We start from the raw sequence: 56130 nt of genomic DNA, 5'->3' as shown, positions 1-56130 counted from the left end.
GCTCTTCCAGTGAGGAGAAGCCTTCTTCAACCAGCACTGTCGCGAAATCTTCATCAATATCGAGATATTTGGTGAAGGTATCGATAGCGGCATGCGCTTCCGCCTGGTGCTTAGCCTGCAGATCGTCAACGGTCATCACGTTGAGTTCCCAGCCGCTAAGCTGCGAGGCCAGGCGGACGTTCTGACCGTTACGGCCAATCGCCTGCGCCAGGTTGCCCGCTTCTACCGCGATATCCATGGTGTGTTTATCTTCATCCACCACGATGGACGCGACGTCTGCCGGCGCCATAGCGTTAATCACGAACTGCGCCGGGTTATCATCCCAGAGGACGATATCGATACGCTCGCCGCCCAGCTCGGTGGATACCGCCTGCACGCGCGCGCCGCGCATACCGACGCAAGCGCCAACCGGGTCGATACGCTTGTCGTTGGTTTTCACCGCGATTTTGGCACGAGAGCCCGGATCGCGAGCTGCCGCTTTGATCTCCAGCACTTCTTCACCGATTTCCGGCACTTCGATGCGAAACAGTTCGATCAGCATCTCAGGTTTGGAACGGGTCACGAACAGCTGGGCGCCACGCGCTTCCGGACGGACGGCGTACAGTACGCCGCGAATGCGGTCGCCCGGACGGAAGTTTTCACGCGGCAGCATATCTTCACGCAGGATCACGGCTTCAGCGTTGTTGCCCAGATCCAGAGTGATGTTGTCGCGGTTCACTTTTTTCACCACGCCGGTGATGATCTCACCTTCGTGCTCGCGGAACTGATCGACCACCATCGCGCGCTCGGCTTCGCGAACTTTCTGCACGATAACCTGTTTAGCGGTCTGGGTGGTGATGCGGTCGAAGGTGACAGATTCAATCTGATCTTCGACGTAGTCGCCGACGTTCATGCTTTCATCTTCGAAACGCGCGGCTTCCAGCGTGATCTCGCGCGTCGGCTGGGTGACTTCTTCTACAACCAGCCAGCGACGGAAAGTGTCGAAATCGCCGCTCTTGCGGTCGATTTCAACGCGAACGTCGATCTCTTGTTCGTATTTTTTCTTGGTGGCCGTTGCCAGCGCGCTTTCCAGCGCTTCGAAAATTTTCTCACGCGGCAGCGCTTTTTCGTTGGAAACGGCTTCAACAACAGCCAAAATTTCTTTGTTCATCGGGGCCTTTCACCTCAATCCAGACTGTTAAAAGTGGGGAACCAGGTTCGCCTTCTGGATGTTACTCAGCGCGAACACTTCATCTTTGCCTTCGACGGTTACCGTGATCATTTCACCGTCTACCGCTTTGATAATGCCCTGCCATTTGCGACGGTTCTGAACCGCCATGCGCAGCACCAGCGCAACTTCTTCGCCAGTGAAACGTTGATAGTGTTCGGCGGTGAACATCGGACGGTCGAGACCAGGCGAAGAGACTTCCAGGTTGTAAGCGACAGTGATCGGGTCTTCGACATCCATGACGGCGCTTACCTGGTGGCTCACATCAGCACAATCATCAACGTTGATGCCATCTTCACTATCAATATAGATGCGCAGTGTGGATGTGCGACCGCGAATAAATTCGATGCCGACCAGCTCAAAGCCAAGCGCTTCAACCGGCGCAGTGAGCATCTCTGTCAATTTTTGCTCTAATGTGGACAAACCCACCCCCAAGACATAAAAAAAGGGCGTATAGCCCAGTTATTCTGAAGTCAGATAACAAAAAACCCCGATAAATCGGGGCTTTAGATAACTGAACCCTGAGATCGCCATGGCGATCTGGAACACCTTCCGCAAGAATTCTTTCAAATTCGGCTACGAAGGACACCTAGTCCTCACAGTATATTTGAAAAAGTACTTAATGGGAAAGTGGTTGCGGGGGCCGGATTTGAACCGACGACCTTCGGGTTATGAGCCCGACGAGCTACCAGGCTGCTCCACCCCGCGCCTGAAACGTGGCATATTTTACTCTTTTTGAGCAAAAGACGCAAATACTGCTGGGATTTGGTACCGAAGACGGGACATAAAATCGGGATGAATTGTAACGACAATTAGTATATTTTGTCAACATGCATTTTATCGCCCCCGATTGCCGTTTGTGCTGGTATTTCAGGCTTTTTTAGCAAAAAGATGATGAAGCCCTTCCTGTCACCAGTAAAAGATGGTTAAATGAATACTCACAATTAATGCATAAAAATGCAGTTAAGGTTGTTGAGTCGAACTCACCACAGTCTATCGAGCAGGGTTTTATTTTATGACGACGATTCTCAAGCATCTCCCGGTTGGTCAACGTATTGGTATCGCTTTCTCTGGTGGACTGGATACCAGCGCCGCGCTGTTATGGATGCGCAAAAAAGGCGCCGTGCCTTATGCATATACCGCTAACCTGGGTCAACCGGACGAAGACGACTACGATGCTATTCCGCGCCGCGCGAAAGAGTACGGCGCCGAAGGCGCCCGTCTGATCGACTGCCGCAAACAGCTGGTCGCAGAAGGGATCGCCGCGATTCAGTGTGGCGCTTTCCATAACACCACCGGCGGGTTGACCTACTTCAACACCACGCCGCTGGGCCGCGCGGTCACCGGCACCATGCTGGTAGCGGCAATGAAAGAAGACGGCGTCAACATCTGGGGCGATGGCAGCACCTATAAAGGCAACGATATCGAACGTTTCTATCGCTACGGCCTGCTGACCAACGCTGAACTGCAGATCTACAAACCGTGGCTGGACAGCGATTTCATCAATGAACTCGGCGGCCGTCACGAAATGTCCGAATTTATGATCGCCTGCGGCTTTGACTACAAGATGTCGGTCGAGAAAGCCTATTCCACCGACTCCAACATGCTCGGCGCTACCCACGAAGCGAAAGATCTGGAGTTTCTGAATTCCAGCGTCAAGATCGTCAACCCGATTATGGGCGTGAAGTTCTGGGACGAAAACGTAAAGATCCCTGCGGAAGAGGTCACCGTACGTTTTGAGCAGGGTCACCCGGTAGCGCTTAATGGCAAAACCTTCGCCGATGACGTCGAGATGATGCTGGAAGCCAACCGCATCGGCGGTCGTCACGGCCTGGGCATGAGCGACCAGATCGAAAACCGGATTATCGAAGCGAAAAGCCGCGGCATTTATGAAGCCCCGGGGATGGCGCTGCTGCATATCGCTTATGAGCGTCTGCTGACCGGTATTCATAACGAAGATACTATTGAGCAATATCACGCTCACGGTCGCCAGCTGGGCCGTCTGCTGTATCAGGGCCGCTGGTTCGATTCCCAGGCGCTGATGCTGCGTGATTCGCTGCAGCGCTGGGTCGCCAGCCAGATCACCGGCGAAGTCACCCTTGAGCTGCGTCGCGGCAACGACTACTCGATCCTCAATACGGTATCAGACAACCTGACCTATAAAGCAGAGCGTCTGACCATGGAAAAAGGCGATTCCATGTTTACCGCTGAAGACCGTATCGGCCAGCTGACCATGCGTAATCTGGATATCACCGATACCCGAGAGAAGCTGTTCGGCTACGCGCAGTCTGGCCTGCTGAGCGCCTCCTCAGCGACGGGTTTACCGCAGGTTGAAAATCTGGAAAACAAAGGCAAATAATCGCCTGACGATGTTTGCTCTCTGCCGGCGGCTCTCCGCCGGCTTTTTTATTTTTTGTTACCAGTCTGCACCAGAAAATTCGAAAAGAGGCATTATTTCCTTATCGCCTGGTCAGCAAAATTGTTGACTATAATATCCTCAATTGATTAATTCGTATCTGGTGATAAACATCATGAATATTAAACCGCCTATCAGGCCGCAGAAGGCCATTGACCGATTGATCGATGTGCTTGAGCCACACGCGACGCCCGTTAACGCGATCGCCAGAAAAAGACTCACGTGGGAATATAAAGGCAAAACCCAGCTCTTTATTTTTAAAAAAGGCGAGTTGTCGATTATTCGTAATTCCGACAGGCTCTTGATGGTGACCGTCTATGAACCCCACCTTTTCGGCGTGGCGGAAATGCTGCAGCCCAGCCGCAGTCATAGCCTGCGTGCAGAGGTCTCATCCGAGCTGCTGCGTATCGACTACGATCTGGCGTCGGCGCTATTTCGTCAGCATAATCTGTGGGAAGAAGTGACAATCCTGCTGGCCTATCATACCTCGTATATGGTGTATCGTGACGATTTGGTATTGCAACAGCGAACCTATTCGGTGATCCGTAACCATCTGCTGGAAATGATGCTCTTAACTGAAGAGACACGACAACGCGTATCTATTCTTGAATATATTCAGGACCGGACTCATCTCTCACGCAGCAGTATTCTTAATGTCTTGTCAGCCTTAAAGAAAGGCGGTTATATTGCCTTTGCCCGGGGGGGTTATTTACAAAGCATTGCCTCACTTCCTGAAAAATTCTGACTCGCGCCAACCTCTGTCATTTGTGGCTATTCATCTTACAGCTGAAGTTGTTTAAATTTAAACCAATAAACGCTAACGGTAACAAAAAAATAATTTTAATCTAACTACCTGAGTTACCGGAGGACATCCTGTGCCGGGCACGACCAGCAGACAGCCATACAAGGCGTGCATCGCCGGGCCTGCGCAAGCGCAGGATATGCCGCCGGCAATCGGCCAGGCGTGAGCAGCGGTAGCGGGAGTTGATCCCCTCTCCTACCGCCTGCTCGACCATAACGATGAGATCCAAAAACCCGTTAATTTTGCCCGAACACCCGTATCGGGCTTTTTTTTATCTGAAGGAATTCAACAATGAAGTCTATTGCTCCAAAAATGGTAGCCCTGATGATCGCCGTGGGGGCCAGCGGCGCCGCCTGCGCATCCGTTAATCTGCATGGTGAAGCCGGTAGCGAGTTTACCAATCTGTCTGCCAGCTTTGGCGCCGGGGAACCTGGAATGACGTTCAATACCCAGTGGGCGCATAGTGACAATGACGGCGACACCATTGGACTGGGTATGGGTTATAACTTCAACCTCGGGCCTTTCCTGATGACGCTGGGCGGTAAAGGCATCTATCTGAACCCTAAAGATGGGGATGAAGGTTACGCCATCGCCGCGGGTGGCGGAGCAGAGCTTCCTCTCGGCCAGTACTTCACGCTCTTCGGTGAGGGCTATTACTCGCCGGACTCGATGTCCAGCGGCGTCGATGATTATGTGGAGGCCAATGCCGGGGTACGCCTTAACGTGCTGCCGTCGCTGAATATCGAAGCAGGCTATCGATATATCGATATGGCGGGGAAAGACGGCCATCGCGACAACACCCTCGCCGACGGGGCCTACGCCGGGGTTAACTTCCGCTTTTAATCCATGCACAGGGATTGCCCTCCGGCAGTCCCTGCTTCATTCTTAACTGGCCTGCGGCACGCTTTTCAGTACGCGGTTAATCTCCTGCAGGCCAGCAACATTATTCTCTTTGCGGTAAACCTCATTCATGGACGCCATCTGCTCCAGGCGGGTCAGAGCGCCATACATCTGATACGCCTCGCTGTGTCTGTCGAACACATCGCGGCGCTCAACATCCTGCAGATAATTGCTTTTCAATGAATGGTTAAGGCGGCCAATCAGTGCCGTATTGTCCTGGAAATAGCGCGTCACCGCCTGGGCATTATTCGCTACAACGCCAGGCTCACTGTATGATACCGGTACGGTTAGCGCATTAATCGTCTCCACCGTTTTGGATGGCGATGTTGAACTGCATCCCGCTAAACCGAGCGCGCCGGCGACGATAAGCAACCCGATCTTGTTCATTGTGTCACTTCACCTCTGTTGATTAGACGTGGCGACTTTAACGACAGTAAAAGGCGGGAGCCAGTGAAGAGATGTTTATTAATAAATGACCAGTGGGGATAAAAACAAAAAAAGACGCTTTTCAGCGTCTTTTTTCTGGAATATTGGTACCGAGGATGGGACTCGAACCCACAAGCCCGTTAGGGCACTACCACCTCAAGGTAGCGTGTCTACCAATTCCACCACCTCGGTACAGAATACTTAGTGCGGGATATCGCTGGTCGGCTGAGCCGGCGCAGTTGGCTGAGTTTGCTCTGTTTTCGGCGCGCTCAGGTTATCCCACTCACTTCCTTTACTGGTCTTGTTGCTGTTGATGTTACCCAGCGCCAGACTGATGATGAAGAACAGCGCAGCCAGGATGCCGGTCATACGGGTCATGAAGTTACCAGAACCGCTGGACCCAAACAATGTGCCGGAAGCGCCTGCACCGAAGGAGGCTCCCATATCAGCGCCTTTACCTTGCTGCAGCATAACCAGACCTACGAGGCCAATCGCTACAATAAGGAAAACAACCAAAAGAGCTTCGTACATAATCAACCTGTTCCTTGCGGATTCGCCGCATACCAAGTGCTTCGACCAATAAAGCGGGACGTTTTAACGTTTCCCACTGAAGCGGGTGTGAATACTAACCAAAGCGAATGACCTTCGCAAGGGCAATTTCGACACATTGTATCAACTGCAGAAAAAAACAGCAAAAAGCCGGTGTTCGATCATAAAAAAGGCGGCAAGCGCCGCCTTTTTAACCACTTAGCCGACAAGCTTAGACGCTTTTTACCGCTTCGGCGATGCGATGCGCAAACTCGTGCACCTGATCTTCATGCTCGCCTTCCACCATAACGCGGATCAGCGGTTCCGTACCCGATTTACGCAGCAGGACGCGGCCACGCTTACCTAACGCCGCTTCCACTTCTGCGGTCACTGCTTTGACATGCTCATTCTCCAGAGGGTTACCGCTGCCCTCGGTAAAGCGCACATTCACCAGCAGCTGAGGGAACATCTTCATGCCGCTGCACAGGTCATGCAGGCTCATGTGGTTGCGTACCATCGCCGCGACCACCTGCAAACTGGCGACGATGCCATCGCCGGTGGTGGTTTTATCCAGCAGAATCACATGGCCGGAGTTTTCCGCACCGATGCGCCAGCCTTTTTCCTGGAGCATCTCCAGCACATAGCGGTCACCCACCTTAGCGCGGGCAAACGGGATGCCCAGCTGCTTGAGCGCCAGCTCCAGGCCCATATTGCTCATCAGCGTACCGACGGCGCCGCCGCGCAGCTGTCCCTGACGCAGCCCTTCCCGGGCGATGATGTAGAGGATCTGGTCACCATCGACTTTATTGCCTTCGTGGTCAACCATGATCACCCGATCGCCATCGCCATCGTAGGCAATGCCCAGATCGGCTTTTTCCGCCAGCACGCGCGCCTGCAGCGCCCGCACGTCGGTGGCCCCGACCTCTTCGTTGATGTTGAGGCCGTCAGGCTCGCAGCCCATCGCGATAACCTGGGCGCCCAGTTCGCGGAAAACATTGGGCGCGATGTGGTAGGTTGCGCCGTGCGCACAGTCCACCACCACTTTCAGCGTGGAGAGGCTCAGCTCGTTAGGAAAGGTGCCTTTACAAAACTCAATGTAGCGGCCCGCGGCATCGACGATGCGGCTGGCTTTACCCAGCTCAGCCGAGTCCACACAGGTGAGTTCTTTCTCCATTTCGGCTTCAATCGCCTCTTCCACATCATCCGGCAGCTTGGTGCCCTCAATGGAGAAGAACTTGATGCCGTTGTCGTAGAAAGGGTTATGTGAAGCGGAAATGACGATCCCCGCCTCGGCGCGAAAGGCGCGCGTCAGGTAGGCGATCGCCGGCGTTGGCATTGGCCCGGTGAACGACGCAGAGAGCCCCGCTGCCGCCAGCCCGGCTTCCAGCGCCGATTCCAGCATATAGCCCGAAATACGGGTATCCTTGCCGATGATAATTTTACGCGAGCCGTGACGCGCTAACACTTTGCCCGCCGCCCAGCCGAGCTTAAGCACAAATTCCGGAGTGATCGGCGCATCGCCGACGCGGCCACGAATACCATCGGTGCCAAAATACTTGCGGTTACTCATAACGTTTTTTTCCCTTAGCGGCGAGAGTGGCTTCCACCACGCGCAGCGCTTCTACCGTTTCTTTGACATCATGGACGCGGATAATCTGCGCGCCCTGCATTGCTGCAATGACGGCACACGCCAGGCTGCCGTTCAGCCGTTCCGACGGCCCGACGTTCAGCAACTGACCTACCATCGACTTACGCGACATACCGACCAGCAGCGGCAGACCAAAGTGATGAAACTCTCCCAGCCTGGCCAGCAGTTGATAATTGTGGGTGAGATTTTTACCGAAACCGAATCCCGGGTCGAGCAGCAATTTTTCTTTTGCGATCCCTGCCTGTTCGCAGCGCACGATGTGTTCATTAAAAAAGCACTCCACATCGGCGAAGACATCCTCATACTTCGGCGCCTCCTGCATGGTTTTCGGCTGTCCCTGCATATGCATCAGACACACCGGCAGCCCGGTTTCCGCCGCAGCCTGCAACGCGCCGGGTTCGGTCAGCGAACGAATATCGTTAATGATATGCGCCCCTGCCCGGGCGGATTCGCGGATAACCTCCGCTTTGGAGGTATCCACGGAGATCCACACCTCAAAGCGCTGGGCGATAGCCTCCACCACCGGGATCACCCGCGCAAGCTCCTCTTCCACGCTAACCTCAGCCGCCCCTGGCCGCGTCGATTCACCGCCGATATCAATGATGGTCGCCCCGGCGTTGATCATCAGATTGGCATGCTTCACCGCCTCAATCAGCGAATTATGGGCGCCGCCATCGGAGAAGGAGTCAGGCGTCACATTAAGAATACCCATCACGTGGGGGTGAGAGAGATCGAGGGTTGAGCCCTGGGCTACAAGTTTCATCACAAAATCCCTGAGACTGAAGAGGTTAAAAAAGAAAAACCCCGGAGCGGGCGCCCCGGGGTTTTAAGGTTAAAACAAGACATCAACAGCGGCAGCTTATTTGTCGCCCAGCTGCTCTGACATGGTGTTGCCCGGGTTCGGCGTACGCGGTTCATCGACCGGACGCGGCGCACGAGGCGTGCCATTGTTGTCAGAGTTGTTAGAAGAACCGGGTTCTTCCCAACCCGCTGGCGGACGAACATCGCGACGAGCCATCAGGTCGTCAATCTGCGGCGCATCGATGGTCTCATACTTCATGAGCGCATCTTTCATCGCGTGCAGAATGTCCATATTGTCGTTCAGCAGCTGGCGAGCACGACCGTAGTTACGCTCAATCAGCGATTTCACTTCCTGGTCGATGATACGCGCGGTTTCATCGGACATATGCTTCGCTTTCGCGACGCTGCGGCCGAGGAACACTTCACCCTCTTCTTCCGCGTACAGCAGCGGACCAAGTTTGTCGGAGAAGCCCCACTGGGTCACCATGTTACGCGCCAGGTTCGTCGCCACTTTAATGTCGTTAGACGCGCCGGTAGAAACATGTTCCGGACCGTAGATAATCTCTTCCGCCAGACGACCGCCGTACAGGGTGGAGATCTGACTTTCCAGTTTCTGACGGCTGGCGCTGATCGCATCGCCTTCCGGCAGGAAGAAGGTCACACCCAGCGCACGACCGCGCGGGATAATCGTCACTTTGTGCACCGGATCGTGCTCCGGCACCAGACGACCGATAATCGCGTGGCCCGCTTCGTGGTAAGCGGTGGACTCTTTCTGCGCTTCCGTCATCACCATGGAGCGGCGTTCCGCACCCATCATGATTTTGTCTTTCGCTTTTTCGAACTCAACCATCGATACGACGCGTTTGTTGCCGCGGGCAGCAAACAGGGCCGCTTCGTTGACCAGGTTGGCCAGGTCCGCACCGGAGAAGCCAGGGGTACCGCGAGCAATGATTGCCGCATCGATATCCGGCGCCAGCGGAACGCGACGCATATGCACTTTCAGGATCTGCTCACGACCGCGAACATCCGGCAGGCCAACCACCACCTGGCGGTCAAAACGGCCCGGACGCAGCAGCGCGGGGTCAAGAACGTCCGGACGGTTAGTCGCCGCGATAACGATAATACCTTCGTTACCTTCGAAGCCGTCCATCTCAACCAGCATCTGGTTCAGGGTCTGCTCACGTTCATCGTGACCACCGCCAAGACCGGCGCCACGCTGGCGGCCGACGGCGTCGATTTCATCGATGAAGATGATGCAAGGCGCTGCTTTCTTAGCCTGTTCGAACATGTCACGCACACGGGATGCACCAACACCGACGAACATTTCTACGAAGTCAGAACCGGAAATAGTAAAGAACGGCACTTTTGCTTCGCCAGCGATCGCTTTCGCCAGCAGCGTTTTACCGGTACCCGGAGGACCGACCATCAGGACGCCTTTCGGGATCTTACCGCCCAGTTTCTGGAAGCGGCTCGGCTCACGCAGGTATTCCACCAGTTCGCCGACTTCCTCTTTCGCTTCGTCACACCCGGCAACGTCAGCAAAAGTGGTTTTGATCTGATCTTCCGTCAGCATACGGGCTTTGCTTTTGCCGAAGGACATCGCGCCCTTTCCGCCGCCGCCCTGCATTTGCCGCATAAAAAAGATCCAGACGCCGATCAACAGCAGCATTGGGAACCAGGAGATGAAGATGGAAGCCAGCAGGCTTGGCTCTTCTGGTGGTTCACCAACAACTTTGACGTTTTTAGTCAACAGGTTATCGAGCAGCTTCGGATCGTTAACCGGAATGTAAGTCGTGTAACGGTTACTATCTTTCTTGGTAACGTTGATCTCACGTCCGTTGATACGCGCTTCGCGAACCTGGTCCTGATTGACCTCTTGCAGGAAGGTAGAATAATCCACCTTGCGGCCATTCGACTCGCTGGGCCCAAAGCTCTGGAATACTGACATCAGCACAACGGCAATGACCAGCCAGAGTATTAGGTTTTTCGCCATGTCACTCAAGGGATTAACCTCTTATTACAACTGTGTTAAAAACAGCGTCAGGATACGCTATATCCAGTTTCTTTCAAACTTTCATTTGAAATCTGCCGGTTATGGTTTACGCCCGGTCGCTACAATATACACTTCACGCGAACGAGCGCGGGAAGAGTCCGGCTTACGAACTTTGACCTTCGTAAACAGGGAGCGAATTTCTCGAAGATACTCATCGAAGCCTTCGCCCTGGAACACCTTCACTACAAAACTACCACCTGGCGCTAATACATCACGAGACATTTCAAGCGCCAGTTCTACCAGATACATCGCCCGGGGAATATCCACCGCCGGTGTTCCGCACATATTCGGCGCCATATCGGACATGACCACTTGTACTTTACTGTCGCCTACTCGCTCAAGTAACGCTTTCAGGACTAATTCATCACGAAAGTCGCCCTGAAGGAAGTCCACACCAACGATTGGATCCATTGGTAAAAGATCGCAAGCGATGATGCGGCCGCTGTTGCCGATCTGCGTGACCGCATACTGCGACCAGCCTCCGGGAGCAGCGCCGAGGTCAACTATCGTCATCCCCGGCTTAAAAATTTTGTCACTTTGCTGTATTTCATCAAGTTTAAACCAGGCACGGGAACGTAACCCCTTTTTCTGTGCCTGTTGAACATATTTATCGCTAAAGTGTTCCTGAAGCCAGCGGCTTGAGCTGGCAGAACGCTTTTTACCTGTCATTTAACATTCCCGTTCGGGTTCATCGTACTTTACTGCGTAAAAATCGACGCGGTAGTTTGGCGATATATGGGAGATGGCGGTAGAATGACCCGTTTTCAATCCCAACGTAAGCAAAAAAATACGATGAATCTGAGTACTAAACAAAAACAGCACCTGAAAGGTCTGGCACATCCGCTCAAGCCGGTAGTTATGCTTGGCAACAATGGTTTGACCGAAGGGGTACTGGCCGAGATCGAACAAGCGTTAGGGCACCATGAACTCATCAAGGTGAAGATCGCCTCAGAAGATCGCGAAACTAAAGCCTTGATCGTGGAAGCCATCGTGCGCGAAACCGGCGCCTGTAACGTACAGGTCATCGGTAAAACGCTGGTTCTGTACCGCCCAACGCCAGAGCGTAAAATCTCGCTGCCACGCTAAGAATATCCTCAATCCCGACACAACTTTGTGTAAAACGAGGGATTTCTGTGGCCAGGCGAGCAAAATGCCATGCTCGTGACGTTGATAAAAGGCCGCTATGCGGCCTTTTTCCTTTCTTTACAATCTATAAACATCGTAGCGGGAAATACGCCTTACAGGTATTCAACCTTGGTAATTTCGTATTCCACTTCCCCACCCGGTGTACGGATAGTCACGACGTCATCCTGCTCTTTACCGATCAGACCACGGGCAATCGGCGAGTTCACGGAGATCAGATTCTGCTTAAAATCAGCTTCGTCATCGCCCACGATACGGTAGGTCTGTTCCTCGTCAGTATCGAGGTTCAGCACGCTGACAGTAGAGCCAAAAATCACCCGGCCATTGTTCGGCATTTTGGTGATATCGATAACCTGCGCATTGGACAGCTTCGCTTCGATATCCTTGATACGCCCTTCGCAGAAGCCCTGCTGTTCACGCGCGGCGTGATACTCGGCATTCTCTTTCAGATCGCCGTGTTCACGGGCCTCAGCAATAGCGGCAATGATTTCAGGACGACGCACAGACTTCAGATAATCCAGTTCTTCGCGCAGTTTTTCAGCGCCACGTAAGGTCATCGGAATCGCTTGCATTAGTTATACCTCTTTATCATTCCTTCAGGAAACGGATAGCTCCGCTCCGCCACCTGTCCTGTCCACGGGCAGGACACGAGCAAAAAGAAACCGACCCGGGAAACACTCCCCAGGTCAGCAGCAATTTTTCATTTGATAGGTATTTTACCCCGAAGTTCATTATGGGTCATCGTTTACTTTACTGGGCGTTGCACCGTAGTATGACGGCCTGGCTTCAGGTTGTTAGCGCGAGATTATGCGATTTCCCAGATTTATCATCGGATTGACTGCCGGTATAGCGCTTAGCGCTCAGGCGGCGAATATTGACGAGTACATCACCCAGCTTCCCGCCGGTGCGAACCTTGCCTTTATGGCGCAAAAGGTCGGCGCATCGACGCCGGAAATCGACTATCACAGCCAGCAAATGGCGCTTCCGGCCAGTACGCAAAAGGTCATCACCGCGCTGGCGGCCCTGCTGCAGCTGGGTCCCGATTTTCGCTTCACCACCACGCTGGAAACCAAAGGCTCACTGGACGGCGGCGTGCTGAAAGGCGATCTGATCGCCCGCTTCGGCGGCGACCCGACGCTGAAGCGGCAGGATATTCGCAATATGGTGGCGACGCTGAAAAAAGCTGGCGTGCAGCGTATCGACGGCAATGTGCTTATCGATACCTCGGTCTTCGCCAGCCATGATAAAGCGCCGGGGTGGCCGTGGAACGACCTGACGCAATGCTTCAGCGCTCCGCCTGCGGCGGCGATTGTCGACCGCAACTGCTTCTCGGTCTCGCTGTATAGCGCGCAGAAGCCGGGCGATCTCGCCTTCATTCGCGTCGCCTCCTATTATCCGGTCACCATGTTCAGTCAGGTTCGCACCCTGGCGCGTGGCTCATCGGAAGCCCAGTATTGCGAACTGGACGTGGTGCCGGGCGACCTCAATCGCTATACCCTCACCGGCTGCCTGCCGCAGCGTAGCGAACCGCTGCCGCTGGCCTTCGCGATACAGGATGGCGCCAGCTACGCCGGGGCGATCCTTAAAGCGGAGCTGAAGCAGGCGGGGATCGCCTATAGCGGCACGCTGCTGCGTCAGACGTTGGCCAATGAGTCCGGCACGGTATTAGCCACCACCCAGTCGGCGCCGCTGCACGATCTGCTGCGGATCATGCTGAAGAAATCCGACAACATGATTGCGGATACCGTTTTTCGTACCATCGGTCATGCCCGGTTCGGCGTACCAGGGACCTGGCGGGCAGGATCCGATGCCGTACGTCAGATCCTGCGTCAACAGGCTGGGGTTGATCTCGGCAACACCATCATCGCCGACGGCTCTGGCCTGTCGCGCCACAACCTGATCGCCCCGGCGACCATGATGCAGGTGTTGCAGTATATCGCCCAACACGACACCGAGCTCAACTTCATCTCTATGCTGCCGCTGGCGGGCCATGACGGCTCGCTGCAGTATCGCGCCGGCCTCCATCAGGCGGGCGTCGATGGCAAAGTCTCGGCGAAAACCGGGTCGCTGCAGGGGGTTTATAACCTTGCGGGCTTCATCACTACCGCCAGCGGGCAAAAGGTGGCCTTCGTGCAATACCTCTCCGGCTACGCCGTGGAGCCAGCCGATCAGCGTAACCGCCGCATACCGTTGGTGCGCTTTGAAAGCCGGCTTTATAAAGATTTGTACCAGAACAACTAAAAACAAAAGGGCCGCATCAGATGCGGCCCTTTTTGATCCAGAGAAGTCAGGATTAACGTTTGTAGATGAATTCAACGCCTTCTTCGTCGTCTTCGTCCCAGTCGTCATCCCAGTCTTCGTCATCTTCCACTTCGGCTTCGGCCTCTTCAAGCTGCTGACGGTGATAGTCGTCCCACATAAACTCGACTTTCTCCGGCTTCTGCTCTTCTTCCGCCTGCACGATGGGGTTTTCGATGATGAAGGTCATCACGTCCCAGCACAGATCTTTTACGCCCTGCTGGCTGGCGGCGGAGATCAGGTAGAATTTCTCTTCCCAACCCAGCGCTTCAGCAATCGCCTTCGCTTTAGCTTCGGCTTCCGCTTTGCCCATCAGGTCAATCTTGTTAAAGACTAACCAGCGCGGTTTGGAGGCCAGCTTCTCGCTGTATTTCTCCAGCTCGCCGATGATGATGCGCGCGTTCTCAACCGGATCGGAACCGTCGATAGGCTCGATGTCGATCAGGTGCAGCAATACGCGGCAGCGCTCAAGGTGCTTGAGGAAGCGGATGCCGAGGCCTGCGCCTTCCGCTGCGCCTTCAATCAGCCCCGGGATATCGGCGACCACGAAGCTCTTCTCATTGTCCATACGCACCACGCCCAGGCTTGGCACCAGGGTGGTAAACGGATAGTCAGCCACTTTCGGCTTGGCGGCGGAGACCGCACGGATAAAGGTGGATTTACCGGCGTTCGGCATCCCCAGCATTCCGACGTCCGCCAGCAGCATCAGCTCCAGCTGCAGGTCGCGCTTATCACCCGGCGTACCCATGGTCTTCTGACGCGGCGTACGGTTAACGGATGATTTAAAACGGGTGTTGCCCAGACCGTGCCAGCCGCCCTTCGCCACCATCAGACGCTGACCGTGTTTGGTCATATCGCCCATGGTCTCGCCGGTGCCCTGGTCGATAACCCGGGTCCCGACCGGCACTTTTACCGTCACGTCTTTACCACGCTTACCGGTACAGTCGCGGCTCTGGCCATTCTGCCCGCGTTCGGCGCGGAAAGATTTTTCAAAACGGTAGTCGATCAGGGTATTCAGGTTCTCGTCCGCTTCCAGCCAGACATCGCCGCCGTCACCGCCATCGCCGCCGTCCGGGCCGCCTTTCGGAATATATTTTTCGCGGCGGAAGCTTACGCAACCATTGCCGCCGTCACCTGCTACGACCAGGATCGTTGCTTCATCTACAAACTTCATTTTACTCTCCGTAAATCATTCGCCTGAGCGGGGCAGCGGTACTACCGCCTCTCGCTTACGCCAACGTCCCCAAAGACGATGACCGATGGCGGAATACATCGCGCCCGCAACCACGACAAACGCACCGAGATAACCAATCAGGTTTAACATCGGTCTGGCGAAAACATCGGGCCAGGCCATTGATAATAAATCAGAAAACAGTAGCGTAAACAGTGGCGTCAAGGTGATTAACGCGCTGACCTGCGCCGCCTGCCAGCGCGCCATGGCTTCCGCCAGCGCCCCGTAGCCGACCAGGGTATTCAGCCCGCAAAAAATCAGGCATGCCAGTTGCCAGCTGCTTAACCGGGATATCACCCCAGGCTCAGCGAGCGGCAGTAATGCAATCGTACATAAAGTGTACAGCAAAAATAGTATCTGCTGCGATGCCAGACGGCGCAATAACACCTTTTGCGCGACGCCGTAGCTTACCCACACCGTTGCGGCAGCAACGCCGAAAATTACCCCCCACGTGTAGTCCGTCAGGCGGGTAAAGATTTCAATCAGGCTGGTGTTGAAGAACATCACCAACCCGCTGAGCAGCATTAACGCGCCCACCACCTGGGTGCCGCGCATGCGCTCTTTCAGAATCACGACGCTAGCCACCATCATGCCTACCGGCGATAGCTGGCCGATGACCTGAGAAGCCGTGGGGCTGAGATACTGCAGGGAAGAACTGAACAGGATGAAGTTACCGAACAGGCCGCCGGTGGCAATCGCTAATAAGACCAGCCAGCGCGGCTTGCGAAAAATTCGCAGCGGCGGCAGTTTGCCTTTGATCGCGAGGATCGCGCCAAGACCAATACTGGCCATCAGGAAGCGATAAAACACCACCGTTGGCGGCGCCATCACCTCAAGAACCTGCTTCATTGCAATCGGCAACGCTCCCCAACACATCGCGGTGGTAAGCGCCAGAATAATGCCAATCCCAGCCTGCTGCTTCATGCCTGTTTCCCTGCAAAAATTTTCCGGTAGACGAATGTAAAAAGCCCCGCAACGTGTTGCGGGGCTTTCATCCGTTACCGGGACGCGAAAAACTTATTCAGCAACGATGCTGATGAATTTACGGTTTTTCGGGCCTTTAACTTCGAACTTGACTTTACCGTCAGTCAAAGCGAACAGAGTGTGGTCACGGCCGCAACCAACGTTGGTGCCAGCGTGGAATTTGGTACCACGTTGACGAACGATGATGCTACCTGCCAGAACTGCTTCACCGCCGAAACGTTTTACGCCCAGACGTTTAGCTTCTGAATCGCGACCGTTACGAGTCGAGCCGCCAGCCTTTTTATGTGCCATTTAAATCTACTCCTCAGGTCTTAGGCGCTGATGCCAGTGATTTTCACATCAGTGAACCACTGACGATGGCCCTGCTGCTTACGATAGTGTTTACGACGACGAAACTTAACGATTTTAACTTTCTCGCCACGACCGTGAGCAACAATTTCAGCTTTGATTACGCCGCCCTCAACGAAAGGAACGCCGATCTTGATTTCTTCACCGTTTGCGATCATCAGCACTTCAGCGAACTCAACAGCTTCGCCAGTTGCGATGTCCAGCTTTTCCAGGCGAACGGTCTGACCTTCGCTTACTCGGTGTTGTTTACCACCACTTTGGAAAACCGCGTACATATAAAACTCCGCTTCCGCGCACCTCTTCGTGTGATTCAGAGTGCGCTATAAATATTCACAATAGGGCGCGAATATTACGCAAAACGCGAGCCTTTGACAAGAGCGATTAGCGATCAATGCAGAAAAAAAACACAACTTTCACGACAACGTTTATCTACGGCAATTTTTCAGTACAATCATAACTTCTTTTAATTCTGTCTTAATCCTTCTGTGATCCCACCTGGATTCATGGTAACAGGACATTTGGCCCGGCTTTTGCGATGAATTTAGAAAAAATCAATGAGTTAACCGCGCAAGATATGGCGGGTGTCAATGCGACGATTCTTGAGCAACTCAACTCCGATGTTCAGCTTATCAATCAGTTAGGCTATTACATCGTCAGCGGCGGCGGCAAACGCATTCGCCCGATGATTGCTGTGCTCGCCGCCCGCGCGGTGGGCTATCAGGGGAGCGCGCATGTCACCATTGCTGCGCTGATTGAATTTATTCATACCGCCACCCTGCTGCATGACGACGTCGTCGATGAGTCTGATATGCGTCGCGGCAAAGCCACGGCAAATGCGGCGTTTGGCAATGCCGCCAGCGTGCTGGTCGGCGATTTTATCTATACCCGCGCCTTTCAGATGATGACCCAGTTGGGCTCGCTGAAGATCCTCGAGGTCATGTCGGAAGCGGTGAACGTCATTGCCGAAGGCGAAGTGCTGCAGCTGATGAACGTCAATGACCCGGATATCACGGAAGAGAACTACATGCGCGTCATCTACAGCAAGACGGCGCGTCTGTTTGAGGCTGCCTCGCAGTGTGCGGGATTACTGGCCGACTGCACTGCGGAAGAAGAGCGCGCGTTGCAGGATTATGGCCGCTATCTCGGCACCGCTTTCCAGCTGATCGACGATTTACTCGATTACAGCTCCGACGGAGAGCGGCTTGGTAAAAACGTCGGTGACGACCTCAACGAAGGCAAACCGACGCTACCGCTGCTGCACGCCATGCACCATGGTACCGCCGATCAATCGGCGATGATTCGCGGGGCAATCGAGCAGGGCAACGGCCGCCATCTGCTGGATGCCGTCCTGGAAACGATGGCTGCCTGCGGTTCGCTGGAGTGGACGCAGAAACGTGCCGAAGAAGAAGCTGACAAAGCGATTGCCGCGCTGCAGGTTCTCCCTGACACCCCCTGGCGTGAAGCCTTGATCGGGCTGGCGCATATCGCGGTTCAGCGCGATCATTAATCTCCTCCCCCTTCCCGCGCAATGCGCGGGAAAGTTCCAGTAAAAACCCATTCCCTACCGTAAATTTCCGGATACCTTGATACATTCTGAATATTCCGGCGCTTTAACAGAACTTGTTAGAACCTTACCTGGTGCGCGGGTATAGTGTCCCCGTCGCCCATATGGGCCGATCAGGATCTTTATCACCAGGAGAATTTATGGATAAGTTCATCGACTGGCATCCCGCAGATATTGTTGCGGGATTACGTAAACGGGGAACATCGCTGGCGGCAGAGTCGCGACGGCACGGTCTGAGTTCTTCAACGCTGGCGAACGCCCTGACCCGCCCCTGGCCGAAAGGCGAATTAATCATCGCCACGGCGCTGGATACACAGCCGTGGGTCATCTGGCCGTCACGCTACCATGATCCGGTAACGCATGAGTTTATCGACAGAACGCAGATGATGCGTCAAAAGAAGATGGACAAGTGATGTGATTGTTCGACAAGGACCCGGGATAGACGCCCGGGCCCTGACAGGATGCGGTTACTCGCCTTTCACGCGCTGAATATTGGCACCCAGCGCCTGCAGTTTGTCTTCGATACGCTCATAGCCACGATCGATATGATAGATGCGATCGACGATGGTGGTTCCCTCAGCGATACAACCTGCCAGCACGAGGCTCGCCGAGGCACGCAAATCGGTCGCCATCACCTGCGCGCCCGAAAGCTGCTCCACGCCGTGACAGATCGCGGTATTGCTCTCGATCTCCGCGTGGGCGCCCATACGGATCAGTTCCGGAATGTGCATAAAGCGGTTTTCAAAGATCGTTTCGGTGATCACGCCGGTCCCTTCCGCGACCAGGTTGAGCAGCGTGAACTGGGCCTGCATATCGGTCGGGAAGCCCGGATGCGGCGCGGTACGCACGTTAACCGCTTTCGGACGGTTGCCGTGCATATCAAGGCTGATCCAGTCTTCGCCCGTTTCGATGTCCGCTCCGGCGTCGCGCAGCTTCGCCAGTACGGCGTCCAGGGTATCTGGTTGCGCGTGACGGCAGAGGATCTTGCCGCCGGAAATGGCTGCGGCAACCAGGAAGGTCCCGGTTTCAATACGGTCCGGCAGCACGCGGTAAACGCCGCCGCCCAGACGCTGCACACCTTCGATGGTGATGCGATCGGTGCCCTGGCCGCTGATTTTTGCGCCCAGCGCGTTAAGGAAGTTCGCGGTATCGACGATCTCCGGCTCGCGAGCGGCGTTTTCGATAATCGTCGTCCCCTCGGCGAGGGTCGCTGCGCTCATGATAGTGACGGTGGCGCCGACGCTCACTTTATCCATCACGATATGCGCGCCTTTCAGACGACCATTGACCGAGGCTTTAACATAACCTTCTTCCAGTTTGATCTCGGCGCCCAGCTGTTCCAGCCCGCTAATATGCAGATCGACCGGACGCGCGCCGATGGCGCAGCCGCCAGGCAGAGAGACTTGTCCCTGACCGAAACGCGCCACCAGCGGGCCCAGCGCCCAGATGGAGGCGCGCATGGTTTTCACCAGATCGTACGGAGCACAGAATACATCGACCGGGCCGGCGTCAATCCACACCGAACCATTGCGCTCTACCTTCGCGCCCAGCTGACTCAGCAGCTTCATGGTGGTATCGATGTCTTTCAGCTTAGGTACGTTCTGGATCTCTACCGGCTCTTCGGCAAGCAGCGCGGAAAAGAGGATTGGCAGGGCGGCGTTTTTTGCACCGGAGATGGTGACTTCGCCCTGAAGGCGAGTCGGCCCCTGAACACGGAATTTATCCATTGATTCTGTTCTCTATTAAAAATTCACATACGCTGCAGGGGATCCCCCACAGCTTAGAAGCCATTTAGTTTGCGGTCTCGCGCCCACTCCTGCGGAGTAAAGGCCTTGATCGACAGCGCATGGATGCGGTTGTCAGCAATATATTCCATCAGCGGCGCGTAGACGCTCTGCTGCTTTTTAACCCGACTCATGCCATCGAACATCTCACCCACAGCAATAACCTGAAAGTGGCTGCCATCGCCAGAGACGTGGACTTCCTGGAGGGGGAGTGCGTTCATCAGCACGGTCTGAATTTCATGATTTTCCATGGGCTCAAATTTATCTGATAGTGAAAACAGCCCAACATCTTAGAGGAAAGTGGCGCGGTCTTAAACAAGCAAAAAGCCCCGGCGAAAAGATTGCCGGGGCTTTCGGAATAGCTTCAGCGCTAAGGCACTGAAAAGATTATGGGATCATATCAGCAGGCAGGTTGTAAAGACCGACCAGCGTTTGCAGATTTTCGCTCTTGCCGATCAGCTGCGCTTCCCGGCCCTGGCGGCGAATCAGCGCGACAAAATGCACTAACAGCGCCAGGCCCGCCGTGTCCACGCGCGTGGTCTGGCTGAGATCGATGATCGCTGTCCCCGCCGTCGCCTGGGCGCGTGCCTCCCAGAGCGGGACCAGCAGATCCTGATCCAGCTCTCCGTGCAGCGCCAGCGTCTCGCCATCACGAGTCCAGCTCAGCTGCCCGCTCATTATTTTTTCTGTTCCAGGGTGATCGGCTGAGCGGAGATCGCTTTCAGCTGCGCGGTCAGGCCATCAACGCCCTTGGTACGCAGCAGATCGCTCCACTCGTTTTGTTTGGTGGTGATCATGCTGACCCCTTCCGCGATCATATCGTAGGCCTGCCAGTTGCCGGTCTGGGTGTTTTTACGCCACTGGAAGTCGAGACGTACCGGCGGACGGCCATTCGGGTCGAGGATGGTGACGCGGATCGGAATGATGGTCGCGCTGCCCAGCGGCTGTTCCGGGGCAATCTGGTAGGTCTGACCATGGTACATGGCCAGCGCCTGGCCATAGGCCTGCTTCAGGTATTCACGGAAGGCGGCAAAATAGGCTTCACGCTGCGCCGGGGTGGCTTCTTTGTAATAGCGGCCCAGCACCAGCGCGCCGGCATACTTCACCTGCACATACGGCAGAAGCTCCTGGTCGACGATGTCGCGCAGATAGTTAGGATTGGCCTTGATCTTCGGCTGTTCATTCTTCAGGCGATCGAAGGTTTTCTGCGCCGCTTCATTCATCAGCTTATACGGATTGGACTGGTCTGCCGCCTGGACCGCGGTCAGCGGGGCAATCACCAGCATGGCGACCATGAGTAAGCGTTTAAACATATCGTATTTCTCCTGAAATTAATGCGTCGTGCCGGCTGCCGGCGTCGCGTCAGTATGACCTTCCGCCTCGGCCTTATCATTGCCAGAATTCTGATTGTCGCCGCCCTTGCTGTTATAAAGGAACTGACCAATCAGATCTTCCAGCACCATGGCGGACTTGGTGTCCTGGATAGTACCGCCGTCTTTAAGGATAGTCGTCCCGAGGTCCGGGTCTTCAAAACCGACGTTCAGCGCCAGATACTGCTCGCCCAGCAGGCCAGAGGTGCGGATCGCCAGCGAACTGGTATCGGGGATATGGTTGTAGCGCTCATCAATATCGAGCTCCACGCGCGGCAGATAGGTTTTCGGGTCGAGAGTGATGTCCGCCACGCGGCCAACAACCACACCGCCGATGCGCACCGGCGAGCGCGCTTTCAGGCCGCCGATATTATCGAAGGTCGCGTAAAGACGGTAAGTCGGCTCGGTACGTAACGAGGTGACGTTCGCCGCCTTCAGGCAGACAAACAGCGCCGCCAGCAGCGCCACCAGTAAGAACACCCCTACCCAGATTTCATTTTTTTTCGTTTGCATGAACTCAATTCCCAAACATCAGCGCAGTCAGCACAAAATCCAGCCCCAGAACCGCCAGCGACGCATGCACCACGGTGCGCGTAGTCGCCCGGCTAATCCCGGCGGAAGTGGGGATAGCGTCATAACCATTGAATAACGCAATCCAGGTTACCGTAATGGCGAATACCAAGCTCTTAATCAGGCAGTTCACCAGATCCATTCGCCAGTCGACGGCATTTTGCATCGCGGTCCAGAAAAAACCACCGTCAATGCCCTTCCAGCTCACGCCCACCAGCGCGCCACCCCAGATCCCCACCGCGACGAAGATAATCGTCAGCAGCGGCAGCGAAATGACGCCGGCCCAGAAACGGGGAGAAATGACGCGGCGCAGTGGGTCCACCGCCATCATCTCCATACTGGAGAGCTGTTCCGTGGCCCGCATCAGGCCAATCTCGGCGGTCAGCGCCGACCCGGCGCGACCGGCAAACAGCAGCGCGGCGACCACCGGCCCCAGCTCGCGCAGCAGCGACAGCGCCACCAGCATGCCAAGACTGGTCTCTGCGCTGTAGGTGGTTAAGACCAGATAACCCTGCAGCCCGAGCACCATACCGATAAACAGGCCCGATACAATGATAATCAGCATCGACAGAACGCCGACGTTGTAGAGTTGACGAACCAGCAGCGGCGCGTGCTTGCGAAACTCTGGTTTGCCGACAACGGCGTTAAACAGCATTAATCCGGCGCGTCCGAAGGTCGCGGTGGTTTTAATACCGCGATGGCCTAGCGCGGCCAGCGCATTAAACAGCATCAGTCGCTCAACTCCCTATGCCTAATAAATCATGGTGATAGTCGCCAGCCGGATAACGGAACGGCACCGGGCCGTCGGCAATACCATCAATGAACTGACGAACCCGAGGGTCGGCATTCTCCCGTAGCGACTGGGCGCTGCCGTGGGCGACAATCTTTTTATCCGCCACGATATACGCATAGTCCGCAATGCTCAGCACCTCAGGCACATCGTGCGAAACCACGATGCAGGTGACGCCCAGCGTGCTGTTGAGTTCAGAAATCAGCTTCACCAGCACGCCCATGGTGATGGGATCCTGCCCGACGAACGGTTCGTCGAACATAATGAGATCCGGCTCCAGGGCGATGGCCCTCGCCAGGGCGGCGCGGCGCGCCATGCCGCCGGAAAGCTCGGAGGGCATTAACTTCGCCGCACCGCGCAGCCCCACCGCCTCCAGCTTCATCATCACCGTCGTATGCAGCAGCGCAGGCGGCAGATGCGTATGTTCGCGCAGCGGGTAGGCGACGTTGTCAAAAACATTGAGGTCGGTAAACAGCGCCCCGGACTGGAACAGCATGCTCATCCGCTTACGCACCGTGTACAGACGTGAACGGGTCATCTGCGGCACGTTCTCGCCATCGAACAGGATCTCTCCCCTGTCCGGCGGGATCTGTCCGCCGATCAGGCGTAACAGGGTAGTCTTGCCGATCCCCGAAGGTCCCATAATCGCAGTAATTTTACCGCGCGGCACCGACAGCGAGATGTCGTCGAAGATCACGCGATCGCCGCGAGAAAAGCGGATACCGCGCACTTCAACTAAATTCGCCTGAGTTTGGCTCATAAAATCATCCTTACTAAGCACCTGATGGGCAAGCATCGCCCTTTCTTACGCCACAATCACAACATTTTTACAGAATCTTACCTGCACAGGTTAGCGAAAGCTGGCATTTGTTTTACTTTTGGCACGCATAAAGTCAAAATTAAGAATTCGTTACGCTGCGTAGGGATAACCCAGCGAGGCGACGATTATACCTGAAGAAAGGACTTTAGATGCTCTTAGCGACGGCTCTGTTAATTATTGGTTTATTGCTGGTTGTCTACAGCGCCGATCGTCTGGTCTATGCCGCCTCCATCCTTTGTCGCATGTTGGGGATCCCGCCGCTGATCATCGGTATGACGGTGGTGAGTATTGGCACCAGCCTGCCGGAGATCATGGTTTCCACCGCGGCCTCGCTGCATGGGCAGACCGATCTGGCGGTGGGCACCGCGCTCGGCTCCAATATCACCAATATTCTCCTGATCCTCGGTCTGGCTGCCTTACTCAGGCCATTTACCGTGCATTCTGATATTCTGCGCCGCGAATTACCGCTAATGTTGCTGGTCAGCGTGCTGGCGGGGCTGGTGCTCTATGATGGTCAACTGTCCCGTCTCGACGGCCTGTTTTTACTGGCGCTGGCGCTGCTATGGCTGCTGTTCACCATCAAGATCGCCCGTCTGGCGGAACGCCAGGGAAGCGATAGCCTGACCCGCGAACAGCTGGCGGAACTGCCGCGTGAAGGGTCGCTGCCGGTCGCTCTGCTGTGGTTAGGGGTGGCGATGATCGTCATGCCGATGGCCACCCGCATGGTGGTGGATAACAGCACGGTGCTGGCAAACTATTTTGCCATCAGCGAACTAACCGTCGGCCTGACGGTAGTGGCGATAGGCACCAGCCTGCCGGAGCTGGCCACCGCCATCGCCGGGGCGCGCAAAGGGGAAGATGACATTGCCATCGGCAATATCATCGGCGCGAATATCCTCAATATTGCGCTGGTGCTGGGTTTGCCGGCGTTGATCGCGCCGGGAGCCTTTGCGGCGGAAGCCTTTACCCGCGACTATGGCGTGATGTTGCTGGTCAGCCTGATCTTCGCGGTGCTGTGCTGGCGCCGTAGGCAGCAGCCGGGACGACTGGTTGGCGCGCTGCTGGTCGGTGGTTTTGTGGTTTGGTTGGCGATGCTGTTCTGGACAGCGCCGCTCTTCGTTGAATGACTCGGGATAACATCATGTCGCAAATAGATTTGCCCACGGATTTTGACTTTCAACAGGCCGGCCGTCAGGTGCTGGAAATTGAACGTGAAGGTCTGGCCCAGCTCGATCAATATATAAATGAAGATTTCACCCGCGCCTGCGAAACGATTTTCCGCTGCGGCGGGAAAGTCGTGGTGATGGGGATGGGCAAATCCGGCCATATCGGCCGCAAAATGGCGGCAACCTTCGCCAGTACCGGCACGTCGGCATTTTTTGTCCACCCTGGCGAAGCCGCGCACGGCGATTTGGGCATGGTTACGCCGCAGGACGTGGTGATTGCGCTGTCGAACTCCGGCGAATCGAACGAAATCCTCGCGCTGATCCCGGTCCTGAAACGCCAGCAGGTGAAGCTTATCTGCATCACCAGCCGGCCTGAAAGCAGCATGGCGCGCGCGGCGGATATCCATCTGTGCGTGAAAGTGCCGAAAGAGGCTTGTCCATTAGGGCTGGCCCCCACCTCCAGCACCACCGCCGCGCTGGTGATGGGCGATGCCCTCGCCGTCGCCCTGCTGGAGGCCCGCGGCTTTACCGCTGAGGATTTCGCTCTCTCGCATCCGGGCGGCGCACTCGGTCGTAAGCTGTTGCTGCGCGTCAATGATATTATGCATACCGGTGATGAGATCCCGCACGTCGGCCTGCAGGCCACCCTGCGCGATGCGCTGCTGGAAATCACTCGTAAAAATTTAGGTATGACCGCTATCTGCGATGACGACATGAACATCATCGGTATCTTTACCGACGGTGACTTGCGCCGGGTCTTCGACACCGGCGTCGATATGCGCGATGCCAGCATTGCCGACGTCATGACCCGGGGAGGGATCCGCATCCGTCCCGGCACCCTGGCGGTGGATGCGCTAAACCTGATGCAATCCCGTCATATCACCTGCGTGCTGGTTGCCGATGGCGACCATCTGCTGGGTGTGGTACATATGCACGATCTCCTGCGCGCGGGCGTAGTGTAAGTAAGGAAAAAATAATGAATAATGCTGATGCTCAGTTAGCGACCTGCTATGGGCCGGTAAGCCAGACGTTTCTCGATCTCGCGGCTAAGATCCGTCTACTGATCCTCGATGTCGACGGTGTATTATCCGACGGGCTTATCTATATGGGTAATCACGGCGAGGAGCTGAAAGCGTTCAATGTCCGCGATGGCTATGGTATCCGCTGCGCGCTGACCTCTGGCATTGAAGTGGCGATTATTACCGGACGAAAAGCTAAACTGGTAGAAGATCGCTGTCAGACGCTGGGCATTACGCATTTGTATCAGGGGCAGTCGGACAAGCTGCTGGCGTTCCGCGATCTCACTGACAAACTGGGCGTGCGGCCAGAGGAAGTCGCCTACATCGGCGACGATCTGATTGACTGGCCGGTGATGGCCGAAGTGGGCCTCAGCGTCGCCGTCGCGGATGCGCATCCGCTGCTGCTGCCGCGCGCCGATTACATCACCCGGATTAATGGCGGACGCGGCGCGGTACGCGAAGTCTGCGATTTGTTACTATTGGCGCAGGGCAAGCTGGATGAGGCCAAAGGGCAATCAATATGAGTAAAACCAGACGTTGGGTTATCATTTTACTGTCGCTGCTTGCGCTGATCCTCATCGGCCTGAATCTGGCGAATACGGACGACACGGCCCAGCCGGAGGTCAATCCCAACGACCCGACGTATAAAAGCGAACACACTGACACCGTGGTGTACAGTCCGGAAGGCGCCCTGAGCTATCGGCTGATCGCCGAGCACGTGGAGTATTTTTCCGATCAGGAGGTCTCCTGGTTTACCAAACCGGTGATGACCACCTTTGATACCAATAAGGTGCCGACCTGGTCAGTCAGGGCTGATAAAGCGAAGCTGACAAATGACCGGATGCTCTATCTTTACGGGCACGTTGAGGTGAATGCGCTCGCGCCAGACTCTCAACTGCGCAAAATTACGACGGATAACGCCCAGATAAATCTGGTAACGCAGGACGTTACCTCCGATGACATGGTGACGTTATACGGCACCACATTTAATTCCAGCGGCCTGAAAATGCGTGGAAACCTTCGCAGCAAAAATGCCGAGCTGATTGAAAAGGTGAGAACCTCTTATGAAATTCAGAACAAACAAACTCAGCCTTAAGATTGCGCTCGCCGGCGCGTTACTGGCCGCCAGCCTGCCTGCCCTCGCCAAGACGGGCGATACCGATCAGCCGATCCATATCGAATCCGATCAGCAGTCGCTGGATATGCAGGGCAACGTCGTCACCTTCACCGGTAACGTGGTCGTGACTCAGGGGACGATCAAGATTAACGCTGATAAAGTGGTAGTCACCCGTCCGGGCAATGAAAAAGGCAAAGAGGTGATCGAAGGTTTCGGTAACCCGGCCACCTTCTACCAGATGCAGGATAACGGCAAACCGGTAAAAGGCCGGGCGTCGAAAATGCGCTATGAGCTGCAGAACGATTACGTCGTGCTGACCGGCAACGCGTACCTTGAACAGCTCGACAGCAACATCAAGGGCGACAAGATCACCTATCTGGTGAAAGAGCAAAAAATGCAGGCCTTCAGCGACAAAGGTCGACGCGTCACCACCGTTCTGGTGCCGTCCGAGCTGCAGGACAAAAGCGGCAACCAGCAAAAGAAGAGTAACTAATCCGTTATGGCAACCTTAACTGCGAAGAATCTCGCTAAAGCGTATAAAGGCCGCCGCGTGGTGGAAGATGTCAGTCTCACCGTTAACTCGGGGGAGATTGTCGGCTTGCTCGGCCCCAACGGCGCCGGTAAAACCACCACCTTCTACATGGTGGTCGGGATTGTGCCGCGCGACGCGGGCAATATCATCATTGATGACGAAGACATCAGCCTGCTGCCGCTGCACGCGCGCGCGCGCCGGGGGATCGGCTATCTGCCGCAGGAAGCCTCGATTTTCCGTCGCCTGAGCGTCTATGACAACCTCATGGCGGTCCTGCAGATCCGTGACGATTTGAGCAGCGAACAGCGGGAAGATCGCGCCAAAGAGCTGATGGAAGAGTTTCATATTGAGCACCTGCGCGACAGCCTCGGTCAGGCGCTCTCCGGTGGCGAACGCCGCCGCGTCGAAATCGCCCGCGCGCTGGCGGCAAACCCGAAATTTATTCTTCTGGATGAACCCTTTGCCGGCGTGGATCCGATCTCGGTTATCGATATCAAACGCATCATTGAGCATTTGCGCGACAGCGGCCTCGGCGTACTGATTACCGATCATAACGTCAGAGAGACGCTCGCCGTCTGCGAACGCGCGTATATTGTCAGTCAGGGACACCTTATCGCTCATGGTACACCGCAGCAGATCCTCGAAGATGAGCAGGTTAAGCGCGTGTATCTTGGGGAAGACTTCAGACTCTGATAGGGTAGAGGTTACAGACGTTTTAGCCGGAGATATTTACCCTGAACATGAAGCAAGGTTTGCAATTAAGGCTTAGCCAACAGCTTGCCATGACGCCGCAGCTGCAGCAGGCGATTCGTTTGCTGCAGTTGTCCACGTTAGAACTCCAGCAAGAGCTCCAGCAAGCGCTGGAAAGTAACCCGTTGCTTGAGCAAACCGATCTTCACGACGAGGTAGAGGCGAAAGAGGTGGAGGACCGCGAGTCTCTCGATACCGTCGACGCGCTTGAGCAAAAAGAGATGCCCGACGAGCTTCCTCTCGATGCCAGCTGGGATGAAATCTATACCGCCGGTACGCCGTCAGGCAACGGCGTGGACTATCAGGACGACGAACTCCCCGTTTATCAAGGCGAGACCACCCAGACGCTGCAGGATTACCTGATGTGGCAGGTCGAGCTGACGCCCTTCACCGATACCGACCGCGCCATCGCCACCTCCATTGTCGACGCCGTCGACGATACGGGCTACCTCACCGTTCAGATTGAAGATATCGTCGACAGCATCGGCGATGAGGAGATCGGCCTCGAAGAAGTGGAAGCCGTCCTGAAGCGCATCCAGCGTTTCGATCCGGTTGGCGTCGCGGCGAAAGATCTGCGCGACTGCCTGCTGATCCAGCTCTCGCAGTTCGCCAAAGAGACGCCATGGCTGGAAGAGGCCCGGCTGATTATCAGCGATCATCTCGATCTTCTGGCCAACCATGATTTCCGCTCCCTGATGCGGGTGACCCGCCTGAAAGAAGAGGTGCTGAAAGAGGCGGTAAATCTGATCCAGTCCCTGGATCCCCGTCCTGGCCAGTCCATTCAAACCAGCGAACCGGAATATGTCATTCCCGACGTGCTGGTGCGCAAGGTCAGCGGCCGCTGGACCGTGGAGCTCAACGCCGACAGCATTCCGCGGCTGAAAATTAATCAGCAGTATGCGGCAATGGGCAACAGCGCCCGCAATGACGCCGACGGCCAGTTCATTCGCAGCAATCTTCAGGAAGCCCGCTGGCTAATCAAAAGTCTTGAAAGCCGCAACGACACCCTGCTTCGCGTCAGCCGCTGCATCGTAGAACAGCAGCAGGCTTTTTTCGAACAGGGTGAAGAGTATATGAAGCCGATGGTGCTGGCCGATATCGCCCAGGCCGTCGAGATGCATGAATCGACGATTTCCCGTGTCACCACGCAAAAATATCTGCACAGTCCGCGCGGTATTTTTGAACTGAAGTATTTCTTCTCCAGCCATGTTAATACCGAAGGCGGCGGCGAAGCCTCGTCGACGGCGATTCGCGCGCTGGTGAAGAAACTCATCGCCGCGGAAAACCCCGCGAAGCCGTTGAGCGACAGTAAGCTCACCTCCATGTTGTCCGAGCAGGGTATCATGGTCGCGCGCCGCACTGTCGCGAAGTACAGAGAGTCTTTATCCATCCCGCCGTCAAATCAGCGTAAACAACTGGTCTGACACAACCGATAAGGAAGACACTATGCAGCTCAACATTACAGGACACAACGTCGAGATCACTCCCGCGATGCGCGACTTCGTCACGGCGAAGTTCAGCAAGCTGGAACAATTTTTCGACCGGATCAATCAGGTCTATATTGTGTTAAAAGTAGAGAAAGTGACGCAAATTGCGGACGCGAATCTGCATGTCAACGGTGGTGAAATCCATGCCAGTGCGGAAGGGCAGGATATGTATGCGGCTGTCGATGGTCTTATCGACAAGCTGGCAAGGCAGTTAACGAAGCATAAAGATAAACTAAAACAACACTAATTGTCCGGGCCCCCCTGCGTCCGCCGTCAGTTAACATCGGCGACGGGCGCGGGGGCGCTCAGGTGAAATTATGATGAACAACGATTCGGCTCTACAACTGAGCAACGTCCTGAACCAGGAATGTACCCGTAGCCAGGTTCACTGCCAGAGCAAGAAGCGTGCTCTGGAAATCATTAGCGAACTGGCCGCCAAACAGTTAAGTTTGCCGCCGCAGGTGGTGTTCGAAGCGATCCTTACCCGCGAAAAAATGGGCAGTACCGGGATTGGCAATGGTATCGCCATTCCCCACGGAAAACTGGAAGAGGATACGCTGCGTGCTGTCGGCGTTTTTGTCCAGCTGGAAACCCCCATCGCCTTCGACGCGATCGACAATCAGCCTGTCGACCTGCTGTTCGCGCTGCTGGTGCCGGCCGATCAGACAAAAACCCACCTGCATACGCTCTCCCTGGTGGCCAAACGGCTGGCCGACAAAGCGATTTGTCGTCGCCTGCGCGCGGCGCAGAGCGATGAAGAGTTGTATGAGATCATCACCGAAGCAGGAAGCAGCGATGACGCATAACGGCAGTCGCACCTTATCCTTTATCGTACTGAGGAGAAACGGTACATGGTACTGATGATCGTCAGCGGCCGCTCGGGCTCGGGTAAATCCGTCGCTCTGCGAGCGCTGGAAGATATGGGCTTTTACTGCGTGGATAACCTGCCGGTCGTGCTGCTGCCCGATCTGGCACGGTCGCTGGCTGACCGCAATATTTCGGCGGCCGTCAGCATCGACGTGCGGAACATGCCGGAATCACCGGAGATCTTCGAGCAGGCCATGAAAAACCTGCCGGAGTGCTTTTCGCCGCAGCTGCTGTTTCTCGATGCCGATCGCAACACGCTGATCCGTCGATACAGCGACACCCGTCGCCTGCATCCGCTGTCGAGCAAGAATTTGTCGCTGGAAAGCGCCATCGACGAAGAGAGCGATCTGCTGGAGCCCCTGCGCTCGCGTGCCGACCTGATTGTCGATACCTCGGAGATGTCGGTTCACGAGCTGGCGGAAATGTTGCGCACCCGGCTGCTGGGTAAACGTGAACGCGAACTGACCATGGTCTTCGAATCCTTCGGCTTTAAGCACGGTATCCCGATCGATGCCGATTACGTCTTTGACGTGCGCTTTCTGCCAAACCCGCACTGGGATCCGAAGCTGCGTCCTATGACCGGTCTGGATAAACCGGTGGCCGCCTTCCTCGATCGGCACACCGAAGTGCACAACTTTATTTACCAGACCCGGAGCTATCTTGAGCTATGGTTACCGATGCTGGAGACCAACAATCGCAGCTATCTGACGGTGGCCATTGGCTGTACCGGCGGTAAACATCGTTCGGTTTATATTGCTGAACAACTGGCTGACTACTTCCGCTCGCGCGGCAAAAACGTACAGTCTCGTCATCGGACGCTGGAAAAACGTAAATCATGACCGTAAAGCAGACCGTTGAAATCACCAATAAGCTGGGCATGCACGCCCGCCCGGCGATGAAGCTGTTCGAACTAATGCAGAATTTCGATGCCGAGGTGTTGCTACGCAACGATGAAGGCACGGAGGCGGAAGCCAACAGCGTCATTGCCCTGCTGATGCTGGACTCGGCGAAAGGACGGCAGATAGAGGTGGAGGCCAGCGGTCCGCAGGAAGTGGAAGCCCTCGCCGCGGTGATTGCCCTGTTTAATGCCGGGTTTGACGAAGATTAAACGTGATGCTTCCCGGCGACGGACGACTGGCGACTGTACCAGCCCCGGCGCCGGATTAACCCGCTAATAGAGCTTATGCTCACGCATGAACCCTTCCCCACCCAGCTGTCGCATCTGACGTAAGATCCAGGCCTGGCGGTTGCGCACATAGCCCGAAGGCGCGTCGGCGCGATAGCGGATCGGGTTTGGCAGCACCGCGGCCAGCAGAGCCGCTTCCCCCGGCGTCAACTGGCTGGCGGGCTTATGAAAATAGCGCTGGGCGGCCGCTTCCACGCCAAAAATCCCATCGCCAAACTCAGCAATATTCAGGTAGACGGTCAGGATCCGCTTTTTACTCCACACGGTTTCCATGCCGACGGTCAACCCGGCTTCCAGCCCCTTGCGCAGCCAGCTACGTCCATCCCACAGAAACAGGTTTTTCGCCGTCTGCTGCGACAGCGTTGATGCGCCGCGAATGCGGGTATCGTGACGCTCATTGTGCGCCAGCGCCTTTTCTATCGCCGGGACGTCAAACCCCCAGTGTTCCGGGAACTTCTGATCTTCGGCGGCAATCACCGCCAGCCCCATCCACGGGGAGATGTTATCCATGGCGACCCAGTCGGAGTGCGCCAGATAGTGGACATCTCCGGACAGCCAGGCGCTAACCTGCCGCTCAAGCATGACCGCCGAAAAGGGCACCGGCAGCACGCTAAACAGCGCGATCCCCCCGCCCCAGAAGACGGCGGCGATCAGCAGCAGACGCAGCGCCAGTCGTTTAAGCAGCGCGAAGGGCGCAATGCGGAGCTTCATGCGCTCAGCGCCAGCACGCGGGCGACCATTTTTTCGATCCCGGTAGCGGCTTGCGCAATATTCTCCGCCAGCATATACGCCGGAGTGGTAACCACTTTGTTCTCTTCATCCACCACGATGTCGTCGACCGGGCAAGGCACATGCTCCGCCCCCATCTCCTCCACCACATCAGCGGTGTCGAGATCGGTCCCGATAGTCATCCGCAGCGGAAACGCAAAGATCTTCGGCAGCAGCGCCGGAGCGATGCACATAAAGCCCAGCGGCTTGCCGGCCTGATGCATCGCCAGCGTCAGGGCCCGCAGGTCGCGGTCCACCTCGCATTCGCTGCCCTCGGCGGCGAAGCTGCTTAAGTTTTTCGCCGCGCCGAAGCCGCCGGGGACGATCAGCGCGTCCAGCGTCTCCTCACGCGCCTGCGCCAGCGGCAGGATGTCGCCGCGGGCGATGCGCGCCGCTTCAACCAGTACGTTGCGTTGCTCGGTCAACGGTTCGCCCGTCAGATGGTTGATGACGTCGCGCTGCGGTTTATCGGGCGCAAAGCAGACCGCCTGCGCGCCGTTGCGCGCGATCGCCAGCAGGGTAATCACTGCCTCATGAATTTCACTGCCGTCGTACACGCCGCAGCCGCTCAGTACCACACCAATTTTTTTCATCGCCTTCGCTCCTCCATGCAACTCGCTGAAACCAGTCAAAAATGTCGATTTACTCGCTATGCTTCACATATTTTACTGATTCATGTAACAAATTAGTTAAGCTTTGCTATCTTAATGAGCGAGCAATCCACTTCTCAGGTTGCGCCACGTAACAACATCACTCAAATCACACTGGCTCAACCACCAGTTCCCTGGTGTTGGCGCAGTATTCGCGCACCCCGGTCTGTCCGGGGTCATTTTTTCCCGGCCTTCGCCACCCACGCCTTCAGAACCGCCACGTCGTTTTGCCACTCGGATTTCATCTCTTCAACCCATTCAGCGACATTATCAGACCAGGCAGGCAGGTCCGGCGTCTGGATCTGCTGACCCAGCTGCTGGATGTGGCGCAGGCCAATAGAGCCCGCAGCCCCTTTGATCTTATGCCCCTCTTCGACGATCCCTTTTTGATCCCGGGCGGTGAGATTAGACTCAAGGACGGACATATAGCCCGGCATCATCTTTTCAAATACCGCGAGGCCATCGTTGATAAGCTTCGGTCCCACCAGTTCGATATATTGCTCCAGCATATCGGTATCCAGCACCGCGTCGGCTTTATGCCGATCGGCCGCCGGCGCTTCCTGCGCCTCCTCTTCCGGCGCATCCCAGAATTTTTTAATCATGGCTGTCAATGCCGGCACCGATAGCGGCTTGCTCAGCACATCGTCCATGCCGGCATCCAGATACTCTTTCTTATTCTTCAGCACGTTGGCGGTCAGGGCCACCAGCGGCGGCAGCTCATCCGCGGCAAAATTCTGTTTTAGCTGACGAGAAATATCCAGTCCCGTCATATCCGGCAGCTGGATATCCAGCAGCACCAGGTCGTACTCGCCAGGCTCAAACATCTCCAGCGCGGCTTTGCCGGTCATCGCGACATCCACGCTGTTGCCCAGCTTTTCCAGCACCGAGCGCGCCACAATGACGTTGAGCTCAATATCTTCCACCAGCAGGACGTTGAGCGCCGGTAATGGCATGTCGTCTTCCGCCAGCGTATCTTCCACTTCTTCCGCAATGGCAGGCGCATGGACAGTGAGCGTAAAGGTCGCCCCTTTACCCGGCTGGCTGGTGACGCTGATATCGCCGCCCATATTGCGCGCCAGGCGACGCGATACGGCGAGGCCAATCCCGGTGCCGGTGGCGGGTTTGCCGCCGTGGCTGTCTTTGACCTGGTAATACATGGCGAATATTTTGTCCTGCTCCGCTTCAGGAATACCAATCCCGGAGTCTTCCACTTCGAAGTGCAGGATATCGCCTTCGTCATAGCGCACGCGGACGTTCACCCCTCCGCCCTGTGGGGTAAACTTCACGGCGTTGCTGATAAGATTCCACAGGATCTGCCGCAGGCGGGTGCCATCGGTGATCACCTTGTGCGGCAGCGGCAGGCTCGGCTCCAGCACAAAGCGCAGTCCCTTCTGCTGCGCCTGCAGACCGGAAAGGTTTTCCAGGTCGGCAAGGAAGCTGGTGAAGTCCACCGGCTGGTTATCGAGCTGCACCTTACGGCGCTCCATTTTATCCATATCGATAATATCATTGAAGATATTCCCCAGCGTCACCGCTGAGACATGGATGGTTTTCAGGTATTTTTCCTGCTCGCTGGTCAGTTCGGTATCCAGCAAAATTCGGCTCAGCCCGACAATCCCGTTCAGCGGGGTACGCAGCTCATGGCTGATGGTGGAGATGAAGGTGGTTTTATCCCGGCTGGCGCGTTCGAGGGCGTCCTGATAGCGTTTTCGTTCGGTGATATCGCGTCCGAAGCCCATCAGACCACGACGCTTACCGACGCGATCGTAGTACGGGACCTTGCGGATTTCGAAGCACGCTTTACGGCCATCGGGATAGTCCAGCCACTGCTCATAGGTCAGCGATACATTGTGGCGGAACACCTTCTCATCGGTTTCCAGCACCTTTTCCGCCGCCTCTTCGCTATAGACATCCTGCGGTTTGAGGTGGATCAGCTGTTTCTCGCTTTTGCCGGTCAGCAGCTCCATCGCCCGGTTACAGCCGGAAAACTCTTTATCCTCATTGCGGTAGAAGACCAGGTCCGGGGAGGCATCGAGGAAAGAGCGCAGAAAGGAGGATTGCTGTTCGAGCTGGATCTGCGTCTCTTCACGCTCTTTCATCTCGATCTTCAGCTGCTCGAGGGTGGTCTCACGCTCGGCTTCCGCCTTTTCACGTTCGCCAATCTCCTGATTCAACTGCGCGATATTGTCTTTCAGCTGCACGTTCAGCTTCAGATCGCGCTCACGCATCTCCTCCAGTTTCTCCACCAGCCGCGAAAGACGCTGGCGGGACTCTTCAAGCTGCTCCACCACCACCGAGAGAAAATAGACCGCCCACGGGGTGATCAGCAGACCGAAGAAGATAGAGCGGATAACGTCGATGCTTTCAACCTGGCCATGCAGCACCATGGTGACCGCCATCTGCACCACGATGGCCAGCACCACCAGCGCAAGTGCCAACAGCATTGAAAAGCGGACCAGACCCAGCTTCATCATCAGGTCGACATAATACTGCGCCAGCATACGAATTTGCTTCATAGGGGATTCCTTCACGACAACTCCGCACAATAATACTCAATTCTGAGCAATGCGCTGTAAGTTGTGCAAAAAATGCGGGAAGGAGCCGATATGACGACTGGCCGCCGAGGCGAACCAGCCGCGAAAAAGAGGCATGGTCAGGAAGGGGTTAGCGCTTGCTTAGCGCCTCCCAGAGACCTTTGAGGTAGGTCACCCCGAGTGCGCGATCGTATAAACCATAGCCCGGACGTCCGGTCTCTCCCCAGATAAAGCGGCCATGATCCGGACGTATATAGCCGTCGAAGCCGTTGTCGTGCAACGCTTGCATCACCTTGTACATATCCAGGGAGCCGTATTCTGACGGATGGGCGCACTCGTAAAAGTCTTTATCCTGCATCAGTTTAATATTGCGGACGTGGGCAAAATGGATCCGCTTGCGGCGGGTAAACTCAGCCAGAATAGCGTATACGTCGTTATCCGGATCTTCGGCAATCGAGCCGGTGCAGAGGGTGATGCCGTTGGCGGGTGAATCGACAGCCCGGCAGATCCAGTCCAGATCGTCGCGGTTTTTGACCACCCGCGGCAGGCCAAATATCGAGTACGGCGGATCGTCAGGGTGGATCGCCATTTTCACGCCCACCTCTTCGCAAACCGGGATCACCGCCTGCAGAAAATAGACCAGGTTCTCCCGCAGCTTATGGTCATCCACCGCGCTATATTTGGCAAACAGGGTCTGCACTTCCGCCAGCCGTTCCGGCTCCCAGCCCGGCAACGCGAAGCCGTTTGAATTCTCAAGCACCTCCTTCACCACGTCTTCCAGCCGCTTATCGATATCTTTCTTCTCAAAAGCCATCGTCATCGAGCCATCCGGCAGGACGTAGTTCATATCCGTCTTCATCCAGTCGAACACCGGCATGAAGTTATAGCAGATGACTTTGACGCCGAAGCGGGCAAGGTGGCGAATGGTCTGCTGATAGTTGGCAATATAGCGGTCACGAGAAGGGAGGCCGATTTTGATGTCGTCATGGATGTTGACGCTCTCTATCACCTCCATTTTCAGGCCTGCGGCATGGGCCTGGCTGACCAGACGCTCAATTTTATCCTCCGGCCATACCTCGCCCACCGCGACGTCATAGAGCGCGCCGACCACCCCCTCCACGCCGGGGACCTGGCGTATATGCTCTAATGAAACCTTATCTTCCTCTGGTCCAAACCAGCGCATTGTCATCTGCATCGTCATCACCTGCTCAACATAGTTTAATTTCACCCTACTACCATACCAGTAATCATAATTGATTGAGCCTTAACTGTCGTGATGGCGATCACATTCCTGCTGACCGGCTCGCCGGTGAGGTCGCTTTCGCTACATTCATAATTTTTCTCAATTTATTTCAATAGATTAATCATTGCCGGGCTTTTTCTGACGACCTTCGCCAAATGTGATCCAGAGCTAGTTATGATCAAATGCATACTTGTATGGTAATAAAAGTCACGATATTTGTTCAGAAAACAGACAAGGGAAGGAACAGAAATGAGAAGCGTCGTTGTCAAAGAGCCAGGCCAACTGAACATCGAATCACGTCCGGTTCCCGCTCCGGGCGCCCACGAAGTCCGGGTGAAAATCGCCTTTGCCGGGATCTGCGGTTCCGATGTGCATATCTATCAGGGCCATAACCCCTTCGCGAAATATCCCCGCGTGATCGGCCATGAATTCTTCGGCATCATCGATGCCGTCGGCGAACAGATCTCTCCGGCACGCATCGGCGAGCGCGTCGCGGTCGACCCTGTCGTCAGCTGCGGCCAGTGTTATCCCTGCTCGGTGGGGCGGCCGAATGTCTGTGCGCAGCTCCAGGTCATCGGGGTTCACCGCGACGGCGGATTCAGCGACTACGCCTGCGTGCCGGCAAAAAACGCCTGGCGCATTCCGGAAGCCATCAGCGATCGTCAGGCGACGATGGTTGAGCCTTTTACCATTGCGGCAAACATTACCGCCCAGCTGCAGCCCATGGCGCAGGATATCGCCCTGATCTACGGCGCAGGTCCGATGGGTCTGACGGTGATCCAGGCGCTGAAGGGGGTGTATGGCGTTAAGCAGGTGATCGTCGTGGACCGCATTGCCGAACGTCTGCAGATGGCGCGGGACAATGGCGCCGATCTGACGTTGGATAACACTCACCAGCCGCTGGCGGAACAGCTGGCGCAGCGGCAGATAGCCCCCACGCTGGTCATCGATGCCGCCTGCCACCCGGCGATCCTTCAGGAGGCCATTCTCCTCGCCTCTCCCGCCGCACGCATCGGCATACTCGGCTTCTCCGGCGAGGCGTCCACCCTCACCCAGCAAAGCATCACCAGTAAAGAGATCTCCATTTTCTCCTCCCGGCTGAACAGAGGACGTTTTCCGCTGGTCATCGACTGGATGGAGAAAGGCCTTATCCAGCCTGAGGCGTTAATCACCCACTGCATGCCGCTGGAGCAGGTAAAAGAGGCTATGGAGATTTTTGCCAACGATCGGAAAACCTGCTGCAAGGTATTGCTGCAGCTGGGGTAAATGCTAAATAACGGGCGACGTGAATATTGATATCCGTCGCGCCAGAGCTCAATAACATACTCATCACGGTGTCATCATGGGAAAAAATATCCGCTGGATTATCGTCCTGTTATTATTTTTAGTATATATGATTAATTATCTGGACCGGGTGGCGTTATCCATTACGGTACCGATGATTGAAAAGGATCTGGCGCTCAACGCCGAACAGTTTGGTATTATTTTCGGCAGTTTTTTCTTCGGCTACGCGGTATTTAATTTTATTGGCGGTCTGGCCGTGGATAAGTTTGGCGCAACGCTGGTCCTGGGGCTGGCGGTGGGGATGTGGTCGCTATTTTGCGGCTTAACCGCCTTTGCCACCGGCTTTTATTCCATGCTGATGCTGCGCGTCCTCTTCGGGATGGCTGAAGGCCCGATTTGCGCGTCGGCGAACAAGATGATCAACGGCTGGTTTCCTAAGAAGCAAGCGGCTACCGCCGTAGGGCTGCTCAGCGCCGGCTCTCCGCTGGGCGGCGCGGTTGCCGGCCCCATCGTCGGTTATCTGGCTCTCGCATTCGGCTGGCGCCCGGCGTTTATGATTATTTTCGCCATCGGTATTGTGTGGATGGTCGTGTGGTTTTTTATTGCCGCCAACTCGCCTGACAAACATAAGCATGTCAGTCAGGAAGAGCTCATGCTCATTAATAAAATGAAGCAAGAGGAGGACGCCCTGGAAACCGTAGAAAATCAAACCGCTCACTCACTGGGTTATTATCTCAAGCAGCCTATTATTCTGGTAACAGCCTTTGCATTCTTCTGCTACAACTATATTTTGTTTTTCTTCCTCAGCTGGTTCCCGTCCTATCTGGTTCAGCAGCACCATCTGGATATTAAACAGATGAGCCTCACCACCATGATTCCATGGATAGTCGGCTTTGTCGGCCTGGCGCTGGGAGGGTATATTTCCGATAAAATTTTTAAACTCACCGGACGCCTGCTGCTGTCGCGCAAAATTGTGCTGGTGGTATGTCTGCTGATGGCCGCCATCTGTGTGGGGCTTGCCGGTACCGTCAGCAGCGTCGTTCCTGCCGTTCTGCTGATGTCTGTCTCCATCTTTTTCCTCTATGTCACCGGAGCGATCTACTGGGCGATTATCCAGGACGTGGTGCATAAATCCCGCGTCGGCGGCACCAGCGGCTTTATCCACCTTATCGGCAGCGTCTCCGGCATCGTGGGGCCGATTGTCACCGGCTATATCGTGCAGTCTACCGGTAAATTCGACAGCGCCTTTGTCCTCGCCGGCACTATCGCCGCGCTCGGCGCCCTGCTGGTACTGTTCGTGATCAAAACGCCACGCGTGACAATGAAAGCCAGTCAGGCATAGTCGACAGCAATACCATGCCCGGCGCAGTCATCACGCCGGGCATCCTCTGAGACTATTTCACCGCCTGGGGCGCGACCCAGCTGCGGCCCAGCGCCGAACCCTGAGCGCCCTGCTCATTCAGATAGCGATCCAGTTCAACCATTCCGGTCCAGCGATTTTCGCACCACAGCGGCGCGAGCAGCGTGGGCCGACGGGCGCTGGCCGATATGCGATGGTAGATCACCTCCGGCGGGGTGTGGCGGATCATCTCCCCGGCGGTGACGGTATACGCCTCCAGTTCGATGCCATCGAGACGACCGGCCTGCCATGCTTTTGCCATAATGCTGCCTTTAACGATATGCAGCGGGTGCAGCTTGATGCCATCCACGCCGGTGGTCACGACCCGCTCCAGCGTCTCGAGGCCGTGCTCCTGGGACTCCCCGGGCAGGCCGACAATGAGATGCGCGCAAACCTTCAGTCCGCGCTCACGCGCCAGACGCGCGGTGCGCTGGTAACAGGCGAAATCATGCCCGCGGTTAATGCGATGCAGGGTCTTATCATGCGCGGTCTGCAGCCCCAGCTCCAGCCATACCTCATACCCCTGCTGGTGGTATTCACTGAGCAGGTCGAGAACCGCCTCCGGCACGCAGTCCGGGCGGGTGCCGACGCAGAGGCCAACGATATTCGCCTCGCTGACGGCCTGGCGATACATCGAGCGGAGCACCTGCACTTCAGCAAAGGTGCTGGTATAGGCCTGAAAATAGGCCAGATAGCGCTTTGCCCGGTTAACGAGCTGCGCCTGATGGGCGAGCTGTTCGGCGATGGATCGATGCTGCTGGGCTTCATCCGCAAACGAGGCCACGTTACAGAAAGTGCAGCCGCCACGGCCCAGCGTACCGTCGCGGTTCGGGCAGCTAAAACCGCCGTGCAGCGTTAGCTTATGGACCTTTTCGCCATAGCGGCGCAGAAGATCCCCACCAAACATATTGACTAATTTCTGTAACTGCATAATCTGATAGACCGGCCTCAACAAAGGGGGCCAAGCCTGCCACTTTTCGTCACCGACGGCGATGACCTGGATCAATCGTCAGCGCGGCGCCCCGCTTCATTGCATAAACAATCATGATTACTGCAATTTCATTCACCCACAGGGTAATGAGTTTTCCTTATATTTCATCATCGCGCGGCCCTAATCTACTTTATGGTAAAAAACAGTATTAATATCCACCACATAAATTTATAGCAGTCAAATATGCTAATAATGAAATATATTTCAGCGCAGATCGGTAATGCAAAGCCGCGCGCACAGTGAGACAGATCACACTAGTCTTACCCTCTGCAGACGTATCCAAAGCATAAAAAATGGCATTATTTATTTTAAAAACAAAAAGTTAACACCTGTATAGCACATTTTTGTATTAATAAGATTGCCATTTGACGTAAGTGTGGATTCCCGATAAGTTGGGAATCCGCTGGAAGCTTTCTGGATGAGCACTCTGCTCATCATATTTATGCAGTAATTGAGATTCCCTCTTAACAGCAAGTCCTCAAACTTGTGTACCGATGCAAAAAGGATTTAAAGAGGGCGAATGCGAGGTGCAAACCCCGTCGCCATGCTCTTTCTGTGCCTGTGCGCAATCGGTATCGGAGGGGGTCCGTAGAGCCTGGGGAGGTTCACTGATATGTTGTACGACAAATCCCTTGAGAGGGATAACTGTGGTTTCGGCCTGATCGCCCACATAGAAGGCGAACCTAGCCACAAGGTAGTGCGAACCGCGATACACGCACTGGCCCGCATGCAGCACCGTGGCGCAATCCTTGCCGATGGTAAAACCGGCGACGGTTGCGGTCTGCTGCTGCAAAAACCCGATCGTTTCTTCCGCATCGTTGCCGAAGAGCGCGGCTGGCGTTTAGCCAAAAACTACGCCGTTGGGATGCTGTTCCTGAATAAAGATCCTGAACTGGCGAAAGCGGCACGCCGCATCGTTGAAGAAGAACTTCAGCTTGAGACCCTGTCGATTGTTGGCTGGCGCGATGTGCCGACCAACGAAGGCGTGCTCGGTGAAATCGCCCTCTCCTCGCTGCCCCGTATTGAGCAAATCTTTGTTAACGCCCCGGCTGGCTGGCGCCCGCGCGATATGGAGCGTCGTCTGTTTATTGCGCGTCGTCGCATTGAAAAACGCCTGCAGGAAGACAAAGATTTCTACGTTTGTAGCTTGTCCAACCTGGTCAACATCTATAAAGGTCTGTGTATGCCGGCGGATTTGCCGCGCTTCTACCTGGACCTCGCGGACCTGCGCCTGGAGTCGGCTATCTGCCTGTTCCACCAGCGCTTCTCCACCAACACCGTACCACGCTGGCCGCTGGCGCAGCCGTTCCGCTACCTGGCGCACAACGGTGAAATCAACACCATCACCGGCAACCGCCAGTGGGCTCGCGCCCGTACCTATAAGTTCCAGACCCCGCTGATCCCGGACCTGCACGACGCCGCGCCGTTCGTTAACGAAACCGGCTCCGACTCCAGTTCAATGGACAACATGCTGGAGCTGCTGCTGGCCGGCGGGATGGACATCGTGCGCGCCATGCGTCTGCTGGTGCCGCCAGCCTGGCAGAACAACCCGGATATGGATCCGGAGCTGCGTTCGTTCTTCGACTTTAACTCCATGCATATGGAGCCATGGGACGGCCCGGCGGGTATCGTCATGTCCGATGGTCGCTACGCGGCCTGTAACCTCGACCGTAATGGCCTGCGCCCGGCGCGCTACGTCATTACCAAAGATAAGCTCATCACCTGCGCCTCTGAAGTCGGCATCTGGGACTACCAGCCGGACGAAGTGGTTGAGAAAGGCCGCGTGGGTCCGGGTGAGCTGATGGTTATCGATACCCGTGCCGGACGCATTCTGCACTCAGCGGAAACCGATGACGATCTGAAGAGCCGCCATCCGTATAAAGAGTGGATGGAGAAAAACGTTCGTCGCCTGGTGCCATTTGAAGATCTGCCGGACGAAGAGGTTGGCAGCCGCCAGCTGGACGACGATCTGCTGGCCAGCTACCAGAAACAGTTTAACTACAGCGCGGAAGAGCTGGACTCGGTGCTGCGCGTGCTCGGCGAAAATGGCCAGGAAGCGGTCGGCTCAATGGGCGATGACACGCCTTTCGCCGTCCTTTCCAGCCAGCCGCGCATTATCTACGATTATTTCCGTCAGCAGTTCGCCCAGGTGACGAACCCGCCTATCGATCCGCTGCGTGAAGCGCACGTCATGTCGCTGGCCACCAGCATCGGGCGCGAAATGAACGTCTTCTGCGAAGCGGAAGGCCAGGCGCATCGTCTGAGCTTCAAATCGCCGATCCTGCTGTACTCCGATTTCAAACAGCTGACGACGATGGAAGAAGAGCACTATCGTGCCGACGTCCTCGACATCACCTTCAACCCGGCAGAGGCTTCCCTCAGCGAGACGGTGAAGGCCCTGTGCGACAAAGCGGAGCAAATGGTACGCGATGGTACCGTGCTGCTGGTTCTTTCTGACCGCAACATCGCCAAAGACCGCCTGCCGGTGCCGGCGCCGATGGCCGTTGGCGCGATCCAGACCCGTCTGGTCGATAAAAGTCTGCGCTGCGATGCCAACATCATCGTTGAAACCGCCAGCGCCCGCGATCCGCATCACTTCGCCGTGCTGCTGGGCTTCGGCGCGACAGCTATCTATCCGTACCTCGCCTATGAAACGCTGGCGAAGCTGGTCGACAGCAAAGCTATCGATAAACCGTACCGTGCGGTGATGCTGAACTATCGCAACGGTATCAATAAAGGTCTGTATAAGATCATGTCCAAGATGGGGATCTCGACCATCGCCTCCTACCGCTGCTCGAAGCTGTTCGAAGCGGTCGGTCTGCATCGCGATGTCTCCGATCTCTGCTTCCAGGGCGTGGTCAGTCGCATCGGCGGCGCCGGCTTCGACGATTTCCAGCAGGACCTGCTGAATCTGTCGAAACGCGCCTGGCTGGCGCGCAAGCCGCTGGCTCAGGGCGGTCTGCTGAAGTACGTTCACGGCGGCGAATATCACGCCTACAACCCGGACGTGGTGCGTACCCTGCAGCAGGCTGTGCAGAGCGGCGAGTACAGCGATTATCAACAATACGCGAAGCTGGTTAACGAACGTCCGGCGGCCACGCTGCGCGATCTGCTGGCGCTCAATCCGGGCGAAGACGCCATCAGCATCGACGACGTGGAGCCGGCGAAGGAGCTGTTCAAACGCTTCGATACCGCAGCGATGTCGATCGGCGCCCTGAGTCCGGAAGCGCACGAATCGCTGGCGGAAGCGATGAACAGCATCGGCGGCTTCTCTAACTCCGGTGAAGGCGGTGAAGACCCGGCGCGCTACGGCACCAATAAAGTGTCGCGCATCAAGCAGGTGGCGTCCGGCCGCTTCGGCGTCACCCCAGCCTATCTGGTCAATGCCGACGTTATCCAGATCAAAGTCGCCCAGGGCGCGAAGCCGGGTGAAGGCGGCCAGCTACCGGGTGATAAAGTCACTCCGTACATCGCCAAACTGCGCTATTCGGTACCGGGCGTGACGCTGATCTCCCCGCCGCCGCACCACGATATCTACTCTATCGAGGATTTGGCGCAGCTGATTTTCGACCTCAAGCAGGTCAACCCGAAAGCGATGATTTCGGTCAAACTGGTTTCTGAACCGGGCGTGGGCACCATCGCCACCGGCGTAGCCAAAGCTTATGCCGACCTGATCACCATCGCCGGCTACGACGGCGGCACCGGGGCGAGCCCGCTCTCTTCCGTGAAATATGCCGGCTGTCCGTGGGAGCTTGGTCTGGTGGAAACCCAGCAGGCGCTGGTCGCTAACGGCCTGCGTCATAAGATCCGTCTGCAGGTGGATGGCGGCCTGAAAACCGGCCTCGATATCATCAAAGCGGCGATCCTCGGCGCGGAAAGCTTCGGTTTCGGTACCGGCCCGATGGTGGCGCTGGGCTGTAAATACCTGCGTATTTGCCACCTGAACAACTGCGCGACCGGCGTGGCGACCCAGGATGACAAACTGCGTAAGAACCACTATCACGGTCTGCCGTTCAAAGTGACCAACTACTTTGAATTTATCGCCCGTGAAACCCGCGAGCTGATGGCCCAGCTGGGCGTCAAGCGCCTGGTGGATCTGATTGGCCGCACCGATCTGCTCAAAGAGCTGGATGGGTTCACCGCCAAGCAGCAGAAACTGGATCTGGGTAAACTGCTGGAGACCGCAGAGCCGCATCCTGGCAAAGCGCTGTACTGCACCGAAAATAACCCGCCGTTCGATAACGGCGTGCTCAACGCCCAGCTGCTGCAGCAGGCGAAACCGTACGTGGATGAAAAGCAGAGCAAAACGTTCTGGTTCGATATCCGCAATACCGACCGCTCCGTGGGGGCCTCGCTGTCCGGGTATATTGCCCAGACCCATGGCGACCAGGGACTGGCGGGCGACCCGATCGTCGCTCACTTTAGCGGCACCGCGGGCCAGAGCTTCGGCGTGTGGAACGCCGGCGGCGTGGAACTGCATCTGACGGGCGACGCCAACGACTATGTCGGCAAAGGCATGGCGGGCGGTCTGCTGGCCATTCGTCCGCCGGTGGGCTCCGCTTTCCGCAGCCACGAAGCCAGCATTATCGGCAACACCTGCCTGTACGGCGCGACCGGTGGTCGTCTGTACGCCGCAGGCCGCGCAGGTGAGCGTTTCGCGGTGCGTAACTCCGGCGCCATCACCGTGGTGGAAGGCATCGGCGACAACGGCTGTGAATACATGACCGGCGGTATCGTCTGCGTGCTCGGTAAAACCGGCGTCAACTTTGGCGCAGGGATGACCGGCGGCTTTGCCTATGTCCTGGATGAAGATGGCGACTTCCGTAAACGCGTGAACCCGGAGCTGGTGGAAGTGCTGGACGTTGACTCTCTGGCCATCCATGAAGAGCACCTGCGCGGTTTAATCACCGAGCACGTGCAGCTTACCGGTTCGCAACGCGGCGAAGAGATCCTCGCCAACTGGCCGGCCTTCTCCGCGAAGTTTGCGCTGGTTAAACCGAAGTCCAGCGATGTTAAAGCACTGTTGGGTCACCGTAGTCGTTCCGCAGCTGAGCTGCGGGTGCAGGCGCAGTAAGGGGTTAAGATGAGTCAGAACGTTTATCAATTTATCGACCTGCAGCGCGTTGATCCGCCAAAGAAACCGCTGAAGATCCGTAAAATTGAATTTGTGGAAATTTACGAGCCGTTTTCAGAAGGCCAGGCCAAGGCGCAGGCGGATCGCTGCCTCTCCTGCGGCAACCCGTACTGCGAGTGGAAGTGCCCGGTGCATAACTACATCCCGAACTGGCTGAAGCTGGCCAACGAGGGGCGTATTTTTGAGGCGGCTGAGCTGTCGCACCAGACCAACACCCTGCCGGAAGTCTGCGGGCGCGTCTGCCCGCAGGACCGCCTGTGTGAAGGCTCCTGTACGCTGAACGATGAGTTCGGCGCGGTGACCATCGGCAACATCGAACGCTATATCAATGATAAGGCATTCGAGATGGGCTGGCGTCCGGATCTCTCCGGTGTGAAACCGACCGGTAAAACCGTCGCGATCATCGGCGCTGGCCCGGCGGGCCTCGCCTGTGCCGACGTGTTGACCCGCAACGGCGTCAAGGCGGTGGTGTTTGACCGCCATCCGGAAATCGGCGGCCTGCTGACCTTCGGTATCCCGGCGTTCAAGCTGGAAAAAGAGGTGATGACCCGCCGCCGGGAGATCTTCACCGGCATGGGCATTGAGTTCAAACTCAATACCGAAGTGGGCCGCGACGTGCAGCTCGACGACCTGCTGAAAGAGTACGATGCCGTGTTCCTCGGCGTTGGCACCTATCAGTCGATGCGCGGCGGGCTGGACAATGAAGACGCCCCGGGCGTCTACGACGCGCTGCCGTTCCTGATCGCCAACACCAAGCAGATCATGGGCTTTGGCGAAACCGCCGATGAGCCCTACGTCAGCATGGAAGGCAAACGCGTGGTCGTGCTCGGCGGTGGCGATACCGCGATGGACTGCGTACGTACCTCCGTCCGCCAGAATGCGGCGCACGTGATCTGCGCCTATCGTCGTGACGAAGAGAACATGCCGGGTTCAAAACGCGAAGTGAAAAACGCGCGTGAGGAAGGCGTTGAGTTCCAGTTCAACGTCCAGCCGCTGGGCGTGGAAGTGAATGCCAACGGCAAAGTGTGCGGCGTGAAGATGGCGCGCACCGAGATGGGCCAGCCGGATGCGAAAGGCCGCCGTCGCGCGGAGATCGTCGCTGGCTCTGAGCACGTGGTGCCGGCAGACGCCGTCGTCATGGCGTTTGGCTTCCGTCCCCACAGCATGGAGTGGCTGGCTAAGCACAGCGTCGAGCTGGACTCCCAGGGCCGCATCATTGCGCCGGAAGGCAGCGAGAACGCCTTCCAGACCAGCAACCCGAAAATCTTCGCCGGCGGCGATATCGTTCGCGGTTCCGACCTGGTGGTCACCGCGATTGCGGAAGGACGTAAAGCGGCTGACGGGATCCTCAACTACCTTGAAGTCTGATTAGGCCCGGAGTCTCAGCGCATAAAAGCCCGATGGTTAACGACATCGGGCTTTTTTATTGCCCATTCGCCGGGCAAACCGCCGCTTTCAGCGCCGTATTATACCAGCCGCAGATATGTTCTAAGCGGGTGATCGCCGAGCCGACGGTCACCGCCCACGCGCCGCAGCGCATTGCCTCAGCCGCCTGCGCAGGCGTATTGTAGCGTCCCTCAGCGACTACTCTGCAGCCCGCGGCGCTCAGGCTTTTCACCAGCGCCAGATCCGGCTCGACCGGTGTCTCCTCTGCGGTATAGCCTGAGAGGGTGGTGCCAACCATATCGAAGCCCAATTGCCAGCATTCAAGGGCATCGTCGAGAGAGGAACAATCTGCCATCGCATTTTTCCCCTGGCGGTGAATTGCCGCCAACAACGATGCGACAGAGGCCGGACGCTGACGCCGCGTGCCGTCAACCGCAATGATATCGGCCCCTGCCTGCGCCAGGGCATTCACATCCTCAAGCCACGGCGTAATACGCACCGGGCTATCATGCAGATCGCGCTTAATCAGCGCGATAACAGGCACCGTCACTAACGGACGAACGGCCTGCAGGTTGGCCAGACCTTCTATGCGCAGCGCCACCGCCCCCGCCTGCTCCGCCGCCAGCCCCATCGCCGCGACGATGGCGGGGTTATCCAGCGGGCTGCCCGGCACCGGCTGGCAGGAGACAATTAATCCGCCATGGTGACGGATATGCTGGTCCAGTTGTGCGAGTAAAGACATGTCGGCTCCCTGAAAGCTACCTGTGGCGATGACAGTACCAGCCATGGGGCGCCTCGTTTGTGGCAGAGTTAACAAAGCGGACAGACAAAAAAAACAGGCCCCGCAGGGCCTGTCAGAGAAGGGATTTACTTCACCACGCGCAGCGCCGGGCGACCGCCGCGCGGCGGCGGCGTGTCGTCAGGATCGTCGTCGTGATTATCGGGCTTATCGCCATCAATCACCGACATCACCGTTTCGCTTTCACTCTCAGGCGCGACGTCATCATCGTTGAGGCTGCTGACGTCTTCGTCATAGGCCGCTTCCGGTTCAAACATCGTGCCGGCGCCGTTCTCACGGGCATAGATGGCGAGTACCGCAGCCAGCGGGACAGATACGTTGCGCGGCACGCCGCCAAAGCGCGCGTTGAAGCGCACTTCGTCGTTCGCCAGCTCAAGATTACCTACCGCACGCGGGGCAATATTGAGAACGATTTGCCCGTCGCGCGCATACTCCATCGGCACGAGCACGCCCGGCAGCGTGACATCCACCACCAGATGCGGCGTCAGCTGGTTATCCAGCAGCCAGTCATAAAACGCCCGCAGCAGATACGGGCGACGCGGCGTCAGCTGTGATACATCCATTATTTAGCCCCGACCGAGGCGCATTTCACGCTCGGCTTCAGTTAAAGAGGCGAGGAAGGAATCACGCTCAAATACGCGAGTCATATAGCCTTTGAGCTCTTTCGCGCCTGCGCCAACCAGCTCCACACCGAGAACCGGCAGACGCCACAGCAGCGGCGCCAGGTAGCAATCCACCAGGCTGAACTCATCGCTCAGGAAGTAAGGTTTCTGGGTGAACACCGGCGCGATGGCCAGCAGTTCTTCACGCAGTTGCTTACGCGCAGCATCAGCTTGCGCTGCGGTACCGCTCTGGATGGTGTTCATCAGCGAATACCAGTCCTTCTCGATACGTTGCATATACAGACGGCTTTCGCCACGCGCCACCGGATAAACCGGCATTAACGGCGGGTGCGGGAAACGCTCATCCAGGTATTCCATAATGATGCGGGATTCCCACAGAGTGAGCTCACGATCCACCAGCGTCGGTACGCTTTGATTCGGGTTGAGGTCAATCAGATCCTGAGGCGGGTTGTCCTTCTCCACGTGCTCTATCTCAAAACTGACACCCTTCTCGGCCAGCACAATGCGGACCTGATGGCTATAGATGTCAGTAGGACCAGAAAACAGCGTCATTACCGAACGTTTGTTGGCAGCGACAGCCATGAAAACCTCCAGGTATATTCAGAATTTTGTACTGCTGCCTGCCACTCATGGCCGGCCAGATGTAAAAACCCCAGTAGCGCGATGTCACCTTCGTTCACGAATAAAACAAAAAATGAACAATCACCAGCATTTGGGCAGAAAATTGGATGATAGTTTACCAGATTTTGAAGACGTTGTGGTGAGGGGATTCTGGAAATGCTGAAAAAGTGGCAGGAACCGGCGGTAAGCTTGTGGATAACAGCCGTTTTATCCATAAAAAAACCCGCCGGAGCGGGTTTTTTCGCAAATTGTTCTGCGTGAGCAGAAAACAATTAACGTTTGGAGAACTGCGGACGACGACGTGCTTTACGCAGACCGACTTTCTTACGTTCAACCTGACGAGCGTCACGAGTGACGAAGCCAGCTTTACGCAGTTCAGAACGCAGGGACTCGTCGTACTCCATCAGAGCGCGGGTGATACCGTGACGGATCGCACCAGCCTGACCAGAGATACCACCACCTTTAACAGTGATGTACAGATCCAGTTTCTCAACCATGTCGACCAGTTCCAGCGGCTGACGAACTACCATGCGGGCAGTTTCACGACCGAAGTACTGTTCCAGAGAACGCTGGTTGATAACGATTTTGCCGTTGCCCGGTTTGATGAAAACGCGAGCTGCGGAACTTTTGCGGCGACCAGTGCCGTAGTATTGATTTTCAGCCATTGCCTATAATCCCGATTAGATGTCAAGAACTTGCGGTTGCTGTGCCGCGTGGTTGTGCTCGTTACCCGCGTAAACTTTCAGTTTACGGTACATAGCACGACCCAGCGGGCCTTTTGGCAGCATGCCTTTAACCGCGATTTCAATCACACGCTCAGGACGGCGGGCAATCATCTCTTCAAAGGTCGCTTCTTTGATACCACCGATGTGGCCGGTGTGGTGGTAATACATTTTGTCTTCGCGCTTGTTGCCGGTAACAGCAACTTTTTCTGCGTTCAGAACGATGATGTAATCACCGGTATCAACGTGCGGAGTGTATTCCGCTTTGTGCTTACCGCGCAGGCGACGAGCCAGTTCAGTAGCCAGACGGCCCAGAGTTTTACCGGTCGCGTCAACAACATACCAGTCGCGTTTTACGGTTTCTGGTTTAGCTGTAAAAGTTTTCATTAAAAGCTTACCCAAATAATAAGTTACACGTTGGTGAACACCCAAACGTTTAGTCAGTTGAGGTTCACACGACATTGTCCAGCAAACCTACCCCTTCGAATAGCCTATGCCGGCACATAGAAAGTTTCGGGAAAAAAACCTTCTCGTAACGTGGGGTCGCAAGATTATAGAGAAGTCGGGGTCAAAGATCGACCCCTTTATGAGATTTTTCAGGCAGCTCCCGGGGCGGCCCTGCGGCCCTGAATTCGCCGGGAAAAAGTATCCTGTCAGGGCATATGCGGGCGCTTGAGGTACTCTTCGCTCTGCATCTCCTGCAGACGCGACAGACAGCGCTGAAACTCAAACTTCAGCCGCTCTCCCTGATAAATGTCGTACAGCGGCACCGCCGCGCTGACCACCAGCTTCACGTGGCGCTCATAGAACTCATCCACCAGGGCGATAAAGCGCCGGGCTTCGCTCTCCAGCTGCGCGGTCATCACCGGCACGTCGAACAGCATCACGGTGTGGAACAGGCGGGAGAGCGCGATATAGTCATGCTGGCTACGGGCATCCACGCACAACGTGGCGAACGACGCCGCCAGCGTCTGGTTTTCCACGCCGAGGGTCGGCAGCTCGCGATGGTTGATCTCCAGCGTCGGCCCGGCAGCGCGCGGCGCGCCGGCCAGCGCCAGCCACAGTTTATCCATCTGTTCGCGGGTGTCGTTATTCAGCGGCGACAGCCACAGGTGCGCCTGGGTCAGGGTACGCAAGCGATAATCGATGCCGGCATCGACGTTCATAATATCGCAATGTTGCTTGATGGCGTCGATAGCGGGCAGAAAACGGGCGCGCTGCAGGCCATTGCGATAGAGCTCATCCGGTGGAATATTGGAGGTCGCCACCAGCGTGATGCCGCGGGCGAACAGGGCCTTCATCAGCCCGCCCAACAGCATGGCGTCGGTTATATCGGAGACAAAAAACTCGTCGAAACAGAGCACGTCGGTTTCCGCTTTAAAGCGGTCGGCGACAATGTCCAGCGGGTCGCTATGGCCCTGCAGGGTGGTCAGCTCTTCGTGCACCCGCAGCATAAAGCGATGGAAATGCAGGCGCTGCTTACGCTCGCCCGGCAGGCTCTGGTAAAACAGGTCCATCAGCCAGGTTTTCCCCCGCCCCACGCCGCCCCACATATACAGGCCGCGGACGGGCGCCGCCTCGGCTGCTGGTTCGCGCTTACCCAGCAGTTTGCCGAATTTCGCGCGCAAACCGCCGCCTGACGCGACGGGCGCGGGCTGAGTCTGCAGTTCCTGGTAAATGGTATCGAGGCGGCTCACCGCTTCTTGCTGGACGTCGTCGGGTTGATGGCTGCCCTCTTTCAGGGCTGAAAGGTAACGCGATGTTGGAGACAGGCTTTGCATGATCTAATTGTTATTCCTTGAAAACCGTGATGTCGAAGCTCACGATTGACGAAAAAAAGGCCGTTCTACACTACGCGATGATACGCCAGGATTCCACTTCTGTGGAATTAGCGGTTATAGTGGCACTATCGGGCGCAGGCGGAGAGCCTAAGAGCCACCCTACGGAACCACAATACAACGGGAGATGTTCATGACCTGGGAATACGCGCTAATTGGGTTAGTCGTCGGTATCATCATTGGTGCCGTCGCCATGCGTTTCGGCAACCGCAAACTGCGCCAGCAGCAGGCGCTGCAGTTCGAACTGGAAAAGAATAAAGCCGAGCTTGAAGAGTACCGTGAAGAGCTGGTCAGCCATTTTGCGCGCAGCGCCGAGCTGCTGGATAACATGGCGCACGACTACCGTCAGCTGTATCAGCATATGGCGAAAAGCTCTAACAACCTGCTGCCGGATTCCATGGCAGACGCCAACCCGTTCCGCAACCGCCTGGAAGAGTCTGAAGCCAGCAACGATCAGGCGCCGGTCCAGATGCCGCGCGACTACTCCGAAGGCGCATCCGGATTACTGCGCGGTGGCGCAAAACGCGATTAAACAATCGCCTCTGATAAAATATTCTCCGGGCGCGCCCATCGCGCCCGCTCCTTCCCCACTTCCCGGCTACAATTTAAACCAGTCCCCACATTGTTACCTGCGCAAAAATTCAATAACATCAGGTTATTCAGGACATTTTTCCATACACCTCAGGTTACGAGAGCCAGCATCTAATGAAGAAACAGACTTTGCTGTTGAGTGCGTTAGCGTTAAGCATTGGGTTATCGTTGTCGGTTCTGCCTCCGGCAGCAGCATCCTTACCGACTCAGGTGCCCGGCCAGGGCGCGTTACCAAGCCTGGCGCCGATGCTGGAAAAGGTCCTGCCGGCGGTAGTCAGCGTCCAGGTGGAAGGCACTGCCTCGCCGACGCTCAATATGCCGGAAGAGCTGAAGAAATATTTTGGCGATAACGCCCCGCAAGAGCAGGCGCAGCCGTTCGAAGGGCTTGGCTCCGGCGTCATTATCGACGCAGCGAAAGGCTACGTGCTGACCAATAACCACGTCATCAATCAGGCGCAGAAGATCAGCGTCCAGCTGAACGATGGTCGTGAATTTGATGCCAAACTGGTCGGTAGCGATGAACAGAGCGACATTGCTCTGCTGCAGCTGATTAAGCCGTCAAACCTGACGCAAATCGCCATTGCTGACTCCGATAAACTCCGCGTCGGCGACTTCGCCGTCGCCGTCGGCAACCCGTTCGGCCTTGGTCAGACCGCCACCTCCGGCATTATCTCTGCCCTTGGCCGCAGCGGCCTGAACCTTGAAGGGCTGGAGAATTTCATCCAGACCGATGCCTCCATCAACCGCGGCAATTCCGGCGGCGCGCTGTTGAACCTCAACGGCGAGCTTATCGGGATCAACACCGCGATCCTGGCGCCGGGCGGCGGCAGCATCGGCATCGGCTTCGCCATCCCGAGCAACATGGCGAAAACCCTCGCCGACCAGCTCATTCAGTTTGGCGAAATCAAGCGCGGCCTGCTGGGCATTAAAGGCATGGAAATGAGCGCCGATATCGCCAAGGCGATGAACCTCAACGTTCAGCGCGGCGCCTTCGTCAGTGAAGTGCTGCCAAACTCCGGGTCCGCCAAAGCGGGGATCAAATCCGGCGACGTCATCGTTAGCCTGAACGGCAAGCCGCTGAATAGTTTTGCCGAACTGCGCTCGCGGATCGCCACCACCGAGCCGGGGACCAAAGTCAAACTGGGCCTGCTGCGCGATGGAAAACCGGTCGATGTCGAAGTGACGCTGGATAAGAGCACCTCCTCCACCGCCAGCGCTGAGCTGATTATCCCGGCTCTGCAGGGTGCCTCGTTCAGCGACGGTCAGATGAAAGATGGCACCAAAGGGGTGGTGATCGATAATGTCGATAAAGGCAGCGCCGCCGCCCAGGTCGGCCTGCATAAGGATGACATTATCATTGGCCTTAACCGCGAGCGTATTCATTCGATTGCCGAATTACGCAAAGTGCTCGAAGGCAAACCGCCGGTCATCGCCCTGAACGTGATCCGCGGCAACGAAAGCATCTATCTGCTGCTGCGCTGATTGTCTCCCCGGACATCGCCGCCATGTGCGATGTCCGGGCAACTCATGCTATGCTGCGCCTGACCATTCATTAACGATATCTGCATCATGCCTGGAAAGTTATTACGTTCAGTACTCATCGGTTTGCTTGTCGGGGGCCTGCTGTTGGCCCTGATGCCCTCGCTGCGCCAGTGGCAGCTAGCGCCGACCACCCAGAATGATACGGCAGACGACTCCCCGGCGAGCTATAACGCCGCCGTACGCCGCGCCGCGCCCGCCGTAGTGAACGTCTATAACCGCGCCCTGAACAGCACCAGCCATAATCAGCTGACGCTTGGCTCCGGGGTGATCATGGACCAGCGCGGCTATATCCTGACCAACAAGCATGTGATTAACGATGCCGACCAGATTATCGTCGCTCTGCAGGACGGCCGGGTCTTCGAAGCGCTGCTGGTAGGCTCCGATTCCCTGACCGACCTCGCGGTGCTGAAGATCAACGCTACCGGCGGGCTGCCGGTGATCCCGATCAACCCGAAACGCACGCCGCACATCGGCGATGTGGTGCTGGCGATTGGCAACCCCTATAATCTGGGACAGACCATCACCCAGGGGATCATCAGCGCCACAGGGCGCATTGGCCTCAACCCCACCGGCCGCCAGAATTTCCTGCAGACTGACGCCTCGATCAACCACGGTAACTCCGGCGGGGCGCTGGTGAACTCCCTCGGCGAGCTGATGGGGATTAACACCCTCTCCTTTGACAAGAGCAACGACGGCGAAACGCCTGAAGGCATTGGCTTTGCGATCCCGTTCCAGTTAGCGACCAAAATTATGGATAAACTGATCCTGGATGGCCGTGTGATCCGCGGCTATATCGGCATTAGCGGCCGGGAGATCGCCCCGCTGCACGCGCAGGGCGGCGGGATCGATCAGATCCAGGGGATCGTCGTTAACGATGTCGCGCCGGACGGACCGGCCGCGCAGGCGGGGATCCGCGCCAACGACGTGATCATCTCCGTGAATGACAAACCCGCGGTCTCCGCGCTGGAGACAATGGATCAGGTGGCCGAGATCCGCCCGGGTTCAGAAATTCCGGTGGTCATCATGCGTGATGATAAGAAAATCACGCTCCATATCGCCGTCCAGGAATACCCGGCCACCAACTAAGCGGCTCCCCGTTTGGGGAGCCACGTTAATCGCTAAATACCGGACCGGCCGGGAATCTGACCAGAAACCCGGTCACCGCCAGCAGCGATCTCAGCGCGGGCCATACAACCTGTCGCTCGCGAAGCTCATCATCCAGCGTCAGTAGCGCAAATTCCCCCTTCTCACCCAGCACGCCACCCTGCCAGAGCAGGCGCTGCGCCTGCTGCCGCGCCCAGGGCGACTCACTCTTCCAGGCCAGCAAATGCAGCATCGCCTGCTGCAGACAGACGCTGTGGGAATGGTTATCCCGCCGCAGCCGCCGGTAGACGGGCAGGGACACGCTGCGCACGGTATAAAATCCACTGCCCGCCTCTTCATCGCCTTCAGGAATAGCGCGGGCGAACTGCCCCGCCACGTCGCACAGCCGGTTGTGCGTCAGCGGAAGTTGCCGGGCGCTGAGCGCCCCGGCCGCCATGCACAGCAGACCGCTGCGCTGCAGCGAGGGCGTCGCGGGGCGCACGACCGCCGCCGGTAAGGCAGTCACCGCCCGTGTCGCCTCGTCAGCGTTGTGGTCAGCGCCGGCCTCATAACAGCTGGCCAGCAGCGCTTCACCAGGCGTGGCGTTCAGCGGGGGCGAAAGCAGGTTCAGCGCCGGCTGCAGTTGTGCAAGTTCATCGCCTGACGCCAGCATGGCGTCAACCACCGCCACCCGTGTTGATGTCCGGTTTTCCGGACAGCATGCTATGGCTTCATTCATCACCGTCTCCTTATGAGAAATCTCCGCGGCCGACATGCCAGCCGCGGAAACAGGCCGGCCTACATCGCCAGCACGTACTTGAGCATCACCCCGGCGGCGATCGCCGAGCCGATCACCCCCGCCACGTTCGGGCCCATCGCGTGCATCAGCAGGAAGTTCTGCCCGTCCGCTTCCAGACCCACCTTGTTCGACACCCTGGCCGCCATCGGCACCGCCGACACCCCGGCTGAACCGATCAGCGGGTTGATCGGGTTCTTACTGAACCTGTTCAGCAGCTTCGCCATCAGCACCCCGGCGGCGGTCCCCACGCAGAAGGCGATTACCCCCAGCAGCAGGATCCCCAGGGTCTGCGGCTGCAGGAACTTGTCCGCCACCA

General features: G+C 56.5%; 59 protein-coding genes and 2 tRNA genes (1 of these 61 only partly in view). 25 read left to right on the top strand and 36 right to left on the bottom strand.

Going from position 1 to position 56130, the window contains the following annotated elements; translation table 11 throughout:
* From nusA to ABLV54_RS03280, 3 genes are all read right to left on the bottom strand, one after another.
* Positions 1 to 1150: the 5' portion of a transcription termination factor NusA gene (gene nusA, locus ABLV54_RS03290; protein ID WP_002918252.1), read on the bottom strand. 338 nt of this gene lie to the left of the window's left edge; the window shows 1150 of its 1488 coding nt (coding positions 1-1150); it begins with the start codon at positions 1148 to 1150; its stop codon lies beyond the left edge, outside the window.
* Between the two features lie 27 nt (positions 1151 to 1177).
* Complete coding sequence (rimP, locus tag ABLV54_RS03285; protein WP_002918364.1) at positions 1178 to 1630, bottom strand: ribosome maturation factor RimP; 453 nt, start codon at positions 1628 to 1630, stop codon at positions 1178 to 1180.
* Positions 1631 to 1838: 208 nt separating this feature from the next.
* Positions 1839 to 1915, bottom strand: a tRNA-Met gene (locus ABLV54_RS03280).
* 307 nt (positions 1916 to 2222) lie between these two features.
* Between ABLV54_RS03280 and argG the strand changes: the two genes are divergently transcribed.
* From argG to ABLV54_RS03265, 3 genes are all read left to right on the top strand, one after another.
* The gene (gene argG, locus ABLV54_RS03275) at positions 2223 to 3566 is read left to right on the top strand and encodes an argininosuccinate synthase (protein WP_004144895.1); all 1344 of its coding nucleotides are present in this window, start codon (positions 2223 to 2225) and stop codon (positions 3564 to 3566) included.
* Positions 3567 to 3738: 172 nt separating this feature from the next.
* A complete protein-coding gene (locus ABLV54_RS03270) occupies positions 3739 to 4368 on the top strand; it encodes a winged helix-turn-helix transcriptional regulator (RefSeq protein ID WP_023291118.1) in 630 nt (209 codons plus the stop codon).
* A 348-nt stretch (positions 4369 to 4716) separates the two neighbouring features.
* Positions 4717 to 5268, top strand: a complete 552-nt coding sequence (locus ABLV54_RS03265) for a YfaZ family outer membrane protein (protein ID WP_032454172.1) — start codon at positions 4717 to 4719, stop codon at positions 5266 to 5268.
* A gap of 42 nt (positions 5269 to 5310) precedes the next feature.
* On the opposite strand, the gene ABLV54_RS03260 is transcribed toward ABLV54_RS03265, so the two are convergent.
* The 7 genes from ABLV54_RS03260 to rlmE all read right to left on the bottom strand — a co-directional run bounded on the left by ABLV54_RS03260 (position 5311) and on the right by rlmE (position 11450).
* Positions 5311 to 5559, bottom strand: a complete 249-nt coding sequence (locus ABLV54_RS03260; RefSeq protein WP_348813624.1) for a hypothetical protein — start codon at positions 5557 to 5559, stop codon at positions 5311 to 5313.
* Between the two features lie 297 nt (positions 5560 to 5856).
* Positions 5857 to 5943: transfer RNA gene (locus ABLV54_RS03255), tRNA-Leu, on the bottom strand.
* Positions 5944 to 5952: 9 nt separating this feature from the next.
* Complete coding sequence (secG, locus tag ABLV54_RS03250; RefSeq protein WP_002918369.1) at positions 5953 to 6282, bottom strand: preprotein translocase subunit SecG; 330 nt, start codon at positions 6280 to 6282, stop codon at positions 5953 to 5955.
* Positions 6283 to 6511: 229 nt separating this feature from the next.
* Entirely contained in the window at positions 6512 to 7849 is a 1338-nt protein-coding gene (gene glmM / locus ABLV54_RS03245) for a phosphoglucosamine mutase (RefSeq protein WP_004206179.1), read from the bottom strand.
* Positions 7842 to 8690 (bottom strand): dihydropteroate synthase, encoded by an 849-nt coding sequence (folP, locus tag ABLV54_RS03240; RefSeq protein ID WP_050533700.1) that lies wholly within the window; start codon positions 8688 to 8690, stop codon positions 7842 to 7844. Before folP ends, glmM begins: the two co-directional genes overlap by 8 nt.
* A gap of 96 nt (positions 8691 to 8786) precedes the next feature.
* Positions 8787 to 10721, bottom strand: a complete 1935-nt coding sequence (ftsH, locus tag ABLV54_RS03235) for an ATP-dependent zinc metalloprotease FtsH (RefSeq protein ID WP_004206183.1) — start codon at positions 10719 to 10721, stop codon at positions 8787 to 8789.
* Positions 10722 to 10820: 99 nt separating this feature from the next.
* Positions 10821 to 11450, bottom strand: a complete 630-nt coding sequence (gene rlmE, locus ABLV54_RS03230; protein WP_008806638.1) for a 23S rRNA (uridine(2552)-2'-O)-methyltransferase RlmE — start codon at positions 11448 to 11450, stop codon at positions 10821 to 10823.
* Positions 11451 to 11573: 123 nt separating this feature from the next.
* Between rlmE and yhbY the strand changes: the two genes are divergently transcribed.
* Positions 11574 to 11867 (top strand): ribosome assembly RNA-binding protein YhbY, encoded by a 294-nt coding sequence (yhbY, locus tag ABLV54_RS03225; protein WP_002918374.1) that lies wholly within the window; start codon positions 11574 to 11576, stop codon positions 11865 to 11867.
* A gap of 152 nt (positions 11868 to 12019) precedes the next feature.
* Here yhbY and greA read toward each other — a convergent pair whose 3' ends face one another.
* Positions 12020 to 12496: a transcription elongation factor GreA gene (gene greA, locus ABLV54_RS03220; RefSeq protein WP_002918375.1), complete on the bottom strand. Its 477-nt coding sequence runs from the start codon at positions 12494 to 12496 to the stop codon at positions 12020 to 12022.
* Between the two features lie 235 nt (positions 12497 to 12731).
* Here greA and dacB point away from each other — a divergent pair, with 235 nt between their 5' ends.
* Positions 12732 to 14165 carry a serine-type D-Ala-D-Ala carboxypeptidase gene (gene dacB, locus ABLV54_RS03215; RefSeq protein ID WP_050533699.1) on the top strand — a complete coding sequence of 478 codons (1434 nt, stop codon included), beginning with the start codon at positions 12732 to 12734 and terminating at the stop codon, positions 14163 to 14165.
* 52 nt (positions 14166 to 14217) lie between these two features.
* On the opposite strand, the gene cgtA is transcribed toward dacB, so the two are convergent.
* The 4 genes from cgtA to rplU form a co-directional block, all read right to left on the bottom strand.
* Entirely contained in the window at positions 14218 to 15396 is a 1179-nt protein-coding gene (gene cgtA, locus ABLV54_RS03210) for an Obg family GTPase CgtA (protein WP_050533698.1), read from the bottom strand.
* Positions 15397 to 15411: 15 nt separating this feature from the next.
* Positions 15412 to 16377, bottom strand: coding sequence for a DMT family transporter (locus ABLV54_RS03205; RefSeq protein WP_004206187.1), 966 nt, complete (start codon positions 16375 to 16377; stop codon positions 15412 to 15414).
* A gap of 93 nt (positions 16378 to 16470) precedes the next feature.
* On the bottom strand, positions 16471 to 16728 hold the full coding sequence (rpmA, locus tag ABLV54_RS03200; protein ID WP_002434222.1) for a 50S ribosomal protein L27: 258 nt from the start codon (positions 16726 to 16728) through the stop codon (positions 16471 to 16473).
* Between the two features lie 20 nt (positions 16729 to 16748).
* Positions 16749 to 17060 carry a 50S ribosomal protein L21 gene (gene rplU, locus ABLV54_RS03195; RefSeq protein WP_050533696.1) on the bottom strand — a complete coding sequence of 104 codons (312 nt, stop codon included), beginning with the start codon at positions 17058 to 17060 and terminating at the stop codon, positions 16749 to 16751.
* Positions 17061 to 17320: 260 nt separating this feature from the next.
* Between rplU and ispB the strand changes: the two genes are divergently transcribed.
* Complete coding sequence (gene ispB / locus ABLV54_RS03190) at positions 17321 to 18292, top strand: octaprenyl diphosphate synthase (RefSeq protein WP_023291123.1); 972 nt, start codon at positions 17321 to 17323, stop codon at positions 18290 to 18292.
* A 197-nt stretch (positions 18293 to 18489) separates the two neighbouring features.
* Positions 18490 to 18762, top strand: coding sequence for a DNA-binding transcriptional regulator SfsB (gene sfsB / locus ABLV54_RS03185; RefSeq protein WP_004206189.1), 273 nt, complete (start codon positions 18490 to 18492; stop codon positions 18760 to 18762).
* A 54-nt stretch (positions 18763 to 18816) separates the two neighbouring features.
* Here sfsB and murA read toward each other — a convergent pair whose 3' ends face one another.
* The 7 genes from murA to mlaF all read right to left on the bottom strand — a co-directional run bounded on the left by murA (position 18817) and on the right by mlaF (position 23623).
* Positions 18817 to 20076: a UDP-N-acetylglucosamine 1-carboxyvinyltransferase gene (gene murA, locus ABLV54_RS03180; RefSeq protein WP_023291124.1), complete on the bottom strand. Its 1260-nt coding sequence runs from the start codon at positions 20074 to 20076 to the stop codon at positions 18817 to 18819.
* Between the two features lie 53 nt (positions 20077 to 20129).
* The gene (gene ibaG, locus ABLV54_RS03175; RefSeq protein WP_004144910.1) at positions 20130 to 20384 is read right to left on the bottom strand and encodes a BolA family iron metabolism protein IbaG; all 255 of its coding nucleotides are present in this window, start codon (positions 20382 to 20384) and stop codon (positions 20130 to 20132) included.
* 136 nt (positions 20385 to 20520) lie between these two features.
* The gene (gene mlaB / locus ABLV54_RS03170; protein ID WP_023291125.1) at positions 20521 to 20811 is read right to left on the bottom strand and encodes a lipid asymmetry maintenance protein MlaB; all 291 of its coding nucleotides are present in this window, start codon (positions 20809 to 20811) and stop codon (positions 20521 to 20523) included.
* Complete coding sequence (gene mlaC, locus ABLV54_RS03165; RefSeq protein ID WP_023291126.1) at positions 20811 to 21446, bottom strand: phospholipid-binding protein MlaC; 636 nt, start codon at positions 21444 to 21446, stop codon at positions 20811 to 20813. Before mlaC ends, mlaB begins: the two co-directional genes overlap by 1 nt.
* 18 nt (positions 21447 to 21464) lie before the next feature.
* The gene (gene mlaD, locus ABLV54_RS03160) at positions 21465 to 22016 is read right to left on the bottom strand and encodes an outer membrane lipid asymmetry maintenance protein MlaD (protein ID WP_004206195.1); all 552 of its coding nucleotides are present in this window, start codon (positions 22014 to 22016) and stop codon (positions 21465 to 21467) included.
* 4 nt (positions 22017 to 22020) lie between these two features.
* Positions 22021 to 22803 carry a lipid asymmetry maintenance ABC transporter permease subunit MlaE gene (gene mlaE / locus ABLV54_RS03155; protein WP_004150949.1) on the bottom strand — a complete coding sequence of 261 codons (783 nt, stop codon included), beginning with the start codon at positions 22801 to 22803 and terminating at the stop codon, positions 22021 to 22023.
* Positions 22804 to 22810: 7 nt separating this feature from the next.
* The gene (gene mlaF, locus ABLV54_RS03150) at positions 22811 to 23623 is read right to left on the bottom strand and encodes a phospholipid ABC transporter ATP-binding protein MlaF (RefSeq protein WP_004206196.1); all 813 of its coding nucleotides are present in this window, start codon (positions 23621 to 23623) and stop codon (positions 22811 to 22813) included.
* Between the two features lie 209 nt (positions 23624 to 23832).
* On the opposite strand from mlaF, the gene ABLV54_RS03145 reads away from it, so the two are divergent.
* From ABLV54_RS03145 to npr, 11 genes are all read left to right on the top strand, one after another.
* A complete protein-coding gene (locus tag ABLV54_RS03145) occupies positions 23833 to 24810 on the top strand; it encodes a calcium/sodium antiporter (protein WP_023291127.1) in 978 nt (325 codons plus the stop codon).
* 14 nt (positions 24811 to 24824) lie between these two features.
* The gene (gene kdsD, locus ABLV54_RS03140; RefSeq protein ID WP_023291128.1) at positions 24825 to 25811 is read left to right on the top strand and encodes an arabinose-5-phosphate isomerase KdsD; all 987 of its coding nucleotides are present in this window, start codon (positions 24825 to 24827) and stop codon (positions 25809 to 25811) included.
* 14 nt (positions 25812 to 25825) lie between these two features.
* On the top strand, positions 25826 to 26392 hold the full coding sequence (gene kdsC, locus ABLV54_RS03135; protein WP_050533694.1) for a 3-deoxy-manno-octulosonate-8-phosphatase KdsC: 567 nt from the start codon (positions 25826 to 25828) through the stop codon (positions 26390 to 26392).
* Entirely contained in the window at positions 26389 to 26964 is a 576-nt protein-coding gene (lptC, locus tag ABLV54_RS03130) for an LPS export ABC transporter periplasmic protein LptC (RefSeq protein ID WP_002918413.1), read from the top strand. Before kdsC ends, lptC begins: the two co-directional genes overlap by 4 nt.
* On the top strand, positions 26933 to 27478 hold the full coding sequence (gene lptA, locus ABLV54_RS03125) for a lipopolysaccharide ABC transporter substrate-binding protein LptA (RefSeq protein WP_002918415.1): 546 nt from the start codon (positions 26933 to 26935) through the stop codon (positions 27476 to 27478). The genes lptC and lptA overlap by 32 nt, the downstream gene beginning before the upstream one ends.
* A gap of 6 nt (positions 27479 to 27484) precedes the next feature.
* Positions 27485 to 28210 (top strand): LPS export ABC transporter ATP-binding protein, encoded by a 726-nt coding sequence (gene lptB, locus ABLV54_RS03120; protein ID WP_004206203.1) that lies wholly within the window; start codon positions 27485 to 27487, stop codon positions 28208 to 28210.
* A gap of 47 nt (positions 28211 to 28257) precedes the next feature.
* Complete coding sequence (gene rpoN, locus ABLV54_RS03115) at positions 28258 to 29691, top strand: RNA polymerase factor sigma-54 (protein WP_050533693.1); 1434 nt, start codon at positions 28258 to 28260, stop codon at positions 29689 to 29691.
* 22 nt (positions 29692 to 29713) lie between these two features.
* Positions 29714 to 30001, top strand: coding sequence for a ribosome hibernation promoting factor (gene hpf, locus ABLV54_RS03110; protein ID WP_004206206.1), 288 nt, complete (start codon positions 29714 to 29716; stop codon positions 29999 to 30001).
* Positions 30002 to 30071: 70 nt separating this feature from the next.
* A complete protein-coding gene (gene ptsN / locus ABLV54_RS03105) occupies positions 30072 to 30560 on the top strand; it encodes a PTS IIA-like nitrogen regulatory protein PtsN (RefSeq protein WP_004144926.1) in 489 nt (162 codons plus the stop codon).
* A gap of 45 nt (positions 30561 to 30605) precedes the next feature.
* Entirely contained in the window at positions 30606 to 31460 is an 855-nt protein-coding gene (gene rapZ, locus ABLV54_RS03100) for an RNase adapter RapZ (RefSeq protein ID WP_004206208.1), read from the top strand.
* Positions 31457 to 31729, top strand: coding sequence for a PTS phosphocarrier protein NPr (gene npr / locus ABLV54_RS03095; RefSeq protein WP_002918431.1), 273 nt, complete (start codon positions 31457 to 31459; stop codon positions 31727 to 31729). The genes rapZ and npr overlap by 4 nt, the downstream gene beginning before the upstream one ends.
* 63 nt (positions 31730 to 31792) lie before the next feature.
* Here npr and mtgA read toward each other — a convergent pair whose 3' ends face one another.
* From mtgA to uxuA, 4 genes are all read right to left on the bottom strand, one after another.
* Positions 31793 to 32518 (bottom strand): monofunctional biosynthetic peptidoglycan transglycosylase, encoded by a 726-nt coding sequence (gene mtgA, locus ABLV54_RS03090; protein WP_023291131.1) that lies wholly within the window; start codon positions 32516 to 32518, stop codon positions 31793 to 31795.
* The gene (gene elbB / locus ABLV54_RS03085; protein WP_050533692.1) at positions 32515 to 33168 is read right to left on the bottom strand and encodes an isoprenoid biosynthesis glyoxalase ElbB; all 654 of its coding nucleotides are present in this window, start codon (positions 33166 to 33168) and stop codon (positions 32515 to 32517) included. Before elbB ends, mtgA begins: the two co-directional genes overlap by 4 nt.
* Before the next feature lie 233 nt (positions 33169 to 33401).
* The gene (gene arcB, locus ABLV54_RS03080) at positions 33402 to 35741 is read right to left on the bottom strand and encodes an aerobic respiration two-component sensor histidine kinase ArcB (protein WP_032454177.1); all 2340 of its coding nucleotides are present in this window, start codon (positions 35739 to 35741) and stop codon (positions 33402 to 33404) included.
* Between the two features lie 148 nt (positions 35742 to 35889).
* Positions 35890 to 36954 (bottom strand): mannonate dehydratase, encoded by a 1065-nt coding sequence (gene uxuA, locus ABLV54_RS03075; protein ID WP_050533778.1) that lies wholly within the window; start codon positions 36952 to 36954, stop codon positions 35890 to 35892.
* 297 nt (positions 36955 to 37251) lie between these two features.
* On the opposite strand from uxuA, the gene ABLV54_RS03070 reads away from it, so the two are divergent.
* Positions 37252 to 38268, top strand: a complete 1017-nt coding sequence (locus ABLV54_RS03070) for a Zn-dependent oxidoreductase (RefSeq protein ID WP_050533691.1) — start codon at positions 37252 to 37254, stop codon at positions 38266 to 38268.
* A gap of 76 nt (positions 38269 to 38344) precedes the next feature.
* A complete protein-coding gene (locus ABLV54_RS03065) occupies positions 38345 to 39628 on the top strand; it encodes an MFS transporter (RefSeq protein WP_023291136.1) in 1284 nt (427 codons plus the stop codon).
* Positions 39629 to 39680: 52 nt separating this feature from the next.
* Here ABLV54_RS03065 and ABLV54_RS03060 read toward each other — a convergent pair whose 3' ends face one another.
* Positions 39681 to 40616 (bottom strand): TIGR01212 family radical SAM protein, encoded by a 936-nt coding sequence (locus ABLV54_RS03060; RefSeq protein ID WP_044524840.1) that lies wholly within the window; start codon positions 40614 to 40616, stop codon positions 39681 to 39683.
* Between the two features lie 673 nt (positions 40617 to 41289).
* On the opposite strand from ABLV54_RS03060, the gene gltB reads away from it, so the two are divergent.
* Positions 41290 to 45750, top strand: a complete 4461-nt coding sequence (gltB, locus tag ABLV54_RS03055; protein ID WP_044524842.1) for a glutamate synthase large subunit — start codon at positions 41290 to 41292, stop codon at positions 45748 to 45750.
* 9 nt (positions 45751 to 45759) lie between these two features.
* Positions 45760 to 47178 carry a glutamate synthase subunit GltD gene (gene gltD, locus ABLV54_RS03050; RefSeq protein WP_032454181.1) on the top strand — a complete coding sequence of 473 codons (1419 nt, stop codon included), beginning with the start codon at positions 45760 to 45762 and terminating at the stop codon, positions 47176 to 47178.
* Between the two features lie 55 nt (positions 47179 to 47233).
* On the opposite strand, the gene ABLV54_RS03045 is transcribed toward gltD, so the two are convergent.
* The 7 genes from ABLV54_RS03045 to zapE all read right to left on the bottom strand — a co-directional run bounded on the left by ABLV54_RS03045 (position 47234) and on the right by zapE (position 51742).
* Complete coding sequence (locus ABLV54_RS03045; protein WP_050534396.1) at positions 47234 to 47938, bottom strand: N-acetylmannosamine-6-phosphate 2-epimerase; 705 nt, start codon at positions 47936 to 47938, stop codon at positions 47234 to 47236.
* 125 nt (positions 47939 to 48063) lie between these two features.
* The gene (sspB, locus tag ABLV54_RS03040; RefSeq protein WP_002918465.1) at positions 48064 to 48558 is read right to left on the bottom strand and encodes a ClpXP protease specificity-enhancing factor; all 495 of its coding nucleotides are present in this window, start codon (positions 48556 to 48558) and stop codon (positions 48064 to 48066) included.
* A gap of 3 nt (positions 48559 to 48561) precedes the next feature.
* Positions 48562 to 49200: a stringent starvation protein SspA gene (gene sspA, locus ABLV54_RS03035; protein WP_002918467.1), complete on the bottom strand. Its 639-nt coding sequence runs from the start codon at positions 49198 to 49200 to the stop codon at positions 48562 to 48564.
* Positions 49170 to 49454, bottom strand: a complete 285-nt coding sequence (locus tag ABLV54_RS03030) for a hypothetical protein (protein ID WP_142375918.1) — start codon at positions 49452 to 49454, stop codon at positions 49170 to 49172. The genes sspA and ABLV54_RS03030 overlap by 31 nt, the downstream gene beginning before the upstream one ends.
* A gap of 57 nt (positions 49455 to 49511) precedes the next feature.
* Positions 49512 to 49904, bottom strand: a complete 393-nt coding sequence (gene rpsI, locus ABLV54_RS03025) for a 30S ribosomal protein S9 (protein WP_000829818.1) — start codon at positions 49902 to 49904, stop codon at positions 49512 to 49514.
* 15 nt (positions 49905 to 49919) lie between these two features.
* Complete coding sequence (rplM, locus tag ABLV54_RS03020) at positions 49920 to 50348, bottom strand: 50S ribosomal protein L13 (protein WP_002918559.1); 429 nt, start codon at positions 50346 to 50348, stop codon at positions 49920 to 49922.
* A gap of 266 nt (positions 50349 to 50614) precedes the next feature.
* Positions 50615 to 51742: a cell division protein ZapE gene (gene zapE, locus ABLV54_RS03015; protein WP_023291141.1), complete on the bottom strand. Its 1128-nt coding sequence runs from the start codon at positions 51740 to 51742 to the stop codon at positions 50615 to 50617.
* A 190-nt stretch (positions 51743 to 51932) separates the two neighbouring features.
* Between zapE and zapG the strand changes: the two genes are divergently transcribed.
* The 3 genes from zapG to degS all read left to right on the top strand — a co-directional run bounded on the left by zapG (position 51933) and on the right by degS (position 55018).
* On the top strand, positions 51933 to 52331 hold the full coding sequence (zapG, locus tag ABLV54_RS03010; protein ID WP_012540461.1) for a Z-ring associated protein ZapG: 399 nt from the start codon (positions 51933 to 51935) through the stop codon (positions 52329 to 52331).
* A 173-nt stretch (positions 52332 to 52504) separates the two neighbouring features.
* Entirely contained in the window at positions 52505 to 53872 is a 1368-nt protein-coding gene (degQ, locus tag ABLV54_RS03005; RefSeq protein WP_017899931.1) for a serine endoprotease DegQ, read from the top strand.
* 87 nt (positions 53873 to 53959) lie between these two features.
* A complete protein-coding gene (degS, locus tag ABLV54_RS03000; protein WP_348813610.1) occupies positions 53960 to 55018 on the top strand; it encodes an outer membrane-stress sensor serine endopeptidase DegS in 1059 nt (352 codons plus the stop codon).
* A gap of 25 nt (positions 55019 to 55043) precedes the next feature.
* Here the strand turns inward: degS and ABLV54_RS02995 are convergent, their stop codons facing one another.
* Both ABLV54_RS02995 and ABLV54_RS02990 read right to left on the bottom strand, forming a co-directional pair.
* Positions 55044 to 55754 (bottom strand): membrane protein associated with oxaloacetate decarboxylase, encoded by a 711-nt coding sequence (locus ABLV54_RS02995; protein ID WP_044524849.1) that lies wholly within the window; start codon positions 55752 to 55754, stop codon positions 55044 to 55046.
* 59 nt (positions 55755 to 55813) lie between these two features.
* Positions 55814 to 56130: sodium ion-translocating decarboxylase subunit beta (locus tag ABLV54_RS02990; RefSeq protein WP_322358797.1), on the bottom strand; the 317-nt coding region annotated here is incomplete at its 5' end.

The sequence above is a fragment of the Klebsiella sp. JB_Kp042 genome, assembly GCF_040065275.1.
In the GTDB taxonomy this organism is placed as follows: Bacteria; Pseudomonadota; Gammaproteobacteria; order Enterobacterales; family Enterobacteriaceae; genus Klebsiella; species Klebsiella quasipneumoniae.
The sequence above is the reverse complement of the archived record's forward strand: the minus strand, read 5'-3'. Positions and strand labels throughout refer to the sequence as shown.

Coding starts and splice junctions, on each gene's coding strand:
- argG (WP_004144895.1), top strand. CDS start 2,223: ATGACGACGATTCTCAAGCATCTCCCGGTTGGTCAACGTATTGGTATC.
- ABLV54_RS03270 (WP_023291118.1), top strand. CDS start 3,739: ATGAATATTAAACCGCCTATCAGGCCGCAGAAGGCCATTGACCGATTG.
- ABLV54_RS03265 (WP_032454172.1), top strand. CDS start 4,717: ATGAAGTCTATTGCTCCAAAAATGGTAGCCCTGATGATCGCCGTGGGG.
- secG (WP_002918369.1), bottom strand. CDS start 6,282: ATGTACGAAGCTCTTTTGGTTGTTTTCCTTATTGTAGCGATTGGCCTC.
- glmM (WP_004206179.1), bottom strand. CDS start 7,849: ATGAGTAACCGCAAGTATTTTGGCACCGATGGTATTCGTGGCCGCGTC.
- folP (WP_050533700.1), bottom strand. CDS start 8,690: ATGAAACTTGTAGCCCAGGGCTCAACCCTCGATCTCTCTCACCCCCAC.
- ftsH (WP_004206183.1), bottom strand. CDS start 10,721: ATGGCGAAAAACCTAATACTCTGGCTGGTCATTGCCGTTGTGCTGATG.
- rlmE (WP_008806638.1), bottom strand. CDS start 11,450: ATGACAGGTAAAAAGCGTTCTGCCAGCTCAAGCCGCTGGCTTCAGGAA.
- yhbY (WP_002918374.1), top strand. CDS start 11,574: ATGAATCTGAGTACTAAACAAAAACAGCACCTGAAAGGTCTGGCACAT.
- greA (WP_002918375.1), bottom strand. CDS start 12,496: ATGCAAGCGATTCCGATGACCTTACGTGGCGCTGAAAAACTGCGCGAA.
- dacB (WP_050533699.1), top strand. CDS start 12,732: ATGCGATTTCCCAGATTTATCATCGGATTGACTGCCGGTATAGCGCTT.
- cgtA (WP_050533698.1), bottom strand. CDS start 15,396: ATGAAGTTTGTAGATGAAGCAACGATCCTGGTCGTAGCAGGTGACGGC.
- ABLV54_RS03205 (WP_004206187.1), bottom strand. CDS start 16,377: ATGAAGCAGCAGGCTGGGATTGGCATTATTCTGGCGCTTACCACCGCG.
- rpmA (WP_002434222.1), bottom strand. CDS start 16,728: ATGGCACATAAAAAGGCTGGCGGCTCGACTCGTAACGGTCGCGATTCA.
- rplU (WP_050533696.1), bottom strand. CDS start 17,060: ATGTACGCGGTTTTCCAAAGTGGTGGTAAACAACACCGAGTAAGCGAA.
- ispB (WP_023291123.1), top strand. CDS start 17,321: ATGAATTTAGAAAAAATCAATGAGTTAACCGCGCAAGATATGGCGGGT.
- sfsB (WP_004206189.1), top strand. CDS start 18,490: ATGGATAAGTTCATCGACTGGCATCCCGCAGATATTGTTGCGGGATTA.
- murA (WP_023291124.1), bottom strand. CDS start 20,076: ATGGATAAATTCCGTGTTCAGGGGCCGACTCGCCTTCAGGGCGAAGTC.
- ibaG (WP_004144910.1), bottom strand. CDS start 20,384: ATGGAAAATCATGAAATTCAGACCGTGCTGATGAACGCACTCCCCCTC.
- mlaB (WP_023291125.1), bottom strand. CDS start 20,811: ATGAGCGGGCAGCTGAGCTGGACTCGTGATGGCGAGACGCTGGCGCTG.
- mlaC (WP_023291126.1), bottom strand. CDS start 21,446: ATGTTTAAACGCTTACTCATGGTCGCCATGCTGGTGATTGCCCCGCTG.
- mlaD (WP_004206195.1), bottom strand. CDS start 22,016: ATGCAAACGAAAAAAAATGAAATCTGGGTAGGGGTGTTCTTACTGGTG.
- mlaE (WP_004150949.1), bottom strand. CDS start 22,803: ATGCTGTTTAATGCGCTGGCCGCGCTAGGCCATCGCGGTATTAAAACC.
- mlaF (WP_004206196.1), bottom strand. CDS start 23,623: ATGAGCCAAACTCAGGCGAATTTAGTTGAAGTGCGCGGTATCCGCTTT.
- ABLV54_RS03145 (WP_023291127.1), top strand. CDS start 23,833: ATGCTCTTAGCGACGGCTCTGTTAATTATTGGTTTATTGCTGGTTGTC.
- kdsD (WP_023291128.1), top strand. CDS start 24,825: ATGTCGCAAATAGATTTGCCCACGGATTTTGACTTTCAACAGGCCGGC.
- kdsC (WP_050533694.1), top strand. CDS start 25,826: ATGAATAATGCTGATGCTCAGTTAGCGACCTGCTATGGGCCGGTAAGC.
- lptC (WP_002918413.1), top strand. CDS start 26,389: ATGAGTAAAACCAGACGTTGGGTTATCATTTTACTGTCGCTGCTTGCG.
- lptA (WP_002918415.1), top strand. CDS start 26,933: ATGAAATTCAGAACAAACAAACTCAGCCTTAAGATTGCGCTCGCCGGC.
- lptB (WP_004206203.1), top strand. CDS start 27,485: ATGGCAACCTTAACTGCGAAGAATCTCGCTAAAGCGTATAAAGGCCGC.
- rpoN (WP_050533693.1), top strand. CDS start 28,258: ATGAAGCAAGGTTTGCAATTAAGGCTTAGCCAACAGCTTGCCATGACG.
- hpf (WP_004206206.1), top strand. CDS start 29,714: ATGCAGCTCAACATTACAGGACACAACGTCGAGATCACTCCCGCGATG.
- ptsN (WP_004144926.1), top strand. CDS start 30,072: ATGATGAACAACGATTCGGCTCTACAACTGAGCAACGTCCTGAACCAG.
- rapZ (WP_004206208.1), top strand. CDS start 30,606: ATGGTACTGATGATCGTCAGCGGCCGCTCGGGCTCGGGTAAATCCGTC.
- npr (WP_002918431.1), top strand. CDS start 31,457: ATGACCGTAAAGCAGACCGTTGAAATCACCAATAAGCTGGGCATGCAC.
- mtgA (WP_023291131.1), bottom strand. CDS start 32,518: ATGAAGCTCCGCATTGCGCCCTTCGCGCTGCTTAAACGACTGGCGCTG.
- elbB (WP_050533692.1), bottom strand. CDS start 33,168: ATGAAAAAAATTGGTGTGGTACTGAGCGGCTGCGGCGTGTACGACGGC.
- arcB (WP_032454177.1), bottom strand. CDS start 35,741: ATGAAGCAAATTCGTATGCTGGCGCAGTATTATGTCGACCTGATGATG.
- uxuA (WP_050533778.1), bottom strand. CDS start 36,954: ATGCAGATGACAATGCGCTGGTTTGGACCAGAGGAAGATAAGGTTTCA.
- ABLV54_RS03070 (WP_050533691.1), top strand. CDS start 37,252: ATGAGAAGCGTCGTTGTCAAAGAGCCAGGCCAACTGAACATCGAATCA.
- ABLV54_RS03065 (WP_023291136.1), top strand. CDS start 38,345: ATGGGAAAAAATATCCGCTGGATTATCGTCCTGTTATTATTTTTAGTA.
- ABLV54_RS03060 (WP_044524840.1), bottom strand. CDS start 40,616: ATGCAGTTACAGAAATTAGTCAATATGTTTGGTGGGGATCTTCTGCGC.
- gltB (WP_044524842.1), top strand. CDS start 41,290: ATGTTGTACGACAAATCCCTTGAGAGGGATAACTGTGGTTTCGGCCTG.
- gltD (WP_032454181.1), top strand. CDS start 45,760: ATGAGTCAGAACGTTTATCAATTTATCGACCTGCAGCGCGTTGATCCG.
- ABLV54_RS03045 (WP_050534396.1), bottom strand. CDS start 47,938: ATGTCTTTACTCGCACAACTGGACCAGCATATCCGTCACCATGGCGGA.
- sspB (WP_002918465.1), bottom strand. CDS start 48,558: ATGGATGTATCACAGCTGACGCCGCGTCGCCCGTATCTGCTGCGGGCG.
- sspA (WP_002918467.1), bottom strand. CDS start 49,200: ATGGCTGTCGCTGCCAACAAACGTTCGGTAATGACGCTGTTTTCTGGT.
- ABLV54_RS03030 (WP_142375918.1), bottom strand. CDS start 49,454: ATGGATAAAACGGCTGTTATCCACAAGCTTACCGCCGGTTCCTGCCAC.
- rpsI (WP_000829818.1), bottom strand. CDS start 49,904: ATGGCTGAAAATCAATACTACGGCACTGGTCGCCGCAAAAGTTCCGCA.
- rplM (WP_002918559.1), bottom strand. CDS start 50,348: ATGAAAACTTTTACAGCTAAACCAGAAACCGTAAAACGCGACTGGTAT.
- zapE (WP_023291141.1), bottom strand. CDS start 51,742: ATGCAAAGCCTGTCTCCAACATCGCGTTACCTTTCAGCCCTGAAAGAG.
- zapG (WP_012540461.1), top strand. CDS start 51,933: ATGACCTGGGAATACGCGCTAATTGGGTTAGTCGTCGGTATCATCATT.
- degQ (WP_017899931.1), top strand. CDS start 52,505: ATGAAGAAACAGACTTTGCTGTTGAGTGCGTTAGCGTTAAGCATTGGG.
- degS (WP_348813610.1), top strand. CDS start 53,960: ATGCCTGGAAAGTTATTACGTTCAGTACTCATCGGTTTGCTTGTCGGG.
- ABLV54_RS02995 (WP_044524849.1), bottom strand. CDS start 55,754: ATGAATGAAGCCATAGCATGCTGTCCGGAAAACCGGACATCAACACGG.